This window comes from Streptomyces sp. NPDC048349, assembly GCF_040651925.1.
Lineage (GTDB): Bacteria > Actinomycetota > Actinomycetes > Streptomycetales > Streptomycetaceae > Streptomyces.
The window spans coordinates 37411-78423 of sequence record NZ_JBEZLA010000036.1 but is presented as its reverse complement, the minus strand read 5'-3'; the positions used below and the strand labels follow the sequence as shown (position 1 = coordinate 78423).

General features: G+C 71.0%; 47 protein-coding genes. 28 read left to right on the top strand and 19 right to left on the bottom strand.

The window, feature by feature from the left end; translation table 11 throughout:
* Window positions 1-132: 132 nt before the first annotated feature.
* The 3 genes from AB0D44_RS20665 to AB0D44_RS20655 form a co-directional block, all read right to left on the bottom strand.
* The gene (locus AB0D44_RS20665) at window positions 133-1479 is read right to left on the bottom strand and encodes a DUF2637 domain-containing protein (protein ID WP_362592847.1); all 1347 of its coding nucleotides are present in this window, start codon (window positions 1477-1479) and stop codon (window positions 133-135) included.
* A gap of 114 nt (window positions 1480-1593) precedes the next feature.
* Complete coding sequence (locus AB0D44_RS20660; RefSeq protein WP_362592844.1) at window positions 1594-2355, bottom strand: DUF3558 family protein; 762 nt, start codon at window positions 2353-2355, stop codon at window positions 1594-1596.
* A 127-nt stretch (window positions 2356-2482) separates the two neighbouring features.
* Window positions 2483-3358, bottom strand: a complete 876-nt coding sequence (locus AB0D44_RS20655) for a DUF3558 domain-containing protein (protein WP_362592842.1) — start codon at window positions 3356-3358, stop codon at window positions 2483-2485.
* Window positions 3359-3550: 192 nt separating this feature from the next.
* On the opposite strand from AB0D44_RS20655, the gene AB0D44_RS20650 reads away from it, so the two are divergent.
* Entirely contained in the window at window positions 3551-4744 is a 1194-nt protein-coding gene (locus tag AB0D44_RS20650) for an RtcB family protein (protein WP_362592840.1), read from the top strand.
* A gap of 193 nt (window positions 4745-4937) precedes the next feature.
* Here AB0D44_RS20650 and AB0D44_RS20645 read toward each other — a convergent pair whose 3' ends face one another.
* Window positions 4938-5690 (bottom strand): hypothetical protein, encoded by a 753-nt coding sequence (locus AB0D44_RS20645; RefSeq protein WP_362592837.1) that lies wholly within the window; start codon window positions 5688-5690, stop codon window positions 4938-4940.
* Window positions 5691-5929: 239 nt separating this feature from the next.
* Between AB0D44_RS20645 and AB0D44_RS20640 the strand changes: the two genes are divergently transcribed.
* A complete protein-coding gene (locus AB0D44_RS20640; RefSeq protein WP_362592835.1) occupies window positions 5930-7549 on the top strand; it encodes a glycosyltransferase family 39 protein in 1620 nt (539 codons plus the stop codon).
* 46 nt (window positions 7550-7595) lie between these two features.
* Window positions 7596-8738 carry a glycosyltransferase gene (locus AB0D44_RS20635; RefSeq protein ID WP_362592832.1) on the top strand — a complete coding sequence of 381 codons (1143 nt, stop codon included), beginning with the start codon at window positions 7596-7598 and terminating at the stop codon, window positions 8736-8738.
* Window positions 8739-8892: 154 nt separating this feature from the next.
* On the opposite strand, the gene AB0D44_RS20630 is transcribed toward AB0D44_RS20635, so the two are convergent.
* Window positions 8893-9654: an SDR family oxidoreductase gene (locus tag AB0D44_RS20630; RefSeq protein ID WP_362592830.1), complete on the bottom strand. Its 762-nt coding sequence runs from the start codon at window positions 9652-9654 to the stop codon at window positions 8893-8895.
* A 189-nt stretch (window positions 9655-9843) separates the two neighbouring features.
* Between AB0D44_RS20630 and AB0D44_RS20625 the strand changes: the two genes are divergently transcribed.
* On the top strand, window positions 9844-10320 hold the full coding sequence (locus AB0D44_RS20625; RefSeq protein WP_362592827.1) for a hypothetical protein: 477 nt from the start codon (window positions 9844-9846) through the stop codon (window positions 10318-10320).
* On the opposite strand, the gene AB0D44_RS20620 is transcribed toward AB0D44_RS20625, so the two are convergent.
* The 3 genes from AB0D44_RS20620 to AB0D44_RS20610 all read right to left on the bottom strand — a co-directional run bounded on the left by AB0D44_RS20620 (window position 10308) and on the right by AB0D44_RS20610 (window position 13339).
* Entirely contained in the window at window positions 10308-11897 is a 1590-nt protein-coding gene (locus tag AB0D44_RS20620; protein ID WP_362592825.1) for an FAD-dependent oxidoreductase, read from the bottom strand. The genes AB0D44_RS20625 and AB0D44_RS20620 overlap by 13 nt on opposite strands.
* A gap of 240 nt (window positions 11898-12137) precedes the next feature.
* The gene (locus AB0D44_RS20615) at window positions 12138-12881 is read right to left on the bottom strand and encodes a Mut7-C RNAse domain-containing protein (protein WP_362592823.1); all 744 of its coding nucleotides are present in this window, start codon (window positions 12879-12881) and stop codon (window positions 12138-12140) included.
* 41 nt (window positions 12882-12922) lie between these two features.
* The gene (locus AB0D44_RS20610; RefSeq protein ID WP_362592820.1) at window positions 12923-13339 is read right to left on the bottom strand and encodes a helix-turn-helix domain-containing protein; all 417 of its coding nucleotides are present in this window, start codon (window positions 13337-13339) and stop codon (window positions 12923-12925) included.
* 129 nt (window positions 13340-13468) lie between these two features.
* Between AB0D44_RS20610 and AB0D44_RS20605 the strand changes: the two genes are divergently transcribed.
* Entirely contained in the window at window positions 13469-14365 is an 897-nt protein-coding gene (locus AB0D44_RS20605) for an NADP-dependent oxidoreductase (protein WP_362592855.1), read from the top strand.
* Here AB0D44_RS20605 and AB0D44_RS20600 read toward each other — a convergent pair.
* Complete coding sequence (locus tag AB0D44_RS20600) at window positions 14349-14879, bottom strand: GNAT family N-acetyltransferase (RefSeq protein ID WP_362592818.1); 531 nt, start codon at window positions 14877-14879, stop codon at window positions 14349-14351. The two genes, AB0D44_RS20605 and AB0D44_RS20600, sit on opposite strands and share 17 nt — an antisense overlap.
* 94 nt (window positions 14880-14973) lie before the next feature.
* Between AB0D44_RS20600 and AB0D44_RS20595 the strand changes: the two genes are divergently transcribed.
* Window positions 14974-15372 (top strand): VOC family protein, encoded by a 399-nt coding sequence (locus tag AB0D44_RS20595; protein WP_362592815.1) that lies wholly within the window; start codon window positions 14974-14976, stop codon window positions 15370-15372.
* Window positions 15373-15400: 28 nt separating this feature from the next.
* Here the strand turns inward: AB0D44_RS20595 and AB0D44_RS20590 are convergent, their stop codons facing one another.
* Window positions 15401-16009: a hypothetical protein gene (locus tag AB0D44_RS20590; protein WP_362592813.1), complete on the bottom strand. Its 609-nt coding sequence runs from the start codon at window positions 16007-16009 to the stop codon at window positions 15401-15403.
* Window positions 16010-16142: 133 nt separating this feature from the next.
* Between AB0D44_RS20590 and hemL the strand changes: the two genes are divergently transcribed.
* The 8 genes from hemL to AB0D44_RS20550 all read left to right on the top strand — a co-directional run bounded on the left by hemL (window position 16143) and on the right by AB0D44_RS20550 (window position 24364).
* Complete coding sequence (hemL, locus tag AB0D44_RS20585) at window positions 16143-17465, top strand: glutamate-1-semialdehyde 2,1-aminomutase (RefSeq protein ID WP_362592810.1); 1323 nt, start codon at window positions 16143-16145, stop codon at window positions 17463-17465.
* The gene (locus AB0D44_RS20580; RefSeq protein ID WP_362592808.1) at window positions 17462-18142 is read left to right on the top strand and encodes a histidine phosphatase family protein; all 681 of its coding nucleotides are present in this window, start codon (window positions 17462-17464) and stop codon (window positions 18140-18142) included. Before hemL ends, AB0D44_RS20580 begins: the two co-directional genes overlap by 4 nt.
* A gap of 199 nt (window positions 18143-18341) precedes the next feature.
* Window positions 18342-19559, top strand: a complete 1218-nt coding sequence (locus AB0D44_RS20575) for a hypothetical protein (RefSeq protein WP_362592806.1) — start codon at window positions 18342-18344, stop codon at window positions 19557-19559.
* 75 nt (window positions 19560-19634) lie between these two features.
* Window positions 19635-20267, top strand: a complete 633-nt coding sequence (locus AB0D44_RS20570) for a TlpA disulfide reductase family protein (protein WP_362592804.1) — start codon at window positions 19635-19637, stop codon at window positions 20265-20267.
* A gap of 10 nt (window positions 20268-20277) precedes the next feature.
* Window positions 20278-21015, top strand: coding sequence for a cytochrome c biogenesis protein CcdA (locus tag AB0D44_RS20565; protein ID WP_362592802.1), 738 nt, complete (start codon window positions 20278-20280; stop codon window positions 21013-21015).
* A 13-nt stretch (window positions 21016-21028) separates the two neighbouring features.
* On the top strand, window positions 21029-22759 hold the full coding sequence (locus AB0D44_RS20560) for a cytochrome c biogenesis protein ResB (RefSeq protein WP_362592799.1): 1731 nt from the start codon (window positions 21029-21031) through the stop codon (window positions 22757-22759).
* The gene (ccsB, locus tag AB0D44_RS20555; protein WP_362592796.1) at window positions 22756-23838 is read left to right on the top strand and encodes a c-type cytochrome biogenesis protein CcsB; all 1083 of its coding nucleotides are present in this window, start codon (window positions 22756-22758) and stop codon (window positions 23836-23838) included. The genes AB0D44_RS20560 and ccsB overlap by 4 nt, the downstream gene beginning before the upstream one ends.
* Before the next feature lie 25 nt (window positions 23839-23863).
* A complete protein-coding gene (locus AB0D44_RS20550) occupies window positions 23864-24364 on the top strand; it encodes an SRPBCC domain-containing protein (protein ID WP_362592793.1) in 501 nt (166 codons plus the stop codon).
* Between the two features lie 29 nt (window positions 24365-24393).
* On the opposite strand, the gene AB0D44_RS20545 is transcribed toward AB0D44_RS20550, so the two are convergent.
* Window positions 24394-24699: a PLD nuclease N-terminal domain-containing protein gene (locus tag AB0D44_RS20545; RefSeq protein ID WP_362592790.1), complete on the bottom strand. Its 306-nt coding sequence runs from the start codon at window positions 24697-24699 to the stop codon at window positions 24394-24396.
* A gap of 90 nt (window positions 24700-24789) precedes the next feature.
* Here AB0D44_RS20545 and AB0D44_RS20540 point away from each other — a divergent pair, with 90 nt between their 5' ends.
* The 4 genes from AB0D44_RS20540 to AB0D44_RS20525 are packed head-to-tail and all read left to right on the top strand — an operon-like array spanning window position 24790 to window position 28242.
* Window positions 24790-26247, top strand: coding sequence for a menaquinone biosynthesis decarboxylase (locus tag AB0D44_RS20540; protein WP_362592788.1), 1458 nt, complete (start codon window positions 24790-24792; stop codon window positions 26245-26247).
* A complete protein-coding gene (locus tag AB0D44_RS20535) occupies window positions 26244-26711 on the top strand; it encodes a hypothetical protein (RefSeq protein WP_362592786.1) in 468 nt (155 codons plus the stop codon). The genes AB0D44_RS20540 and AB0D44_RS20535 overlap by 4 nt, the downstream gene beginning before the upstream one ends.
* Complete coding sequence (gene mqnP / locus AB0D44_RS20530) at window positions 26708-27631, top strand: menaquinone biosynthesis prenyltransferase MqnP (protein WP_362592784.1); 924 nt, start codon at window positions 26708-26710, stop codon at window positions 27629-27631. The genes AB0D44_RS20535 and mqnP overlap by 4 nt, the downstream gene beginning before the upstream one ends.
* 26 nt (window positions 27632-27657) lie before the next feature.
* On the top strand, window positions 27658-28242 hold the full coding sequence (locus tag AB0D44_RS20525; RefSeq protein WP_362592781.1) for a Uma2 family endonuclease: 585 nt from the start codon (window positions 27658-27660) through the stop codon (window positions 28240-28242).
* On the opposite strand, the gene AB0D44_RS20520 is transcribed toward AB0D44_RS20525, so the two are convergent.
* On the bottom strand, window positions 28235-28855 hold the full coding sequence (locus AB0D44_RS20520) for a rhomboid family intramembrane serine protease (RefSeq protein WP_362592779.1): 621 nt from the start codon (window positions 28853-28855) through the stop codon (window positions 28235-28237). The two genes, AB0D44_RS20525 and AB0D44_RS20520, sit on opposite strands and share 8 nt — an antisense overlap.
* An 85-nt stretch (window positions 28856-28940) precedes the next feature.
* Between AB0D44_RS20520 and AB0D44_RS20515 the strand changes: the two genes are divergently transcribed.
* Window positions 28941-29612 carry a UbiX family flavin prenyltransferase gene (locus AB0D44_RS20515; protein WP_362592776.1) on the top strand — a complete coding sequence of 224 codons (672 nt, stop codon included), beginning with the start codon at window positions 28941-28943 and terminating at the stop codon, window positions 29610-29612.
* Here the strand turns inward: AB0D44_RS20515 and AB0D44_RS20510 are convergent.
* Window positions 29609-29743, bottom strand: coding sequence for a hypothetical protein (locus AB0D44_RS20510; protein ID WP_362592773.1), 135 nt, complete (start codon window positions 29741-29743; stop codon window positions 29609-29611). The two genes, AB0D44_RS20515 and AB0D44_RS20510, sit on opposite strands and share 4 nt — an antisense overlap.
* A 121-nt stretch (window positions 29744-29864) precedes the next feature.
* Between AB0D44_RS20510 and AB0D44_RS20505 the strand changes: the two genes are divergently transcribed.
* The 5 genes from AB0D44_RS20505 (at window position 29865) to AB0D44_RS20485 (ending at window position 34286) form a co-directional block, all read left to right on the top strand.
* Entirely contained in the window at window positions 29865-30320 is a 456-nt protein-coding gene (locus AB0D44_RS20505) for an Lrp/AsnC family transcriptional regulator (RefSeq protein WP_362592770.1), read from the top strand.
* 53 nt (window positions 30321-30373) lie between these two features.
* Complete coding sequence (gene mqnE / locus AB0D44_RS20500) at window positions 30374-31537, top strand: aminofutalosine synthase MqnE (RefSeq protein WP_362592767.1); 1164 nt, start codon at window positions 30374-30376, stop codon at window positions 31535-31537.
* 86 nt (window positions 31538-31623) lie between these two features.
* Window positions 31624-32148: a GNAT family N-acetyltransferase gene (locus tag AB0D44_RS20495; RefSeq protein ID WP_362592764.1), complete on the top strand. Its 525-nt coding sequence runs from the start codon at window positions 31624-31626 to the stop codon at window positions 32146-32148.
* A gap of 111 nt (window positions 32149-32259) precedes the next feature.
* Window positions 32260-32571, top strand: coding sequence for a DUF4229 domain-containing protein (locus AB0D44_RS20490; protein WP_362592761.1), 312 nt, complete (start codon window positions 32260-32262; stop codon window positions 32569-32571).
* Between the two features lie 374 nt (window positions 32572-32945).
* A complete protein-coding gene (locus AB0D44_RS20485; protein WP_362592759.1) occupies window positions 32946-34286 on the top strand; it encodes a dicarboxylate/amino acid:cation symporter in 1341 nt (446 codons plus the stop codon).
* A 58-nt stretch (window positions 34287-34344) separates the two neighbouring features.
* Here the strand turns inward: AB0D44_RS20485 and AB0D44_RS20480 are convergent, their stop codons facing one another.
* The 4 genes from AB0D44_RS20480 to AB0D44_RS20465 form a co-directional block, all read right to left on the bottom strand.
* Window positions 34345-34689, bottom strand: coding sequence for a hypothetical protein (locus AB0D44_RS20480; RefSeq protein ID WP_362592756.1), 345 nt, complete (start codon window positions 34687-34689; stop codon window positions 34345-34347).
* 100 nt (window positions 34690-34789) lie between these two features.
* Window positions 34790-35803 (bottom strand): hypothetical protein, encoded by a 1014-nt coding sequence (locus tag AB0D44_RS20475; RefSeq protein WP_362592753.1) that lies wholly within the window; start codon window positions 35801-35803, stop codon window positions 34790-34792.
* A 50-nt stretch (window positions 35804-35853) separates the two neighbouring features.
* On the bottom strand, window positions 35854-36183 hold the full coding sequence (locus AB0D44_RS20470; protein ID WP_362592751.1) for a hypothetical protein: 330 nt from the start codon (window positions 36181-36183) through the stop codon (window positions 35854-35856).
* Entirely contained in the window at window positions 36180-36629 is a 450-nt protein-coding gene (locus AB0D44_RS20465; protein WP_362592748.1) for a hypothetical protein, read from the bottom strand. The genes AB0D44_RS20470 and AB0D44_RS20465 overlap by 4 nt, the downstream gene beginning before the upstream one ends.
* 177 nt (window positions 36630-36806) lie before the next feature.
* On the opposite strand from AB0D44_RS20465, the gene AB0D44_RS20460 reads away from it, so the two are divergent.
* A complete protein-coding gene (locus AB0D44_RS20460) occupies window positions 36807-37421 on the top strand; it encodes a hypothetical protein (RefSeq protein ID WP_362592745.1) in 615 nt (204 codons plus the stop codon).
* A 23-nt stretch (window positions 37422-37444) separates the two neighbouring features.
* Here the strand turns inward: AB0D44_RS20460 and AB0D44_RS20455 are convergent, their stop codons facing one another.
* Window positions 37445-37636, bottom strand: coding sequence for a DUF397 domain-containing protein (locus AB0D44_RS20455; RefSeq protein ID WP_362592742.1), 192 nt, complete (start codon window positions 37634-37636; stop codon window positions 37445-37447).
* Entirely contained in the window at window positions 37633-38490 is an 858-nt protein-coding gene (locus tag AB0D44_RS20450; RefSeq protein ID WP_362592740.1) for a helix-turn-helix transcriptional regulator, read from the bottom strand. The genes AB0D44_RS20455 and AB0D44_RS20450 overlap by 4 nt, the downstream gene beginning before the upstream one ends.
* 156 nt (window positions 38491-38646) lie before the next feature.
* Here AB0D44_RS20450 and AB0D44_RS20445 point away from each other — a divergent pair, with 156 nt between their 5' ends.
* From AB0D44_RS20445 to AB0D44_RS20435, 3 genes are all read left to right on the top strand, one after another.
* Window positions 38647-39054 carry an ATP-binding protein gene (locus tag AB0D44_RS20445; protein WP_362592737.1) on the top strand — a complete coding sequence of 136 codons (408 nt, stop codon included), beginning with the start codon at window positions 38647-38649 and terminating at the stop codon, window positions 39052-39054.
* Window positions 39055-39269: 215 nt separating this feature from the next.
* The gene (locus AB0D44_RS20440) at window positions 39270-40247 is read left to right on the top strand and encodes a helix-turn-helix domain-containing protein (protein WP_362592734.1); all 978 of its coding nucleotides are present in this window, start codon (window positions 39270-39272) and stop codon (window positions 40245-40247) included.
* A gap of 135 nt (window positions 40248-40382) precedes the next feature.
* On the top strand, window positions 40383-40898 hold the full coding sequence (locus tag AB0D44_RS20435) for a DUF6232 family protein (protein ID WP_362592731.1): 516 nt from the start codon (window positions 40383-40385) through the stop codon (window positions 40896-40898).
* Window positions 40899-41013: the final 115 nt, after the last annotated feature.

Here is a 41013-nt window from a genome sequence, read left to right as displayed (position 1 = left end):
AACGCTCGACTGGGAAACCCCAGCCGAGCGCCTGCGTAAACTCCTCGCGACCTGATCAAACCGACTACGTGTTGCGACGATCCCTAGAAACCGCCCAGGGGTGCGGGCCCTTCGCTTGCCGTCGTACGGCCCTCAGGCGATGTGCTCGTTCTCCAGGTCCTTCTGGTAGCGCTGCTTGAACGCCGGGATCATCCGGCGCAGCAGGGAGCCGCTGCGCGGATGGGTCACGCCGTACCCGTCCGACAGGTGTATGTCGAGCGCCTCGGCCGTCGGGAAGTCGTTCTGCTCGTCCACCAGCGCGCGGAACACCTTGTACGCGACCTCGGCGAACTCGGCCTCGTCCGGCGTAGCCGCCACATCTGCGGCATCCGCGGCGTCCGAGGCCGCTGCGGGGCGCGGCGCCGGCATCGGCAGCTGTCCGTGCACGGACTTCGGCTGCGGCTCCTCCGGCCCCGTCGGGCGCATGACCGGGGTCGGCTCCAAGCCCTCGACGTACTGCGGGTTGTAGCCGCCCTCGTACGCGGCCTGCGGAGCCAGCGGTGCCGCGAACCAGGCGCTGTTGTGTGCCGCGGGCATCGCCGTCGGCTCCACCGCGAACGGCGGCGGTGCGTGCACGGCCGCAGCGGCCGCAGCGGCCACCTGGACCTGGCCCGGGCCCTGGCCCTGGCCCTGGCTTTGCGCCGCGACCTCCTGCACCACGGACCCGGACCCGGACCCGCCGGACTCGGCGGCCGTCGCGGCCCCCGCCTCCAGGGCCGGGGCCGATACCGCGGCAGGAGCCGCCGGCGGCAGCAGCGCCGGATCGATACCCGCCGCCGCCAGCCCCTCCGGCGCCGTCTGCGACAGGGGCACACCGATCCGCGCCAGCTTCAGCGGCATCAACGCCTCCACCGGCGCCTTCCGCCGCCACGCCCGCCCGTACCGGGCCTGCAAGCGCGCCTGGTAGATCAGCCGGTCCTGCTCCATGCCGACCGCCTGCTCGTAGGAGCGCAGCTCCCACAGCTTCATCCGGCGCCACAACTTGAACGTGGGCACCGGCGACAACAGCCACCGCGTGAGACGCACGCCCTCCATGTGCCGGTCCGCGGTGATGTCCGCGATCCGGCCCACCGCGTGCCGGGCCGCCTCGACCGTCACCACGAACAGGATCGGAATGACGGCGTGCATGCCGACACCCAGCGGGTCCGGCCACGCCGCCGCACCGTTGAACGCGATCGTCGCCGCGGTGAGCAACCACGCCGTCTGGCGCAGCAGCGGGAAGGGGATCCGGATCCAGGTCAGCAGCAGGTCCAGCGCGAGCAGCACACAGATACCCGCGTCGATGCCGATGGGGAACACCAGCGAAAAGCTGCCGAAGCCTTTCTGCAGGGCCAGCGCACGCACCGCGGAGTACGAACCCGCGAAACCGATGCCCGCGATGACGACGGCTCCGGCGACCACGACGCCGATGAGTATCCGGTGCGTACGAGTCAGCTGCATCGCCGCCACCCGCGATCCCCTCCCCATGTCGAGCACACTTACCGAGCCTTTACCCGGCCGCAGCAGGCACAGCGTACGGGTGACCCGACGTCAACGCCTCAGGCGGGCCTGCTCCTACTGCGCGGGCTGCGGGGACTGCTGCTGCTCCGGCTGCTTGTTGGCGGCATCGACCGAGGCCGCGGCCTCCTTCGCCGCCGCGATCGCGTCCTGGAGCAGCTTCGCCTGGTCCGGCGCCCCCGCACCCTCGTACGCGGCACCGTTGTAGTCGAGCGTCACGACCACGTTCTGCGTGCGCGCCACCACCGTCGTGTTGAAGAAGTCCACGTCCTTCTTCACGCTGTAGACGACCGTCGCGCCCTGGTCGCCGATCCCGCCCGCCTCCTCCGCCTTCAGGTTCTGCGCGCCCTCGGACGCCTTCGCCGCCTCCACCTGCTTGTGGAACTGCTCCTCCGCCCGCTTGTTGGCACTGCCCAGGGAGGCCTGCGAGTCGTAGCGGAAGAGGGAGATGGACAGCCAGCGGTACTGCGAACCCTTCAGGCCGTCCTCGTCCAGACCGTTCCAGGAACAGCTGGCCCGGCTGGCCAGGTCGTTCGACTTCGTCGCCGTGCCGTTCTTGTCCTTCGCCTCGGGGACCAGCGTGTCGACCGTCGCGGACTGGACGGACTTGCACGGGTCCGGAAGCGTCGCGTAGGCGGCCTTCTCCAAGGTCGCGGAGGGCTTCGCGCTCGGCTTGCCGGACGAAGAGGATTCGGACTTCTTGCCGCCGTCCGAGCCGGAGCCCTTGCCCGAATCGGACGAGCACCCGGCGACGGTGAGGATCACCGGGACGGCTGCGCAGGCGAGAACGCGGGTGAGGCGCGAGGCTGATCGGTGCATGTTTCCTTCAGTACGTTTTGTGGGTCTTCTTCGGACACGGGGTCGAACGCGGAACCCGGGCAACGGTAGCCCGATCCGGTGGCGGCGTGCTGTGCGCGCCGTCACCCCCGGCCCCGGCGGACCCGGCTCACTCGTTGAGGCGCTCCACCAGAGCCTGCGCCAACTGCCGTGCCCTGTCCTGGGTTTCGGCGCTGGACGGGACGATGCCCGGCAGCGCCGGCTGCACGCTGTACTCCAGCGTGACGATCACATTCGAGGTGCGGAACACGATCCGTACGGTGCGCGACTGCGCCGCCGCGGCTCCCGCGGGGCTCAGCTTGTCCTCGACGAACGCCTCGTTCCCCAGGCCCTCCAGCACGCGCGAGCCGAGCTCGACCGGGACGGACGGGCTGCCGGAGGGCGCGGGCGCGGTCGAAGCCGATCCGGCGCCGGCCGGCGGCGCGGCCGGAGCGGAAGGCGCGGGCGAGGCGGTGCCGGGGGCCGCGCCGGGAGCGGCGCCGGGCGGCACGGGGCTCGCGGTCGGACCGGGGAAGGGCAGCTTGGCGTCGGTGAGCTGGCGCACGTACACCTGGCGCGCCTTGTCGTCGTCACTGGCGGCGGCCCGGTCATAGGACACCACGCGCTCGAAGCCCACCGACAGCAGCCGGGTCTCCTCCGGCGTCTGCGCGCTCCAGCGGCACCCGACCCGCCGGTCGCCGTCGTACGAGGCGTCCGCGGTGCCGGCGTACATCTGGTCGCGCTGCTCGGGGGTGAGCGACTCCGCGGCCGGGAGCATGACCTTGAGGCGCTTGCTGTCGGCCCCGGCCTTGCAGGGTGCGGGCAGCACCCGGTACTTCCCGGGCTGCGCGGGCACGGCCTGTCCGCCGCCCGCCTTGGAGTCGCCGGTACCGCCGGTCGTGGTCCCGCTCCCGCTGGTGCACCCGGTCAGACCGGCCGCGCCGGCCACGAGTGCGGTGAGCATCGCGATGCCTGGCAGGGCTCGCCGTACCGCCTTGCGCTGCACGTCCAATGGCTCCCTTCGACCGGCGGGCCCGCCGACGGTCAGGAAAATGCGTTGCCGCGGCTCGGGCGCGGATGGACACAATGTCTATCGCACACGCTGGTGCTGGCGCCGGTCCCCTGTCGTATTTGGGATCAAGAGCGAGGCTTTTTGCGTATTGAGACTTTTCTGCGGTTTTCGGGGGATGTAAGCCATATGTCGTATGTAGAGGTACCTGGGGCGAAGGTCCCGATCCGGATGTGGACCGACCCGGCGTCGGTCGAAGACCACGCGATGCAGCAGCTGCGCAACGTGGCGACCCTTCCGTGGATCAAGGGCCTGGCCGTCATGCCCGACGTCCACTACGGCAAGGGCGCCACGGTCGGCTCGGTGATCGCGATGAAGGACGCCGTCTGCCCGGCGGCGGTCGGCGTGGACATCGGCTGCGGCATGTCGGCGGTGAGGACCTCGCTGACGGCGAACGACCTCCCGGGGGACCTGTCGAAGCTGCGGTCGCGGATCGAGCAGGCGATCCCGGTGGGGTCCGGGATGCACCGCGAGGCGGTCGACCCGGCGAAGCTGTACGGGTTCTCGGAGGCGGGGTTCGGGGACCTGTGGGAGCGGTTCGACTACGTCGCGGACGCGGTGAAGTTCCGGCGGGACCGGGCGCTGCGGCAGATGGGAACGCTCGGCTCGGGCAACCACTTCATCGAGGTCACCACTGACGTGTCCGGTGCGGTGTGGCTCATGCTGCACTCGGGGTCGCGGAACATCGGCAACGAGCTGGCGGACTTCCACATCAACGTGGCTCGCGGTCTCACGCACAACCAGGGCCTCGTCGACCGGGACCTCGCGGTCTTCCTCGCGGCCACGCCCGAGATGGAGGCGTACCGCAACGACCTCTTCTGGGCCCAGGAGTACGCGAAGTACAACCGTGCGGCCATGATGAGCCTGTTCAAGGAGGTCATCCGCAGGGAGTTCCGCAAGGCGAAGGTCTCCTTCGACCGCGAGATCAGCTGCCACCACAACTACGTGGCGCAGGAGCGGTACGACGGCATGGACCTGCTGGTCACCCGCAAGGGCGCGATCCGGGCCGGCAGCGGCGACTACGGGATCATCCCCGGCTCCATGGGGACCGGCTCGTACATCGTGAAGGGGCTCGGCAACGAGAAGTCCTTCAACTCCGCCTCGCACGGCGCGGGCCGGAAGATGAGCCGGACCGCGGCGAAGAAGAGGTTCTCGGCCCGGGACCTGGTGGAGCAGACCCAGGGGGTCGAGTGCCGCAAGGACTCGGGGATCGTGGACGAGATCCCGGGCGCGTACAAGTCGATCGAGCAGGTCATCGACCAGCAGACCGACCTCGTGCAGGTCGTCGCCAAGCTGAAGGCCGTCGTCTGCGTGAAGGGCTGAGGGGGGACGACGCAGCGGCCGGCTCGGGCAGTCGCAGGTCCTCGGTGCAGTCGCAGGTCCTCGGCCGGGGCCCGGCGGCGCCATGCCACCTGTGCCTGCGCGTCGGCCTTTCACGGGTCGCGCGCACGTGTGCCGTGCCCGGAAAGGCCGGGCACGGCACACGGGGTTTCGGCTCAGCGGGATCCCGATGGGGTCAGGGGCGCGCGTTGAGCTTCGAGAGGCCCTTGTTGGGTGCTGCGCTGACGCCCGGCCTCATGGGGGCGCCGTTGGCGACCAGGGTCGTTCCCGGCGGCTGCGGGCTGGCCGGAGTCCAGACGCGGGGGCTGGGGCAGTCGAGCGTGTCCGGCTCGCCCCGGACCACGTCACAGGTGGTCTCGTAGATCTGTCCGGCCGTGGTGACCACCTCGACGATGACCGTGTTGGCGGTCTCCGCGATCGTGATCCCGCACGGGTTGGCCGGGAAGGTCGAGGACGGCGTGCTGAGGTTGTACCAGGTGTACGCCGGGTTGATGGGGTTGGGCGCGTTGAAGTCGTACACGCCCGCCCACGCGGTGCCGTCGGGGGTCAGTACGGCCTTGTACTTGACCTCCTCCTCGTCCCACGAGGTGGAGACGTCGATGCACGGGCCGGTGGCGCCCGTGGCTCCGGTCGCGCCGGTGGCTCCGGTCGCGCCCGTGGCGCCGGTGGGGCCCGCAGGGCCGGTCGGGCCGGTGGGGCCGACCTTGCCCTTGCACTTGTCCCGGTCGCTGCGGTCGCCGTCGTAGCCGTCGGGACCGTCGTAGTGACCGTCGTCGTCGTAACACTCGTCGCCGCCCGCGGCGATGCCGGCCGGCTGCGGCCTCTCGGCGACGGCCAGCGCGGGGTTGGCGAAGCCGAGCATCACGATCGCCAGTGATGCCAGTGCCCCGCCGGCGACCCACTTGCCCTGCCGGGGAAGCGGGCCCATGCGGGACGGTGTCCTTTTGTCAGGACTCATGTGTGTGTGCTCCTCGTGGAACCGGATGGATTGACCCAGCAGCGCGCTGTGGGTCTCGTCGGGCATCTTTCGGGCAAATTGCGCGAAATGTCGGGAGGCGCGTGGTCCGATCATCAGATCGTGGGCATGTGGGGAGCCGATCAGGCGAATGCCGGGGTCACCGTCCGTGGCAGCGCCGGGTGGCACCGCAGCGGCGATATGACTGTCCCGTGACGACTCTCATCGGTCCTGCTCGGAACGCAGAGGTTCGGCCCGGGAAAAGGCGGCGACGCCTCCTCGGGAGACCTCCAGGCCTGTGGCTGTGGCCGCTGCTCGCCACGCTGGCCCTGGCCTTGTACGGGATCGACGGCCCCCAACTGGGCACGGACGAGCTGGTCACCTGGAACGTGGGCGAGCGCAGCACGGACCGGATCTGGGCCCTGGTGCACAACGTCGACGCGGTGCACGCCACGTACTACCTCCTGATGCACGGCTGGATGGCCGTCTTCGGCGATTCGCAGTTCGCCCTGCGCATGCCCTCGGCGCTGGCCATGAGCGGCGCGGCGGCGTGCGTGGCGCTGATCGGGAACCGGCTCTTCGGCCGGCGTGCCGGGCTGTGCGGCGGGCTGCTGTTCGTGCTGATCCCCGCCGTGAGCCGGTTCGCCCAGGAGGCGCGCAGCTACGCACTGGTGGTGCTGGCCGCGACCTTGGCGACCTATCTGCTGCTCCGGGCGCTGGACAGGACCCGCAGCGGGTGGCGCTGGGCGGCGTACGGGATGTGCGTGGCGGTGGTGGGGCTGCTGCACCTGGTCGCGCTCACGGTGGTGCTGGGGCACGTGGCCCTGCTGGTCTTCCGCTTCGTCCGCCGTGAGCGCGGCGGGCTGTGGGGTTTCGGCCTCGCGCTCGCGGCCGGCGTCGCCTGTGTGGTTCCGGTGGTCGTGCTGGGCAGGTCGCAGGCGTCCCGCCAGCTGTTCTGGCTGGCGGCGCCGGGCGCGTGGGGGCTGGTGGACATCTGGCCCCAGGTGTTCGCCTCGGCGCTGTGTGCGGGAGTGGTGATCACACTGGCCGCGCTGGCGTGGCGGGAGGCGCGCGAGGGGCTGGTGCTGTGTCTCACGGTGGCGGTGGTGCCGCCGCTGGTGCTGTGGGCGGCGTCCCACGGGGAGGTCTCCTACTTCCGGTTCCAGTACGCGCTGTTCACCGTGCCGGCGTGGGCGGTGCTGGCGGGGGCCGGGTTGGCGAGGGTGACCCGGCCGGCCGGGAAGTCTCGGCTGTCCGTGCCGGCGCTGCCGTCCCCCTCCCTGCCGTCCCCCTCCCTGCCGTCCCAGTCGTCCGAGCCGTCCGAGCCGGCTCTGCCTGCCCGGCCGTCCCGGCGGTCGTGGCTGCCGGTCGTCGTGGGTCTGGCCGTACTCGGACTGCTGGTGCTCCCCGACCAGCGCAGGGTGCGCGGCCCGTTCGAGCACGACGTCCCGCACGCCGCGGATTACGCGGGAGCGGCACGGACGATCGAGAAGTACTACCGGCCCGGGGACGCGGTGGTCTACGTCAGGGGTGCGCCGTGGATGCTCGACCAGGGGGTGCGCTACTACCTGCAGCGCGACCTGAAGCTGCCCGAGGTGTTCCTGGCCAAGACGGCGGCCGAGCACGACGAGCTGTACCCGGTCCACTGCACGCAGCCGGCCGCGTGCTTGAAGGGCGAGAGCCGGATCTGGGTGGTGGTCCCGGGCAACGGGCCGGATTCCCTGGATGCGGTTCCCGGGCAGCAGGCGCGGGCGCTGCGCGCGAAGTACACCACCTACGGGTCGGAGCAGCTCAGCGGTCTGACCGTGACGCTGCTGCAGCGCAAACCGTAGGGCCGGCATCCCCTTCCGGTAGGGACAGAACAGAGAGGGACGGGCTGTGACATCAACGGTCTGCCTGAACATGATCGTCAAGGACGAGGCGCACGTCATCCGGCGCTGCCTGGAATCGGTGCGCCCGCTGATCGACAGCTGGGTCATTCTGGACACGGGTTCCACGGACGGCACCCAGGACGTCATCCGCGAGGTCCTCGGGGACCTGCCCGGGGCCCTGCACGAGAGCCCGTTCAACGGGTTCGACGCGAGCCGCAGTGAGGCGATCGACCTTGCGATGGCCCGCGGTGACGCGGACTACCTGCTGTTCATCGACGCCGATGACCTGATGGAGGTGGAGCCGGGCTTCCGCATGCCCGAGCTGACGGAGGACGCCTACCGGGTGGCGCTGCACGACGGGCCGATCATCCACTGGCGTCCGGCCCTGGTCTCGACACGGCTCCCGTGGCGTTATGTCGGCATCCTGCACGAGTACATCGAGTGCGGGCAGCCGTACGGTCTGGGGACGCTCGCCGGTGCCCACATCCGCTCCGTGGGGGGCGGGGCGCGCCTGCGGGAGGACGGTCAGCGGACGAAGTACCTGCGTGATGCCGCACTCCTCCAGCAGGGGCTGCTCAAGGAGCCCGACAATGCGCGGTACGTCTTCTACCTCGCCCAGAGCTGGCGGGACGCGGGTGAGCCGGCGAAGTCGCTGGAGGCCTACGACCGGCGGGCGGGCATGGGGGGCTTCGCCGAGGAGGTCTTCTGCGCCAAGCTGTACGCCGCGCGGCTGGCGGTGGAGCTGAACCGGTCGCCGGCGGAGGTGATGGACCGTTTCCTGCGTGCGCACGAGAGCCGTCCGTCGCGTGCGGAGGCCTTGGGCGACCTCGCCCGGCTGTGCCGCGTGGGCGGGCAGCGGTGGCCGCTGGCGTACATGTTCGCGCGGCAGGCGGTGCGGATCCCGTATCCGGGCGACGTGCTGTTCGTGGAGTACGCCTGGTACGACTGGCGAGCACTGGACGAGCTGGCCGTGGCGGCCTACTGGGTCGGGGAGTACGAGGAGTCGGCGCGGTGTGCGGAGCAGCTCCTCGAGGGCGGCAAGCTGCCGGAGGGCGAGCGTGAGCGGGTGACCCGCAACCTGGAGTTCGCGCGGGGCAAGCTGGGGAAGGCCGGCAGGCTCAACGGCTCGAAGGACCTCGTGGACGCCTGACCGGCGGGGGCGGCCCGGGCGGCGGCCGGGCCCTTCGTCGGCGGACCTGCACGGGGCGCCGTACGGGGGCGCTGTACGGGCCGCTGGGTGCGGCGGAGGCCGCCGGCTGGAGCCGGCGGCCCTGATGCCGCACCGGCGGGGGCGGCTAGGCGGCCTAGAGCTCGCGGTGGACCTTCGTGTTCGAGGCCTGGGCGCGGGGGCGGACCACCAGGAGGTCGATGTTGACGTGGCTGGGGCGGGTCACCGCCCAGGTGATGGTGTCGGCCACGTCGTCGGCGGACAGGGGCTCCGCGACGCCCGCGTACACCTTGGCGGCCTTCTCCGTGTCGCCGCGGAAGCGGGTGGTCGCGAACTCCTCGGTCTTGACCATGCCGGGGGCGATCTCGATGACGCGCACGGGCTGGCCGACGATCTCCAGGCGGAGGGTCTCGGCGAGGACGCGGGCGCCGTTCTTGGCGGCGACGTAGCCGGCGCCGCCCTCGTACGTGGAGTGGCCGGCGGTGGAGGACAGGACGACGACGGTGCCGTCGCCGGAGCCGGTGAGCGCCGGGAGCAGGGCCTGGGTGACGTGGAGCGTGCCGATGACGTTGACCTCGTACATCGTGCGCCAGTCGGCGGGGTCGCCGGTGGCGACGGGCTCGGCGCCGATGGCGCCGCCCGCGTTGTTGACGAGTACGTCGCAGCGTTCGAGGGAGGCGGCGAAGGCGTCGACGGCGGGGCGGTCGGTGACGTCGAGGGCGTGGGCGGTGGCCTCGTGCCCGGCGGCGGTGAGTTCGGCGGCGAGCGCCTCGATGCGGTCCTTGCGGCGGGCGGTGAGGACGACGTGGTAGCCGGCCGCGGCGAGCTGCCGGGCGGTGGCGGCGCCGATGCCGCTGCTCGCTCCGGTGACGACGGCGGTTTTGGTGGCCGTGCTCATGTGCGGGGCTCCTCGTTCGTTCGTACGGGCGATTACCCGCCAGCATAGGTCGGGGTCAGGGGCCGCGCGGAACGCGCCCGGGTGGTGTCGGGGCGCGGGCGAATGGCGGTTCGGCCCGCCCTCATTCGTGTGATGGTCCGACCGGCTGGGGTGGGTGGTGGCTAGCGTCCGCGCGTGGAGGTGGTGGCGATGCGCCGTGTTGCCGTGCGGAGTGTGGTGCTGGCGGGGCTGATGGCCTTCGGCGGGGTGGTGCCCGCGGGCGCGGCCCCCGGGGAGGCCGGGCCGGAGGCGGACGTGGCGTACCACGGGCGGGTGGCCCTGGGCCACGGCCAGTTGCGGATCTGGCTGGTTCCGGAGAACGAGGGGCCCTCGGCGGTGCCCAACGCGACGCTGCGGGTACGTCTGTCGGCCGGTCTCGCGGACCGGCAGCAGCTGTCGGAGGGCTGTGCGCGGGTCGGGCAGCGCGAGGTGGTGTGCGAGACCGGACCGCTGCCGTTGCACGGGCGCGGGCGGCACATCGGGCTGGTGCTGGAGCTGGGGGAGCGGACGCCGGAGGTGGTGGTGCGGGTCGACACGTGGTGGGACGGCGGGGCGACGGACCGCAACCACGCCAACGACGAGCACGTGGTGCTGGCGCTGGACACCGGAGACGCCTACGCCTTCTGAGTGGTGCCGGTGGTGCCGGTGGTGCCGGTGAGGTCGGCGGTGGTGCCGGTGGCGGGAGCGGGCAGGACCCAGGCCGCCACGGCCGCCGCCAGTTCGGCGTCGGTGGCCCGGGGCGCGCTCCAGGCGACGTATCCGTCGGGGCGTACGAGGACGCAGGCGGTACGGGTGGCGGGCGGCGCGCCCGCCGTACGTCGGCCCGTGCGCCAGTGGACGTGGGCGAGCGGGGCTCCGGGCGGGGTGGGCCGGCCGGGCGGGGTGACGAGGACGAAGCCGCCGCAGCGCAGGGCCTCGTAGAGCCGCTGCCCGTGCGGGCCGGGCGCGAGGGCGAGGTCGGGGGCGCGCCGGCCGGCGGGGCGGCGGCTGCCGGGCGGCGGCGGGTAGGAGATGCCGATGCCGGAGACCAGGCCGAGGGCGCGGTCCTGGGCGGGGCCGATGCGGGGGAGGGCGGCCGCGGCGAGGCTGCGGGCGGTGCGGCGCAGGGGGCCGGTGGCCATGACGGCGCGGACCAGGGCGCCGCTGACGCGCAGGACGAGGCGGCCGACGGGGTGGCGTTCGCGGTGGTAGCTGTCGAGGAGGGCCTCCGGGTCGGGCGTGCGGCCGTGGAGGACGGCGGCGAGTTTCCAGGAGAGGTTGGCGGCGTCCTGGAGGCCGGTGTTCATGCCGAGGCCGCCGGCGGGGGAGTGGACGTGCGCGGCGTCGCCGGCGAGGAAGACGCGGCCGGACCGGTAGTGGGGGACCTGGCGTTCGTCGCTGTGGAAGCGGGAGATCCAGCGGGGGTCGTGCATGCCGTGGTCGCTGCCGAGGGCGGTGCGCAGGATGCTGCTCAGCTCGTCGAGGGTGACGGGGTCGGTGTCGCGGGCGCGGCCGTCGCTGCGCCAGCCGATGGCGCGGTACCAGCCGTCGCCGAAGGGGAGGAGGAAGCCGAAGGCGCCGGCGGTGCCGTTGAAGGCGAGGAGTTCCTCGGGGGGCTCGGTCAGGCGGACGTCGGCGAGGACCATGGAGCGGACGACGGCCTGGCCGGGGAAGGGCAGGCCGAGGGCGGTGCGGACGGTGGAGCGGACGCCGTCGGCGCCGACGGCGTGGCGGGCGTGGAGGGTGGTGCGGGTGCCGTCCGTGGTGCGCCGGAGGTCGAGGGTGACGGCGTCCCGGTCCTGGGTCAGTCCGATGAGCTCACAGTCATATCGGATGTCTGTGCCTGTGGACAGCGCGCGGCGCTCCAGCAGTTTCTCTGTCTCATATTGAGGGGTGATGAGCACGAACGGGTAGCGGGTGCTCAGCCGTTGAAGGGAGAGGGCCATGCCTCCGAAGGGGCGCAGGCGGTCGATGGGCCGGCCGGTGCAGACGAGTGCGTCGGCGAGGCCGCGCGCGTCGAGCAGTTCGAGCGTGCGGGCGTGCACGGCGAAGGCGCGGGTGAGGTTGGCGGCGGTGCGGGGGCGGCGTTCGACGAGGGTGACGGAAAGCCCGGCGGCGGCGAGGTCACCGGCGAGGAGCAGTCCGGTGGGCCCGGCGCCGACCACGACGACGTCGATGGTGCCCTCGGTGTGGTCCGCGCCCTCTGCGTCCAGTGCGGCGGTCATGCCTCGGCAGTCTGCCAGCCGCGGGCCCCCGGGGCGTGGAGTCGGGGCCGCTCGGATGCGAACGGGTCGGACTCGGGCCGGTCGGACTCGAACCGGTCGGACTCGGGCCGTGGGGAGTCGGGCGACTCGGCGTCAGACGGTGCCAGGGTCAGGCGGTGCGGGTCAGGCTGTGCGGGGGTCAGGCTGTACGGGGGTCGGGCGTGCCGACGTCAGGCGGGCCGGGGGCAGACGGTGCCGGGGTCAGACGGTGCCGGAGTCGGCCGTGCCGAATTCGAGGAGCGCCTCGTCGACGATCCGCTCCAGGCGGGCGTGGTGGGCGCCGCGCCAGTAGACGCGCTCGCAGTCGGTGCACTGGGCGAAGACGTCGTAGGAGCGGTGCGTGCCGCGCTCCAGGCGGTCGCCCACGCTGTCCTTGTCGGCTTCGCGGAGCGGGCCGTTGCAGGCGGTGCAGCGGGTCCAGGGTGCGAGTACGGGGGCGAACCGGCCGAGGACGTCGCGGAGTTGGTCGTCGGGGTTGTCGCTGTAGACGTAGGCGCCGGCGAAGATCTCGCGGCGGCGCAGCAGTCCGCGGTCGCGCGAGAGCAGTACGCGCTGTTCGGCGGCGGAGCGGGTGGCGAGGGCCGGGTCGCCGATGTCCTCGTTCTCGTAGGCGGCGTCGACGCCGAGCAGGCGCAGGCGGCGGGCGAGGGTGCCGAGGTGGACGTCGAGGAGGAAGCGCAGCGGCGCGCCCGGGACCTGCTGGGGGCGTTCGACTCCGAACACCTCGACGCACTGGCCGTCTTGCGGCACGTAGGAGACGGGTACCTCGCGGCCGTCGACGAGGAGGCGGCCGACTTCGGTGAGCGGGACGCCGGCCGATTCGACGACGTGGCCGAGGCTGGAGGCGCCGTCGGTCGCGGTCGGTACCCGTTCGGCGCGCCGGCTGGGCGCGGCGAACAGGCGCAGTTCGGGGGCGAGGGTGAGCTGAATGCCGGGTCCGTTCACCCTGTCAGCATGCCACTGCCGGGGCGGGGGACGCGCCGGAATTACGAGGTCGCGGCGGCCTGGTCGTAGCGCTCGCGGTGGGCGTTGACCTCGTCGAAGTGGTTTTCGGCCCAGATCTTCACGGAGGAGAGGAGGCAGCCGAGGCTGCTGCCGAGGTCGGTCAGGCGGTAGTCGACGCGGACGGGGACGGTGGGGGTGACGGTGCGGGTGACCAGTCCGTCGCGTTCGAGGGAGCGGAGGGTCTGGGTGAGCATCTTCTGGCTGACGCCGGGGATCTTGCGGCCGAGGTCGCTGTAGCGCATGGAGCGGTCTTCGGCCTGGCCGAGGGCGCTGACGATGAGTCCGACCCACTTGTCGCTGATGCGCGCGAGGAGCTGGCTGGTGGGGCACTCCTTGAGGAAGGCGTCGTAGGCGGAACGGGCCTCTTCGCGGAGGGCTGCGGCGGTGCGGGTGGCCATGGGTTGCCCACTTCCGGGTCGGGTACGCACTCCGGAGTGCGTACTTACGAAAAGAGAGTACCTCTCCCTAGGTTAGTGCTCACACGGAACGGACCGACGGGAGTGGACGACATGAGCGACGAGCAGACGATGCGGGCGGCAGTGGTGGACGGGTTCGGCGGCCCGGAGCGGGTCGAGCTGGCCGAGGTGCCGGTGCCGAGCCCGGCGGCGGGGCAGGTGCTGGTCCGGGTGCGGGCCGCCGGGCTGAACCCGGTCGACGCAGGGGTGCGGGCCGGCGTCTTCGGCGGGACCGGACAGCGGCTCGGTCTCGGCTGGGACGTGGCCGGGGAGATAGCCGGGGCCGGCGGGGGCGTGACGGGCTGGAGCGTCGGCGACCGGGTCGTGGGGCTGCACTACGGGCCGGTGAAGCCGCTCGGCACGCACGCGCAGTACGCGGTGCTCGACGCCTCGGCGGTGGCAGCCGCGCCGGCCACCGTGGACGACGTGGCCGCGGCGGCGCTGCCGCTGAGCGGGCTGACCGCCGCCCGGGCGGTGGACCTGCTGGGCCTCGCCCCCGGGTCCACGGTGCTCGTCACCGGCGCGGCGGGCGTCGTCGGCGGCCTCGCGGTCCAGCTCGCGGCGCGGGCGGGCCTCGTGGTGACGGCGCTGGCGGGTGCGCAGGACGAGGCGCTCGTACGGTCGCTGGGCGCGGCGGCCTTCGTTCCGCGCGGCGCGGCTCCGGCCGGGCCGGTGGACGGGGTCCTCGACATGGCGGTGCTGGGGGAGGCCGCGCTCGGCTTCGTCCGCGACGGCGGGGTCTACGTCGGGGTGATACCCGGCGCCGCCCCGGCGGCGGAGCGCGGGATCCGGGTCGAGGAGCAGGAGGTCGCCGCGGACGGGGAGCACCTGGCCCGCCTGGTCGCCCTGGTCGACGACGGCGCCCTGAGCCTGCGGGTCGCGGACGTCTTCCCGCTGGCGGACGCCGCGAAGGCCCATGCCCTCCTTGCGACGCCGGGCACGCGCGGCCGGATCATCCTGACCCCGTGAGGCCCAGGCCCCCGATCCGGTAGCACCAGTCGAAGCTGGGGTGGGGGACGCCGGGCGGGTACTCGAAGGCGACCTCGCCCAGGCAGGCGAAGCCCGCCCGGCGGCAGACCGCGTTGGAGGCCGCGTGATCGGTGCCGGGGAAGGCGTGGACGGTGTCGCGGGAGCCGTGGGCCCGGGCGTAGGCCAGGAGCTCCCTCACCGCGGCCACCGCCAGCCCGCGCCCCTGGAACTCGGGCAGGACGCCCCAGCCGGTCTCGTAGACCTGCTCGCCCTGCCACTCCCGCTCCCAGAAGCCGACGCTGCCGACGCTCTCCCCGGAGGCCGCCAGGGCCACCCGGAACATCCGCCCGGCCGCGGGCTCCCGGGCGCTGAGCGCCTCGTACCGCCGCTGCCGGTCGGCCAGTTTCCGCGCGGGCTCCGGCCCGCCCAGGTACCGGGTCATGGCGGGTTCGTTCTTGCGCTCCAACAGCCAGAAGTCTCCGGCACTCCAGGGGTTCAGCACCACGGATTCCATGGGTCCAAGGGTGCCCGACGCCGACTGTCCGGGCAGGACGTGCGGCGTAGCATCGGAAGGGAGGCGACCGACCCACCCCGAGGAGGTGGCGTCCATGCCGGAGACCCTGGGAATCGGGCACCTGATGCTGTCGGTGAGCGATGTGAAACGCAGCGCCGAGTTCTACAACCAGCTGCTGGACACGCAGACGGTCGTCGACGTGGAGGACGAAGTCGGCCCGTTCATGGCCGTCGCCTCCCCCGCCTTCGTGCTCGGCTTCCGCACGCACCGGACGACCAGCCGCGCGGACGTCTTCGACCCGGCCCGGGTCGGACTCGACCACTGCGCGTTCCACGTCGCGGACCGCGCCGCTCTGGAGGCCTGGGAGGCCAGGCTGGACGAGCAGGGCATCGCGCACTCGGGCATCGTGGAGGACCCGGGCGGGCTCCACCTCAACTTCAGGGACCCGGACGACATCGCCCTGGAGTTCTACCGCCCCGCCGCCGCGGGCTGACCCGTGCGGTCAGGGCCGGACCAGACGCTCAGGGCCAGACCAGGCAGTACGGCTGGTGGCCCGCCTCGTGGAGGCGGTGGGAGAAGTCCTGCCATTCGTGGAGCAGCTGGTAGACGTTGAACGCGTCGCGCGGGCCGCCGCGGTCCGGGACCGTGGACCAGATGAACGCGGCCGCGCCGACCGACTCCTCGCCGATGCCGCGGAGCGGGTCGACGACGGTCATGGGGAGCTTGACCACCGCGTAGTCGGGGTGGAGGACGACCAGCTCCAGCGGCGGCACCTGGTGCAGGGGTATGCCCTCGATGCCGGTCAGGACCATCGCGGCCACCGTCTCCGGCTTGATCTTGGTGAACAGGCCGCCCATGCCGAGTTCGTCGCCGCCGAGCTCCTCGGGGCGCATCGTGACCGGGACGCGGGCGGCCGTGGCGCCGTCGGGGGCGCCGAAGTACTTGTACGTCACGCCCATGCCGCGACCCCTGGGCAGCTCGTCCGGCTCCTGCAGGGGACCCGGGACCGCGTCGGCGGCCTCGGTGGAGCGGCGGCGGTGCTTGCCCCGGCGGCGGGCTTCGCGGGCCTCGCGGGCGCGCTGGGGGTCCAGGCCGTCCGTACCCTCGCCCGGTCCACCACCGCGTTGCATATCTCCACCCGACTGGTATTGCTTGCCCCGGCCCCGTGGCCCCCGCCACGCAGCCTGATCATCATGGCAGTGACCTCCCCCGCGGCGGCGCGGTGAAACGCCCGTCCGCAAGTCTGTCGCGGCCTCTGAGACCATGGCTGGTGTGAGCTACCCGTACCCGTATGAAGCCCCAGTTTCGCAGACGCTCTTCGAGCGCGCCTCCCTCGTGACCCCCGGCGGCGTGAACTCTCCGGTGCGCGCCTTCCGAGCCGTGGGCGGTACGCCCCGGTTCATGGTGTCCGGCACCGGTCCGTACCTCACCGATGCCGACGGTCGCGAGTACGTCGACCTCGTGTGCTCGTGGGGACCGATGATCCTCGGCCACTCCCACCCCGAGGTGATCGAGGCCGTCCAGGCGGCCGTCGCCCGCGGCACCTCCTTCGGCACGCCCGGCGAGGGCGAGGTGGCGCTCGCCGAGGAGATCGTCGCCCGGATCGACCCCGTCGAGCAGGTGCGGCTGGTGTCGTCGGGGACCGAGGCGACCATGTCGGCGATCCGCCTCGCGCGCGGTTTCACCGGTCGGGCCAAGGTCGTGAAGTTCGCCGGCTGCTACCACGGTCACGTGGACGCGCTGCTGGCCGCCGCCGGTTCCGGGCTCGCGACCTTCGCGCTGCCGGACACCCCCGGTGTGACGGGCGCGCAGGCGGGCGACACGATCGTGCTGCCCTACAACGACCTCGAGGCGGTCCGGGCGGCGTTCGCCGCGCACCCCGGCGAGATCGCCTGCGTGATCACCGAGGCCGCGCCCGGCAACATGGGCGTGGTGACCCCGGCCGAGGGCTTCAACCAGGGGCTCGCCGACCTCTGCAGGGAGAACGGCGCCCTGTACATCTCCGACGAGGTCATGACCGGTTTCCGTACCTCCCGCGCCGGCTGGTACGGGGTCGACGGGGTCAAGCCGGACCTGATGACCTTCGGCAAGGTCATGGGCGGCGGCTTCCCGGCCGCGGCCTTCGGCGGCCGGGCGGACGTGATGGGCCACCTCGCCCCTGCCGGACCCGTCTACCAGGCCGGCACCCTGTCCGGGAACCCGATCGCCACCGCCGCCGGCCTCGCGCAGCTGCGCCTGCTGGACGCGGCCGCGTACGCCAAGGTCGACGCGGTCTCGCAGGAGATCCAGGGCCTGGTCGGCGCGGCGCTGAGCAAGGAGGGCGTGGCGCACCGGCTGCAGACCGCGTCCAACATGTTCTCCGTCTTCTTCACCGAGGACGAGGTCAGGAACTACGACGACGCGAAGAAGCAGGAAAGCTTCCGCTTCAACGGGTTCTTCCACTCGATGCTGGCGCAGGGCGTCTACCTGCCCCCGTCCGCCTTCGAGTCCTGGTTCGTGTCCACCGCCCACGACGAGCGGGCGGTCGAGCGGATCGCGGCCGCCCTGCCGGCCGCCGCCCGTGCCGCCGCGGAGGCCACCGCATGAGCAGCAGCGAGATCACGGTCGTCCACCTGGTACGGCACGGCGAGGTGCACAACCCGGACGGGGTCCTCTACGGGCGCCGCGAGGGCTACCACCTGTCGGAGCTGGGCCGGAAGATGGCCGACCGGGTCGCCGAGCACCTGGAGGGCCGGGACATCGCCTACGTGGTGTCCTCCCCGCTGGAGCGGGCGCAGGAGACGGCGGCGCCGATCGCCAAGAGCCACGGGCTGGAGCTGGCCACCGACCGGCGACTGCTGGAGGCGGAGAACGTCTTCGAGGGCAAGACCTTCGGCGTCGGCGACGGCGCGCTGCGCAAGCCCGGCAACTGGAAGCACCTGACGAACCCGTTCAAGCCCTCCTGGGGCGAGCCGTACGTCGAGCAGGTGGTCCGGATGACGAGCGCGCTGGAGGCCGCGCGGGACGCGGCCCGCGGCCACGAGGCGGTGGCGGTCAGCCACCAGCTGCCGATCTGGATCGTGCGCAGCTTCGCGGAGAAGCGCCGGCTGTGGCACGACCCGCGCCGCCGCCAGTGCACGCTCGCCTCGATGACGTCCTTCACCTACCAGGGCGACCAGCTGGTGTCGGTGGGCTACAGCGAGCCGGCCCGGGACCTCGTGCCGGCGCACCTGCTGGCCGGGGCCAAGCCGGTGAAGGGGAAGTCGAAGGCCTTCGGCGCCTGATCCACAGCCTGTGGACGCGTGGCGCGGTCCTCCACGGCCGGCGCGGGTCTGGTGATCCACATTCTGTGACGATCCGTTACAGCTTTGCCTAAATAAATACAAGAAGCGCGGGAATCACCGTGTCAGCGCACAAGCTCAGGCTAATTGTCCGTTTATATGACGGAACGTAAGCCTTGGCGTCTGACGACGGGACGGTGACATGCGCGACTTCAGTCGAAGGGGAGTGCTCGGGCTGGGACTGGGCGCCGCGGCCGCGGGCATCGCGGGCTGCGGCGTCGGAGGATCCGGTCCGGGCAAACCCGGCCCGCTGGCCACCGCGCCCTCCGGTTCGGGGCCGGCCAAGCCGATCGGTGACGGGTCCACCGCCGACACCGGCCCGCAGCCGCACCAGCCCGACAAGCCCGTGCCCCTCCAGCCGGGCGAGACCCCGCCGCAGTTCGTCGTGTTCAGCTGGGACGGCGCCGGAGAGATCGGCAACGGCCTCTTCCCGCGCTTCCTCAAGCTCGCCAAGGACCACGGCGCGGCCATGACCTTCTTCCTCTCCGGCATCTACCTCCTGCCCGAGTCCAAGAAGAGCCTCTACCGGCCGCCGAACAACCCCGCCGGGGCCTCGGACATCGGCTACCTCAGGGACGAGAACGTCCGCGCCACCCTCGCCTGCGTCCGCCAGGCCTGGCTCGACGGACACGAGATAGGCACCCACTTCAACGGCCACTTCTGCGGCGGCTCCGGCTCGGTCGGCAGGTGGACCCCGGACGACTGGCGCAGCGAGATCGACCAGGCCGTGTCCTTCGTCACCAACTGGCGCACGAACACCGGCTTCACCGACGTCGAACCCCTGCCGTTCGACTACCGCAAGGAACTGGCCGGCGCCCGCACCCCGTGTCTGCTCGGCCAGGACAACCTGCTGCCCACCGCCCGGGAGCTCGGCTGGCGCTACGACTCCAGCTCGCCCGGCGGGCTGCAGGTCTGGCCGGTGAAGAAGGCGGGCGTGTGGGACCTGCCGCTGCAGTCCCTGCCCTTCCCGGGGCACTCCTTCGAGGTGCTGTCGATGGACTACAACATCCTCGCCAACCAGTCGAAGAACACCACCAGGGGCGTCCCCGCCCACTACCCGGGCTGGCGCGCCCAGGCCACCGCCACCTACCTCGGCGGATTCCGGCGGGCCTACGAGACCAACCGCGCGCCGCTGTTCATCGGCAACCACTTCGAGGAGTGGAACGGCGGCATCTACATGGACGCCGTCGAGGAAGCCCTCAAGGGCATGGCGGACAAAAGGGATGTACGGCTCGTATCCTTCCGGCAGTTCACCGACTGGCTGGACGTCCAGGACCCCGGCGTGCTCGCCAAGCTGCGCGCGCTCGGCCCCGGCCAGTCGCCCGCCGTCGGCTGGGCCTCGTACCTCGCCGCCGCCTGACCGGGCTGACCAGCACCTTCACGGCCCCTCGGGGGGTGCGGTAGATCCGCATATCGCCCATGCGAAACTTTTCACATGAGCCTTAGCCGCGCCCCCCGACGCCGCTCGACCGGCGGCCGCGCCCTCCTGCTGACCGCGGTGACCGTCGCGGGCGCCCTCACCCTGACGGCGTGCACCGGTTCGGACGGCGGCGGCAAGCCCACCGGCAGCTCCGGCGGCAACTACGTCACGGGCACCAACGGCATCTCCCGCGTCGACCAGGGGGAGCGCACCGAGGCCCCCAGGCTCGACGGCGCGAGCGTCGACGGCAAGGCCCTCGACACCACCGCCCTCAAGGGCAAGGTCGTCGTCCTCAACGTGTGGGGCTCCTGGTGCCCGCCGTGCCGCCAGGAGGCCCCCTACTTCGCGAAGGTCTCCAAGGAGCTCGCCGACGCCGGCCAGGACGTGGCCTTCGTCGGCATCAACACCCGCGACAACAGCAAGCAGAACGCGGCGTCCTTCGAGGCGGACTACGGGATCACCTACCCGAGCTTCTACGACCCCGACGGGAAGCTGATGCTGCGCTTCCCCAAGGGCACGCTCAACCCGCAGGCCATCCCCTCGACGATCGTCCTCGACAAGCAGGGCAGGATCGCCGCCCGCGCCCTGGTCGCGATCGACGACGAGACCCTGCGCTCGATGATCGACCCGATCCTCGCGGAGAAGTGAGCGGTCCGGCGTGAACACGACGGTCCTCAACGGCGCCCTGCTGCTCGCCCTGCCCATCTCGGTCCTCGCCGGCCTGGTCTCCTTCTTCTCGCCCTGCGTCCTCCCGCTCGTCCCCGGCTACCTCTCCTACGTGACCGGCGTCAGCGGCGCCGACCTCGCCGAGGCCCGGCGCGGCCGGATGCTGGCGGGCGCGAGCCTGTTCATCGCGGGGTTCACCGCCGTCTTCGTCTCCACCGGAGCCCTCTTCGGCTACTTCGGCGAGAGCCTCCAGGAGAACAAGGAGATCATCTCCCGGGTCCTGGGCGGCCTGGTGATCGTCATGGGGCTCTTCTTCATGGGGGCGATCCCGGGTCTGACGATGCGGGAGTTCCGCTTCCACAAGAAGCCGACGGCCGGCCTCGTCGGAGCGCCCCTGCTGGGCGTGCTCTTCGGCGTCGGCTGGACCCCCTGCATGGGCCCGACCCTCGCCGCCGTCAACACCCTGTCCATCGACCAGGCGAGCGCGGGCCGCGGGGCCCTGCTGACCGTCGCCTACTGCCTCGGCCTCGGCCTGCCGTTCATCCTCGCCGCGATCGCCTTCCGCAAGGCGCTCGGCGCATTCGGCTGGGTGAAGAAGCACTATGCGTGGGTGATGCGCATCGGCGGCGGCATGCTGATCCTCACCGGCCTGCTGCTCGTCACAGGAATGTGGGACAGCATCGTCAGCGACATGCAGAGCTGGACCCAAGGCTTCACGGTGGGGATCTGAGGACTACACGGACATGAGTACGACAGACAACGCGTCCACCGAGGCGCCGCACGAGCCGGCCGAGCCCGCCGCGGCGGACCCCGCCGAGGCCGCGGCCGGCTCCCAGCTCTCCACCGCCCCGCTCGAGGACGGCGGTCCCGTCGGCATCGGCGTGATCGGCTGGGCTCGCTGGACCTGGCGCCAGCTCACCTCCATGCGGGTGGCGCTGATCCTGCTCTTCCTGCTCTCCCTCGGCGCGATCCCCGGCTCGCTCATCCCGCAGAACTCCGTCGACCTGATGAAGGTCGAGCAGTGGAAGGACACCCACGCCTCCTGGGTGACCGTCGCCGAGAAGCTCCAGCTCTTCGACGTCTACACGTCGTTCTGGTTCTCCGCGATCTACATCCTGCTGTTCGTCTCGCTCATCGGCTGCATCCTGCCCCGCTCCTGGCAGTTCGTCGGCCAGCTCCGGGGCCGCCCCCCGGCCGCCCCCCGCCGGCTCGACCGGCTCCCCGCCCACACCACCTGGCGCACCGAGAAGTCCCCCGAGGAGGTCCTCGCCCACGCGAAGGCCCTGCTCGGCGCGCGCCGCTTCCGCACCGAGACCGGCCCGGGCCACGTCGCCGCGGAGAAGGGCTACCTGCGCGAGGCCGGGAACCTGGTCTTCCACGTCGCGCTCATCGTGATGCTCGTGGCCTTCGCCTGGGGCAAGCTCTTCATGTCCGAGGGCGGCAAGCTCGTCCTGCGCGGCGGCGGCTTCTCCAACACGCTCACCCAGTACGACGACTTCAAGTCGGGCAGCATGTTCGACCCCGACGACCTGCCGCCCTTCAGCTTCACCCTGGACAAGTTCGACGCCACCTTCGAGGAGAGCGGCCCGCAGAAGGGCACCCCGCGCGACTTCAAGGCGTACGTCACCTACAGCGAGGGCGCCCACGGCGCACCCAAGAAGGCCGAGATCGAGGTCAACAAGCCCCTCGAGATCGACGGCTCCAAGGTCTACCTGCTCGGCCACGGGTACGCGCCGGTCATCTCGGTGACCGACCCCACCGGCAAGGTGATCTACAAGGACGCCGTGCCGATGCTGCCGCAGGACGCGAACCTCACCTCGGCCGGCGCCATCAAGGTCACCGACGGCTACCGGAACAAGAACGGCGACAAGGAGCAGCTCGGCTTCTCCGCCCAGTTCGTGCCGACGTTCGCGGGCAAGGGCAAGGGCACGATGCTCTCCCAGTTCCCGGCCGCCAACTTCCCCGTCATCGCCCTGAACGCCTACCACGGCAGCCTCGGCGTGGACTCGGGCCTGCCGCAGAACGTGTACCAGCTGAACACGACCAAGATGCAGCAGTTCACCAAGGAGAACGGCGACCCGCTCGCCAAGATGCTGCTGCCCGGCGAGTCGATGGAGCTGCCGGACGGGGCGGGCAGCGTGAAGTTCGAGAGCATCGAGCGCTGGGCCACCTTCTCCGTCACCCACCAGCCCGGCAGCGGCCTCGCCCTGGCGGGCGCGATCGCCGCGATCGCGGGCCTGGCCGGATCGCTGTTCATCCAGCGCCGCCGGATCTGGGTCCGCGCGGCGAGCGGCGCGGACGGTGTCACCGTCGTCGAGATGGCGGGCCTCGGCCGCAGCGAGTCCGCCAGGCTCCCGGAGGAACTGGCCGGGCTCGCCGCCACGCTGCACGAGCAGGCGCCGACCGCGACGCCCGCCGGCCCCGCCGATTCCTCGAAACCTGTCGAAGAAACCCCCGAAGGAGAGCGCGGATGACCCCGCTCGCTGCCGCAGCCAACGAGAACCTGGCTCAGATCAGCAATTACCTGGTCTATTCGTCGATGGCGGTCTACATGCTCGCCTTCTTCGCGCACATCGCCGAGTGGACCTTCGGCAGCCGCAGCAAGGTGGCCCGTACGGCCGCCGCGCTGACCCCTGCCGCGGGCGCCGCCGCCCCCGCCGTGCACGTCCGGGGCAAGGGGGGCAGTACGGCCGTCCTCGACAAGCCGAAGATCGTCACCCGCTCCGCCGCGGGCACCCGTGACGTGCCCGACGGCCCGGGCGCGGCGGGCGGCACCGAGCAGGGCGACCTGTACGGGCGGATCGCGGTCTCGCTGACCGCCCTCGCCTTCGTCCTGGAGGCGGCGGGCGTCGTGTCCCGCGCGATGTCGGTGCAGCGGGCCCCCTGGGGCAACATGTACGAGTTCTCGATCACCTTCTCCACGGTGGCCGTCGGCGCGTACCTGGTGCTGCTCGCGCTGAAGAAGAACGTCCGCTGGCTCGGCCTGATCCTGGTGACCACCGTCCTGCTGGACCTCGGCATCGCCGTCACCTGGCTCTACACCGAGAGCGACCAGCTGGTCCCGGCCCTGCACTCGTACTGGCTGTGGATCCACGTCTCCACCGCGATCTTCTGCGGCGCCGTGTTCTACATCGGCGCGGCCGGAGCGGTCCTCTACCTCTTCCGCGACTCCTACGAGGCCAAGCTCGCGGGCGGCGGCAAGCCGGGGAAGTTCGCCTCCTCGGTGCTGGAGCGGCTGCCCTCGGCGGCCTCGCTCGACAAGTTCTCGTACCGCATCAACGCGGCCGTCTTCCCGCTGTGGACCTTCACGATCATCGCGGGCGCGATCTGGGCGGGCGACGCCTGGGGCCGCTACTGGGGCTGGGACCCCAAGGAGGTCTGGTCCTTCGTGACCTGGGTGGCGTACGCCTGCTACCTGCACGCGCGGGCCACCGCGGGCTGGAAGGGCCGCAAGGCCGCCTACCTGGCGCTCTTCGCCTTCGCCTGCTGGATCTGGAACTACTACGGCGTGAACATCCTGCTCAGCGGCAAGCACTCGTACGCGGGCGTCTGACCGGCAGGAGTGGGACGCTGGTGTCATGCCTGCTGTGAGTCATGGCACCAGCGAGAGCCGCGGCGAGGACCGCTGGCGGATCCGGTTCGAACTCCACCTGCCGTACGCCTACGAAGCGCTGTGGCCGGCCCTGACCACGCCGGAGGGGTTGCGCGGCTGGCTGGCCGAGGCGCAGGTCCTGGAGCGCCGGCTCGGCGGGGCGGTCACGCTGCGCTGGCCGAACACCGGCACGGTGGCCACCGGCCGGGTCACGGCCTGGGACGTCGAACGGGTCGTGGAGTACACGCTGACCGTGCACGAGCGGATCCGCTTCCACCTGGAACCGGTCGGGACCGACTCGACGGTCATCCGCTTCGTGAACGAGCGGGGCGGACCCGACGGCGAGCGGCTGGACTGCCTGGCCGGCTGGCACGAGCACTTCGAGCTGCTGGAGTCCGCGCTCGAGGGACGGCCCGCGAACTGGGCCGCCTGGACCGACACCCACTGGGTCGCGCTGCGCGAGGACTACGCGTCCCTCTCCGGCTGAACGTGTTCCACAGCCGGCCGCGGCGCGGCTCAGTCCGAGCCCTTGTCCTTGTCCCGGCCCCTCTCCTGCTCCTCGCGCAGGTACTTGAGGAACTCCGGGTTGTCGTCGGGTGCGACCCACTGGGCCCGGCGCGGCGCCCGGCCGCCCCCGATCGCCGCCCGCTTCTTGCCCGCGAACAGCCACACCACCGGCCCGACGATCGAGAAGAGCAGGATGATGATCACCCAGACCACCTTGGGGAGGTGCTTGACCTCTTCCTCCGGCGTGTTCAGGCAGTCGATGAAGGCGTAGATGGTCAGCGCGATGATCAGCAGGAAGGGCAGATAGCGCAGCACGGTGTGGGACCGACTCCCGGGCAGTGACGGCGGGCCCGCACGGGGCCCCGGTGACCCTTCAAGGGTAGTTGGTGACGGATACTTGCCCCTATGGCTTACGACGATCTCCGCTCGCTGCTCCGGGCTCTGGAGCGGGAGGGCGACCTCAAGCGCATCAAGGCCGAAGTGGACCCCCATCTCGAGGTGGGGGAGATCGTCGACAGAGTGAACAAGGCCGGGGGCCCGGCCCTGCTCTTCGAGAACGTCAAGGGCTCGGCGATGCCGCTGGCCATGAACGTCTTCGGCACCGACCGCCGCCTGCTGAAGGCGCTCGGCCTGAAGTCGTACGGCGAGATCAGCGAGAAGATCGGCGGCCTGCTCAAGCCGGAGCTCCCGCAGGGCTTCGTCGGCGTCCGCGAGGCCTTCGGCAAGCTCGGCTCGATGGTGCACGTGCCGCCGAAGAAGGTGAAGGGCGACGCCGCGCCCGTCCAGGAGGTCGTCCTCACCGGCGACGACGTGGACCTCGACCGGCTCCCGGCCCTCTTCACCTGGCCCAAGGACGGCGGCTCCTTCTTCAACCTGGGCCTCACCCACACCAAGCACCCCGAGACGGGCGTGCGCAACCTCGGGCTCTACCGCCTCCAGCGCCACGACAAGCGCACCATCGGCATGCACTGGCAGATCCACAAGGACAGCCGCAACCACTACGCGGTCGCCGCCAAGCGCGGCGAGCGGCTGCCGGTCGCGATCGCCTTCGGCTGCCCGCCCGCGGTGACGTACGCGTCGACCGCGCCGCTGCCCGGCGACATCGACGAGTACCTCTTCGCCGGGTTCGTCGCCGGCAAGCGGATCGAGATGGTCGACTGCAAGACCGTGCCGCTCCAGGTCCCGGCGAACGCCGAGGTCGTCATCGAGGGCTGGCTGGAGCCCGGCGAGATGCTCCCGGAGGGCCCCTTCGGCGACCACACCGGCTTCTACACCCCGCAGGAGCCGTTCCCCGCGCTGAAGATCGACTGCGTGACCATGCGCAAGCGCCCCCTGCTGCAGTCGATCGTGGTGGGCCGCCCGCCGACCGAGGACGGCCCGCTGGGCCGCGCGACGGAACGCTTCTTCCTGCCGCTCCTCAAGATCATCGTGCCGGACATCGTGGACTACCACCTGCCCGAGTCGGGCGGCTTCCACAACTGCGCGATCGTCTCGATCGACAAGAAGTACCCCAAGCACGCGCAGAAGGTCATGCACGCCATCTGGGGCGCGCACATGATGTCGCTGACCAAGCTGATCATCGTGGTGGACGCCGACTGCGACGTCCACGACCTGCACGAGGTGTCCTGGCGGGCCCTCGGCAACACGGACTACTCCCGCGACCTGACCGTGGTCGAGGGGCCGGTGGACCACCTGGACCACGCCTCGTACCAGCAGTTCTGGGGCGGCAAGGCGGGCATCGACGCCACCAAGAAGCTCCCCGAGGAGGGCTACACCCGCGACGGCGGCTGGCCCGACATGGTCGAGTCCGACCCGGCGACGGCCGCACTCGTGGACCGGCGCTGGAAGGAGTACGGACTGTGAGCCCGATCGCAGTGGAGGGCCCGGAGCTCTACCTCGGCACCGGGTCGGCGTACGTGGCCCTGGCGCGTCCGGAGATCGACCCGACCCAGCCCGGGGTGCTCATCGCCGCCGAGGAGGCGGGCGTGAGCCCCGAGGAGTTCGCGGGACCCGGCGACACCTGGGCCGTGATGTTCGACGACGCGGACGACGAGGGCGGCGGCTTCGAACTGCCCGGCGCGCGGGACGTCGAGGCGGACGCCTTCGCGGAACAGCTCCAGCGCGCCCTGGCGGCCGGTGAGCCGTTCACCGTCGAGGCCGGGAACTTCCTGCGCCTCGACGGCCGCCCCTCCGGCGGGGCCTGGGTGGTCACCGCCCACGTCGCCCCGCCGGAAGACGCCGCCGCGGCGCAGACCCTGGAGCTCGGCGCGCTCCCGGCGCCGGAGCTGCTGGCCGACCTCGAAACGTTCCGCAGGAGCCTCGCATGATGACCACCGCCGACGGAGTGGTCGGGCCCGGGCCCGCACCCGAGGCCACCAACAAGATCAGGGCGTTCCTGCGGCTGGTGATGATCGAGCACTCGGTCTTCGCGCTGCCCTTCGCCTACATCGCCGCGCTCACCGCCATGTTCCGGCTCGACCGCAGCGTGCACTGGGGCACGCTGCTGCTGGTCACCGTCTGCATGGTGGGCCTGCGGACCTTCGCCATGGCCGCCAACCGGATCATCGACCGCGAGATCGACGCCCGCAACCCCCGTACGGCGGGCCGCGAGCTGGTCACCGGAGCGGTCTCGGTGCGGTCGGCGTGGACCGGTGCGGGGATCGCGCTCGTCGTCTTCCTCGGCTCGGCGGCGCTGCTGAACCCGCTCTGCTTCGCGCTGGCCCCCGTCGCGGTGATACCGATGGTGGTGTACCCGTACGGCAAGCGGTTCACGAACTTCCCGCACGCCATCCTGGGCCTGGCCCAGGCCATAGGGCCCATCGGAGCCTGGCTGGCCGTCACCGGCGAGTGGTCCTGGGACGCGGTCATCCTCGGCCTCGCGGTGGGCGTGTGGATCGGCGGCTTCGACCTGATCTTCGGCAGCCAGGACGTCGCCGCGGACCGCGCGGAGGGCGTCAAGTCCGTCCCGGCCCGCTTCGGCGTCCCGGCCGCCCTGTGGGGGGCCCGCGGCGCGCACGCCGTGACCACCGCCCTGCTGGTCTGGTTCGCCCTCGCCACGGACGCGGGGACGTTCTTCTGGGCCGGCCTGCTGATCGTCGTCTGCGCCTTCTTCTACGAGCACAGCATCGTGAAGCCGCACGACCTCTCCCGGCTGAACCGCGCCTTCTTCACGGTCAACGGGTTCATCGGGATTGCCCTGTTCGTGTGTGCCTTGCTCGATCTCGTGGTTCGGGGTCTGACCCTGTAGCCACCGTGCGGCCTACCATCGAGTGCATGGACAGGGAGGCCGACGTGACCGTCTCGGAGAGCGACCGCCTGCACTCGCAGCTCAGCCGGTTCGAGGACATGTTCCCGGGCTACCGGATGGAGATGGTCGAGGGCGCCATCGTGATGAGTCCCCTGAAGCCACACCACAACGCGACCATATGGGAGCTGTGGAGTGCGCTGAAGCCTCAGCTGCAGGGCGAGTGGGGCTTCCTCAGCGACGTCGCGATCCCCTTCGACGGAGACAACGAATTCTGTCCCGATCTGGCCGTGATTCCGAAGGCGGAGGCCGACAAGAACCTCGGCGCCTACCCGCCGGACCTGATCGAGCTCGCCATCGAGGTCGTCTCCCCGAGCACCGTCCACAACGACTACGAGGTCAAGGATCGCGCCTACGCCCGCCACGGGATCCCGAACTACCTGATCTTCGACCCGTACAAGGCCCAGTGCACGACCCTGTGGAACCCGGGGCCGGACGGCTACCGGGGCCGGGACGTGATTCCGTACGGGGGGACGGTCGTCGTGGAGAGCGGCATCGGGAAGCTCTCCCTGGACACGTCCGTCCTGCCCGTCGACCCCTCGGCCGTCAGCTGAGCAGAGCCGGTGGACGGGGTGCCGGGCGGCGGAAGTACAGGGCCGTCACCACGCCCGCCGCGAGCCCGCAGAGGTGGCCCTGCCAGCTGACCTCTGTGTTCGTGGGCAGGATGCCGAGGAAGAAGGAGCCGCCCCAGATCGCGGCGATCACCACGCCCACCGCGATGCCGAGGGCCCGCCGTTCGACGAAGCCGCGGACCACGAGGTAGCCGAAGAGGCCGAAGATCAGGCCCGAGGCGCCCGCGGTCATCGTGTTCGGGGGCGCGATCAGCCAGATGCCGATCCCGTCGGCCAGGATGATCAGCGCGCTGACCGCGAGGAAGTGGCGTATCCCGCTGAGGGCCGCGACGAAGCCGAAGACCAGCAGCGGGACGCTGTTGGCCGCCACGTGCCCGAAGCCGAAGTGCAGGAACGGGGCGGTGAGGATGCCGCCGAGGCCGTCGGCGTCGCGCGGCAGGATCCCGTACCAGTCCAGCGCGTGCCCGGTGGCGAAATCGACCGCCTCGATCACCCACAGCAGGGCCACCCAGCCCAGCATCAGCTGGGCGGCGGCCTTCGCCCGGTCGCCCTGCGTCCAGGCCCCGTCGGTCGCCGGTCTCGTGGTCGTGTCCATCTTCCCCCCCGTGCCGTCCCACCCTCTGGAACGTGCGGCCACCTTAGCGAGTGCCCGCGCACGGTGGCCGGATAGTCTCGGAGGTATGACTGAGCGCAAGCGCACCCCGTGGGTGGTGGGGGTTTCCGGTGCCTCCGGGACGCCGTACGCGGCGGCGGTGCTCCGCGGGCTGCTCGCGGCGGGGGAGAGCGTCGACCTGGTGGTGAGCCGGGCCTCGCGGCTGACCCTGCTGGACGAGACCGGGATCGCCTTCCGCGACGCGCACTGGCGGCAGGACCTGGCGGAGTGGCTGGAGCGCGGCGCGGACGGCAAGCCCGCCTCCTTCGCCCGTCCGGAACTGGCCGACGTCCGCTACTGGGCTGCCGGGGACCTGGCGGCCGGCCCGAGCTCGGGCTCGTACCCCGTCAAGGGGATGCTGATCGTGCCGGCGTCCACGGCCTGCGTGGCGGGGGTGGCGCTCGGGCTGTCGAAGGACCTGCTCCAGCGCGTCGCGAGCGTGACGCTCAAGGAGCGGCGCCGACTGGTGGTCGCGGTGCGGGAGACCCCGCTGAACGGGCAGACGCTGAAGCACCTGGTGACGCTGGACGAGGCGGGCGCGGTCGTGCTGCCCGCCTCTCCGGCGTTCTACGCGGGTGCGACGCACATCCAGGATCTGGTGGATTTCGTCGCGGGGCGGGTGCTCGACGCGGCAGGGGTGCCGCACCGGCTGTACCGCCGTTGGGAGGGGGAGCTCGGTGGCGCCCGCCCCGGTGACTAGCGCTTCTTGGCGGTGCGCGGCCTGCGGGTCTTGTCGACGCGGTGCGCGGCGGACGGCTGGTCGGTGCGGGATCGGTTGGCCAGCTCCTGAAGCTGTCGCATGTGCGCGTAGGCCATCTCGATCGTGTACACGGTGAACCACTCCTGAAGATCGTCATTGATCTGTTGAAAGATTCACAGGGCGTTGACCCTGTGTGCCTTAGATTCTATACCTAGACTTGCAGGATCGCCGAATAATGGAAGGCTCCACGTAATGGACACGGTGGACAGGCAGCTCATCCAGGCACTTCGCGAGAACGGTCGTGCCTCGTACGCGGAGCTGGGCCGTCTCGTGGGCCTCTCCGGCCCCAGCGTCACCGACCGCATCAACCGGCTGGAGTCGGCAGGTGTCATCACCGGCTACCGCGCCACCGTGGACGCGGCCTCGCTCGGCCTCGGCGTGACCGCGCTGATCGGCATCTCCCTCTCCGACGCCGCGGACCACGAGGACGTGGCCCGGCGCCTGCGCGACCTCGCGGAGATCGAGGACTGCTGGTTCATCGCGGGTGACGACTCCTTCATGCTGAAGGTGCGCGCCAACGACGTGGACGGCCTGGAGAAGATCATCCGCAAGCTCTCCGGCACCAAGGGCGTCTCCCGCACGCGCACGACCATCGTGCTCTCCACGAAGTGGGAGAACCGGGTCGGGGAACTGCCCGAAGAGAGCTGAGAGTACGGTGGGGTCGGGTTGCAGGACAGGCATCTAGAGGAGGCGACCGCCTGATGGACGCTGGGCTCAAGCGCGAGCTGGAGGAGAAGGTCCGCTCCGGCGAGCGGCTGACCCGTGAGGACGGCATCGCCCTCTACGAGTCGGACGACCTGGCCTGGCTCGGGGGCCTCGCCCACGAGGTGCGCACGCGCAAGAACGGTGACGTCGTCCACTTCAACGTCAACCGCCACCTCAACATGACGAACGTGTGCACCGCCTCGTGCGCGTACTGCTCGTTCCAGCGCAAGCCGGGCGAGAAGGACGCGTACACGATGCGCATCGAGGAGGCCGTGCGCCTGGCCAAGGCCATGGAGAACGACAACCTCACCGAGCTGCACATCGTCAACGGCCTGCACCCGAACCTGCCGTGGCGCTACTACCCGCGCTCGCTGTCCGAGCTGAAGAAGGCGCTGCCGAACGTCTCGCTGAAGGCGTTCACGGCGACGGAGATCCACCACTTCGAGACCATCTCCGGCATGTCCGCCTCGGACATCCTGGACGAGCTGATCGAGGCCGGCCTGGAGTCGCTCACCGGCGGCGGCGCGGAGATCTTCGACTGGGAGGTCCGCCAGCACATCGTCGACCACCGCACCCACTGGGAGGACTGGTCGCGCATCCACCGGCTGGCGCACGCGAAGGGCCTGAAGACCCCGTCGACGATGCTGTACGGGCACATCGAGGAGCCGCGCCACCGCGTGGACCACGTGCTGCGGCTGCGCGAGCTCCAGGACGAGACCGGCGGCTTCCAGGTCTTCATCCCGCTGCGCTACCAGCACGACTTCGTGGACATGCAGGACGGCAAGGTCCGCAACAAGCTCCAGGCGCGCACGACGATGGCGACGGGCGCCGAGGCCCTGAAGACCTTCGCGGTCTCCCGCCTGCTCTTCGACAACGTGCCGCACGTCAAGGTGTTCTGGGTGATGCACGGTGTGCAGACCGCCCAGCTCGCGCTGCAGCACGGCGCGGACGACATGGACGGCTCGGTCGTCGAGTACAAGATCACGCATGACGCGGACAACTACGGCACCCCGAACAAGCTGGGCCGCGAGGACCTGCTCGAGCTGATCCGCGAGGCGGGCTTCCGCCCGGTCGAGCGCAACACGCGCTACGAGATCATCCGCGAGTACCCCGGCCCGGACGCCGGGCTGCGCGAGACGCCGCAGGCGATGCGCGTCTGACGTCCAGGCGAGTGGGAGCCCCGGTCCGCGGTGCGGACCGGGGTTTCTTCGTTGCCGGCGGCGAAGGTAATGGATAATCTTCATTCGTGACCCTTACTTTCACTGTGGATCCGGTCATCGATCCCGCCCTGCGCGAGGGCGTCCTGTCGCTGTGGGCCGACGTCTCCAACGCCGGCGGCGCCGTGGGCTTCGTCCCCCCGGTCACCGCCGACGACATCCGCCCGGCGCTCATCAAGCAGCTCGCCGCCGTCGCCGACGGGGGCAGCCGGCTCCTCGTCGGGCACGACGGGGCGGGCGAGGTCGCCGCGGCCGCGTTCCTGACCCGCAACACGCACCGGCTCCAGCTGCACTGGGTGTGGGCGTACACGGTCATGGTCCACCCGCGCCACCAGGGCAAGGGGTACGGCCGCGACCTGATGGACGCGGTGGCCGGGGCGGCCCGCTCCCTCGAGGGCATCGAGGCGATCCGCCTCGGCTGCCGCGGCGGCATGGGCCTGGAGCGCTTCTACGAGGCCTGCGGCTACAAGGAGGTCGGGCGCGTCCCCGACGCCATCCGCGTCGCCCCCGGGGACGACCGCGACGACATCACGATGCTGTTGCCGCTGTACTGAGGCGCCGCGGAGCCGCCCGGGCGACGACCCCAGGGGACGGGGGCGGGGGACCGGCGTGCTTCACTGGACGGGCACGTGCCGCCGTACGAAGACCAGAAAGAAGGGGTCACCGTGTCCCTCAAGCCGAGCGCGACGATCCGCTACACCGCGATGCGTCTGGGCATCTTCGTCGGATGCCTCGTCCTCGTCGCCGTCCTGGTCCGCCTCGGCTGGGTGCCCGCCGGGCTCGGGGACGCCAACTTCGCCTGGGTCGTGCTGCTGGCGCTCGTCCTGTCCGCACCGCTGTCCTTCGTGCTGCTGCGCAAGCAGCGCGACGAAATGTCCGCGCAGATCTCCGGCCGGGTCGCGGGCGCGAAGCAGAAGCTCGCCGCGAACCGCAGCCAGGAGGACGCGGCCGACGACGCCGTGCGCGTGAACTCGTAGGGGCACCGGGGCCGCACCGCCCCCACGTCGGCTTCCTCACACACGGACCGCCCCGGCGCCGGGTCAACCGCCCGCAGCGCCGGGGCGGTCGTGTTTCCCCGTCTCAAAGAACCCCTTTGAGATTCTCAAAGGGGAAGTGTTAGCGTGTTCAACATGTTGACCACAGCTGCGCACCCGACGACCGTGAGCGTCCCGCTCGTGGCGCGCCTGGACGTCGACCTCTGCCGCCGCGCGACCGCGGCCTGTTGCTGTTGATCCGCCTCGTGCGCTGAATCGATACAGCAGCGGTCCCGGCCGGCCGTCTTCTGGCTGCCGCCGCACCGCACCACCCCCTTCCCCGCAGTCCCCCTGTCTTCGTGCGTCATTCCAGGAGCGTGTCCGTGTCCGCGTCGCCCCAGGCCCAGGCTCCCGCCAAGGCCTCGTTCAAGTTCCCGTTCTGGGCCCAGATCATCGCCGGTCTGGTCCTGGGCGTCCTGCTCGGCTGGATCGCCCGCAGCCAGGACGTCAGTTGGCTCGGCACCACCCTCGAGAAGACCGGCGACATCTTCGTCCAGCTGCTGAAGCTGGCCATCGCCCCGCTCGTCTTCTTCGCGATCCTGGTGTCCATCACCAACCTGCGGAAGGTCAACAACGCCGCGCGGCTCGCCTCGCGCACCCTGCTCTGGTTCATGATCACTTCGCTGATCGCGGTCGGCATAGGCATCGCCATCGGCCTGCTGACCGACCCGGGCGCGGGCACCGGCCTCACCGCGGCCGACGGCAAGGAGCCGAAGAAGACCGGCTCCTGGATCGACTTCCTGACCGGGATCGTGCCGACGGACATCGTCACGCCGTTCACCGAGCTGAAGGTCCTTCAGATCGTCTTCCTGGCCGTCGTGGCCGGTATCGCCGCGCTCCAGCTCGGCGGCAAGGCGAAGCCGGTCCTCGACCTCGCCGAGTCCGTGCTCGAACTGCTCCAGAAGGCCCTGTGGTGGGTCATCCGCCTCGCCCCCATCGGCACCGTCGGCCTGATCGGCACCGCGATCGCCACGTACGGCTGGGATCTCATCGGCAAGTACGCGACCTTCACCGCCGACATCTACATCGGCTGCGCCCTGGTGATGTTCGGCGTGTACCCGCTGCTGCTCGCCACGGTCGCCAAGGTCAGCCCCCTGCAGTTCTTCAAGGGCGCCTGGCCGGCCATCCAGCTCGCCTTCGTCTCCCGCTCCTCGGTCGGCACCATGCCGGTCACCCAGAAGGTCACCGAGCGCCTCGGCGTCCCGAAGGAGTACGCCTCCTTCGCCGTCCCGTTCGGCGCCACCACGAAGATGGACGGCTGCGCCGCGATCTACCCGGCGCTCGCCGCGATCTTCATCGCGCAGATCTTCGACGTGCAGCTGGGCATCAAGGAGTACCTGCTCATCGTCTTCGTCTCGGTCATCGGCTCTGCGGCGACGGCCGGTCTGACCGGCGCCACGGTCATGCTGACGCTGACCCTGTCCACGCTGGGCCTGCCGCTCGCGGGCGTCGGCCTGCTGATGGCGATCGACCCGATCCTGGACATGATCCGCACCGCCACCAACGTGGCCGGCCAGGCCCTGGTCCCGGTCATCGTCTCCGCCCGCGAGGGGATCCTGGACAAGGAGGCCTACGCCTCCGCCTCGGCCTCCCCGCTGGACGAGCCCGCCCCGGCGGCCCCGGCCACGAAGGCGGACCCGGTCCCCGTGGCCGCCTGAGCCGCCCCGCACCCGCCGCAGCCCCCCGCCCCCGTCCGGGCGGGGGGCTGCGGCGCATCTACCCCAGGGTCTCCCCGCGGATGACGGCGATCAGCCCGAGGACGAGCGGCGGGGCCAACCACCACGGGCCCATGGTCCGGCGCACGCTCGGGATGAGGGTGATGAGCAGGCCCAGCACGCTCAGGGACACGGAGACGAAGCACATCGCGCCGACGTTCTCGTACCCCTGGTGGTCCCAGTCGGCCCGGGGGCCGGCGAACACGGCCGCGGCCACGGCACCGGCGTTGAGGAGGTGGATGACCGCGAGCGGAACACCCAGCACCCACCGCAGACATCCCCGGTCCTCGGGCAGGTCGACGTTCTCGCGGGGCAGTCTCAGCCGGGCGTCGCGGTACCAGCCCACGTGATCACCCCCAGGACGACCGGCGGGGCGGGCCGACGCAGGCCCGTGGCCCGACGCAGGCCCGTGGCCCGACGCAGGCCCGTGGCCCGACGCAGGTCTGTCATCGCATCGCATCCTTCGCTTGCCCCAGGTTCCCGACGAACCGGTCACCGTATCCCTGGGCCTTGGGGAGGTCCCAGTACGGTCCTCCGTTGTACCTGGCGGCGATCTCGCGCATCTGGGCCTCCGTCATCTGATCGGCCGGGACGCCGGCGAGACCGCTCTCCGCCTTGATCTGGGCCAGGAAGCCGGCGGCTATGAACGCATTCTGCTGGGGGTCCTGGAGCGCCTCTTCCACCAGGGTCCGCTGGTGGTCGGTGAGGTGCGCCGGATCGTAGCCGAGCACTTCGGCACCGCGCCGGAGCTGAATGGCGATCGGCCCGTACGAGGTCTCGTCCAGCTTTCCGCCGAGCCGCCACGGAAGGTTCTCCGGGGAGACCGGGCTCAGACCCCATGGCGCGGCGGCCTGTTCACGCAGTGTTCCGGTCACGTCGTCCACGAACCCGGGCTGCCAGCCTCCGATCTCCTGCCAGGCCACGCCGGCGACGAGCTCTTCCGGCAGCCCCGCGTGCTTGGCCGCCGCCCGGATGAGCTCCTTGTTCTGGGAGATCCAATCCGCGTGCATGCCGTCCGTGACGAGAGGGATCCAGTAGTTGTCAGCGGCTTCCGGCAGCCCCGCCACCCGCATCCGGATGTCGCGGAGCTGCGGGGAGACCGGGGTGTCCGGGCCGACCGGCCCGGTCATCTCGCGCTTCGGGCCGCTGCCCGGCAGGTGGGTCAGGGGGTTGGTGCGGGCCTCCGCCGCCTCGCGGCGGATGTCCGCCATCGCCGCGTACACGTCGACCCCGCCGCCGCCCTTCACGGTGAACTCGGGGAGCAGCTCGTACGCCTGCTTCAGCGCGTGCACGCAGGTGCTCCGGGCTTCCTGCTCGGCGGTCTTCGCCAGCCGGAAGTTCCCGCCCGCGTCGTCGTGGAGCCGGTTCGCCTCGTCCCGGATGTCGTCCACGTCCATCGTGAGCTCGGCGAGACCGTCGAGGAGTCCGGTCGTTGCCCGCATGTCCTCCCACTGGCGCATCGGCTCCGCCTCCTGCGCCGCGCGGGTGATCGCGGTGCCCTTGGTGCCGATCAGTGCGGCAAGGGCCCGCTCGGAGCGCTTGCCGTTGCCGTAGTGGGTCTTGGCGGTGCCCAGGGCGCGTAGGCGTGCAGGGCACTGGCCGCCTTGTCGTAGGCCTCGGCCATGTGGGTCACCAACTGGCGGGCCTCGGCGAGGCGCGAGGTGTACGTGTGGCTGCCGTCGCTCTGCCACTGCGTACGGGTCTCCGCCCGCCGGGCGGGCTCCTCGACCTGGACGAGGAGGTCACGGAGCCGGCGGAACTCGGCGGCGTTTCGCTCGACGAGGGCCGGGTTGCACTCCTCCAGGAACTCGACGTCCTTGCGATGGCTCAACCCGCTCACTTGGACTCCGGCTTCACGTACCGGCCCGACTCGAGGACCCGGTCGAGGAAGGCGCGGCCGGTGGCGTCGTCCACCCGGGCGAAGCTGGTGCCGGTGGTCTTCAGGCGGGTGGCGAGGGCGGCGAACAGGCTGATCGTGTCCTTGAACTGGTCGTCGGCGAAGCGGGCGAAGCGGAGGGCTTCCTTCGAGACGTCCTCGTGCGCGCGGGGCGCGCGGGCCATGGTGCTCGCGTCGCCGTCGGGGCGGCCCTCGTGCAACAGCGCGGCGATCTCGATGAGGAGGTTGGCGTTGCCGTTGATGGACCCGGCCCCGGCGAGCAGGCTGCCGGCGGCGCTGCTGCCGCCGCCCGCCTCGGGTGCCACCTGGTTGAGCCGCATGGCGGGTGTCTGCGACTGCCCGGCGAGTGCGCTGGCCTTGTGCTGAGCCCATTCAGCGTCGAACGACATGTATCCCCTGGGGAGTTGGCTGCCGGACATGGCTGGAATCCGATGGTCATGTCCATGTTATGCAGACGTGAAAGGTGATCACGCGGTTCCGCAACCGGTCGACAGCGTCGCCCTATAGTCACCCAGGATGATCAACTCGCCTTGCATGGAGGACCGGTGACGGTACGAGAAATACGTATGGCCACGCAGATGATCGGGCGGCGGAACGCGCTCCGGTACCTGGCGATCGGGGTCGGCGCCTCGCTGGTCGCGGCGTGCGGAGGCAAGGGCAAGGGCGCCCCGTCCGTGACCGCCTCCGAGGGCGGGGGCGGTTCGTCCGGCGCTCCGACCCCGACCGTGGCGCCGGCCTCCTCGGGTCCGATCGCCCGCGCCTTCGACGCGTTCATCGGCGGCACCTGGAAGCTGGAGTCGACCACGCCCGGCAACAAGACGGTCCGCGGCACGGCCACCGTGACGGCCCCGCCCGGGGGTAACGGCGGCTTCACCATCGTCTGGGACGCCGACGGCACCTCGGTCACGTGGGACGGACAGTGGATGCTGCGCGGCGGCCACCTGAGCTACCAGGTGTTCGAGGGCGGCAAGGAGCTCAAGAAGCTGAGCGGCGGCGAGGCCCTCACCGTCCCGGCGACGGTCGAGGACACCGTCTCACTCGCCCTGCCCTGGCAGCCGCCGGGGTCGCACGGCATGGTCGACGGCCAGCAGCTGAACGTGACCTACAAGAACAACGTCCTGCGGATCGTCCACAACGACGGCCACAACAGCGAGTCGGTGCACGTCTGCACGCGCGCCTGACGGTCGCCGTTCGACGTTCGTCGTCAGACGCCGGACGCGTGGGCCACGAACCCGGCCCATGCGTGCGGGCCGATGGTGAGGTGGGGGAGATGAGTGTCCTTGGAGTCCCGGACCAGGACGGCGGTGGGGGTGGCGGCCACCTCGACGCAGGAGTCGCCTTCGCTGCCGCTGCTATAGCTGCTCTTGAACCAGTTGAGCTTGGGATTGTTGATCATGTCTCTCCCAGCAGTCCCTTGATGAACTCTCGCGACTCCCGTGGCGTGAGAGCCTCAGCCCGGATGATGCCATAGCGCAGGTCAAGGATCCGGAAGTGCTTCGGGTCGGACACCAGACGCCCGTTGAACGCTCCTTCGGAGCGTCCCACGCCCGTGCCGTCCCCGAACTTGAGGATCTCGATACCACCGTCCATACCGGCGTGAGCCTCGCAGGTATTCGGCATGACCTGGAGGGAGACGTTCCGCAACGCGCCTACCTCCAAGAGCCGTTCGAGCTGACGGCGCCACACCATTGTGCCTCCGATGGGACGGCTCAGTGCTGATGCTTCATGGACGAAGCTGATGGCGCAGGCGGGCTCCCGGTCGAAGATGACCCGGCGGGCCATCCGTGCGGCCGTGTATCGCTCCACCTCATCCTGTGAATAAGCGGGCTGACGCATCACGAAGAGGGCGCGCGCATGGTCCGGTGTCTGCAGCAGGCCGTGTACGGCGTGTGTGCTGTACACGCCGATCTCGACTGCCTTGGCCTCTATCTTTGCGAGATCCCGCACCTTCTTCGGGTAGCGGACCTGCTCCATGTCCGCCTTCATGGAGGCGATCTTGCCGCTTGCGCGCAGGACTTCGTCCGCCCTGTCCAGGTACTCGGGCCGGGGAATCCTCTTGCCCGCCTCGACCTTGCGGACCAGGTCCTCCCCGTAGCCGATGGCCGTTCCGAAGTCGGCGGGCCGCATGCGGGCGGCTTCCCGCCAGGCCTTGAGTTGGCGGCCGAGCGCGGCCAAGACCGCCACGCCCTGTTCGTCCTCCGGGTCGACGTCCCAGCCGGGCTCTTCCGTACCGTCACTGTCGACGCTCATGCGCACTCACCCTCCGACGCACCGAAATTCCTCAACGCTGTGTGCCCGTCACTCGGTCCGGACAGCCAGGACAGCACCGGACAAGCTCCGGACAAACGGCGGACGTACGGGCGGCGTCCCTTCTCACGGTACGCACGGACGGACACGCTGAGTGACGTGATTCCTCAACTCGTCGACTTTCACGTCCAGCTTTCCGCCACCCCGCGCGGGGCCCGGCTCGCCCGTCTGCTCGCGGTCGAACAACTGCGTGGTTGGGGGCTTCCGTTGTGCGATCCGGCGCAGATCGTGGCCGAGCTCGCCGCCAACGCGGTGACCCACGGCCGGGTCTCCGGGCGGGACTTCCGGCTGGCTCTCACCGTCAGTCCCGACACACTGCTCATCGAGGTGACGGACACCCGGGGTGACCGGATCCCGGAGATCCGCGAGGCGGGGCGCGGGCTCGTTCTGGTCGAGGCGCTCGCGGAACGTTGGGGTGTCAGGGAAGGGCCGGTTCCGTGCAAGGTGGTGTGGGCGGAGGTGTCGCTCGTCGCCGGGTCGCGGGGCGCCGCGACCCGGCGGGCTTAGACGCGTAAAGAGCCAAAGAACCGGGGGAAATGACCAACCAACCCAACTAAACCGGCCCCGCGTCGCTCGGTCGGGTGAATCGTGCCAACTCGGCTGGATTTGGGGCGGGTTGGCGGGCATATGCTCGCCCCGACAACCGCAGACATGAGACGGCCCCCGGCAGGACAGCGAATCCCGGCGGGGGCCTGACCAACTAGGAAGCCGAAACCTTCCCGATGGCTCTTCAGCACCTTAGCGCGCCCTCCCGCGCCGCGTCCCGAGTTCAGCCCGGTACCGCCCGATCCGGTGTCATCCACGTCAACACGCGGCACACGAGTCACTACACCGTGGTCGGCAACCACCTCCTCCAGCACCGCGACCTGTCGGCGACGGCGATCGGGATCGCGGCGTACATCCAGTCGCTGCCCGACGGCGCCCCGGTCGGCATCAAGGCGCTCGCCGGGCGGTTCCCGGAGGGCGAGATCCGGATCGGTTCCGCCCTGCGGGAGCTGGAGAGGCACGGCTACCTGGAGCGACGGCGCGAGCGGCTGGAGAGCGGGCGGATGGTGACCCGGACGTTCTCGTGCAACATGCCGGGGGCCGTCACCCCGGATGCGCCGTCGCCGACGACGACTCCTCCTCCGCCTCCGCCTCCTCCTCCGCCCGTGCCGGACCGGGGACCCCGACTGGTGCCGGGGCCGGGGCCCGGGCCGGGGCCGGAGTCGGAGCCGGTGCCGGTGCCGGGTCCGATGCCGCCGCCGGACGCGGGCGCAGATGCCGAACCCGCGCCCGAACCCGCGCCCGAACCCGGGCCGGAGCCCGTGGCGCGGAACCTGCACCCCGGCGCGGTGGCGCTGCTCGTCGGGCTGCGGCGGCTGGATCCGCGGCTGCTGCTGGCCGAGCGGGACGTGCGGCGGCTCGCGCCCGGCGTATCGGTCTGGCTGGAGCGCGGGGCAGACCCCCATGCCGTCGCGCAGGTACTGGCCGGGAACCTCCCCGAGCCCCTGCGCAGCCCCGCCGCCGTCCTCGCGTACCGCCTCACCGCGCTGGTGCCGCCGCCCCTGCCCCCGGCCCCCGCCCCGGCCCCGGCGCGGCCGGTCCGCCGCCCCGACCCGATCCAGACCTGCGACGGATGCGAACGCGGCTTCCGCGCAGCCGGTCCGGGCCTCTGCCGGGATTGTCGGGAAGCCGGGTCGCGAGCCCCCGCCGCATAAAACAGATCTCCCAGTCAAGCGGAATTGGTAATTGATCACCGATTAAGTTGAAGTTGTCCGATCTCTACGTGGGCGATCGAGCTCGTCCTACACTGCGTGCCGAGAACACCAAAAACCATGCAAGGGGGGCGAGATATGGCGCGTAGTCAATCAACCGTCGAAGTCCGGGTGCAGGAAGGCGTGCTGTGGGTCGACGGTGAGGCTTATCCGCTGCGCAACATCTCCCACGTCGGACAGCGGATTCTGGAGGTCGACAAGGGTGCGGCCTGGAGAAAGTTCATCGCCCGTGCCCTCGGCGCCCTCATCATCGGCGGCATCGTGGCCGCCGCCGCCGGTGAGCTCGGGGTGATCCTGCTGCTCGTCGTGCTGGGTCTGCTGATCTGGCAGCTCGTCACGGTGATCGGCAAACCGCCCCTGTACGGTCTGGTCCTCAACACCTCCGGCACCCAGCGCGACGCGGTGTGGTCCACGGAGCGCAGCGAGATCCAGGCCCTCGTCGTGGAGATCACCAAGGCGATCGGCCGCCCGGACACCGCACAGGTGGTCTACAACGTGCGGCACGCCGTCATGGGGGACCACATCGAGCAGTACGGGGCCGGGAGCATCGGCAGGGCGCAGCACAGCGGCTCCGGCAACATCGGGAGCCGATGATGACCGGTGACCAGTACACGCAGTACGGGGCCGGGAGCATCGGCAGGGCGCAGCACAGCGGCTCCGGCAACATCGGGAGCCGATGATGACCGGTGACCAGTACACGCAGTACGGG

Coding starts and splice junctions, on each gene's coding strand:
- AB0D44_RS20665 (WP_362592847.1), bottom strand. CDS start 1,479: ATGCAGCTGACTCGTACGCACCGGATACTCATCGGCGTCGTGGTCGCC.
- AB0D44_RS20660 (WP_362592844.1), bottom strand. CDS start 2,355: ATGCACCGATCAGCCTCGCGCCTCACCCGCGTTCTCGCCTGCGCAGCC.
- AB0D44_RS20650 (WP_362592840.1), top strand. CDS start 3,551: ATGTCGTATGTAGAGGTACCTGGGGCGAAGGTCCCGATCCGGATGTGG.
- AB0D44_RS20645 (WP_362592837.1), bottom strand. CDS start 5,690: ATGGGCCCGCTTCCCCGGCAGGGCAAGTGGGTCGCCGGCGGGGCACTG.
- AB0D44_RS20630 (WP_362592830.1), bottom strand. CDS start 9,654: ATGAGCACGGCCACCAAAACCGCCGTCGTCACCGGAGCGAGCAGCGGC.
- AB0D44_RS20625 (WP_362592827.1), top strand. CDS start 9,844: ATGCGCCGTGTTGCCGTGCGGAGTGTGGTGCTGGCGGGGCTGATGGCC.
- AB0D44_RS20620 (WP_362592825.1), bottom strand. CDS start 11,897: ATGACCGCCGCACTGGACGCAGAGGGCGCGGACCACACCGAGGGCACC.
- AB0D44_RS20610 (WP_362592820.1), bottom strand. CDS start 13,339: ATGGCCACCCGCACCGCCGCAGCCCTCCGCGAAGAGGCCCGTTCCGCC.
- AB0D44_RS20605 (WP_362592855.1), top strand. CDS start 13,469: ATGCGGGCGGCAGTGGTGGACGGGTTCGGCGGCCCGGAGCGGGTCGAG.
- AB0D44_RS20600 (WP_362592818.1), bottom strand. CDS start 14,879: ATGGAATCCGTGGTGCTGAACCCCTGGAGTGCCGGAGACTTCTGGCTG.
- AB0D44_RS20595 (WP_362592815.1), top strand. CDS start 14,974: ATGCCGGAGACCCTGGGAATCGGGCACCTGATGCTGTCGGTGAGCGAT.
- AB0D44_RS20590 (WP_362592813.1), bottom strand. CDS start 16,009: ATGCAACGCGGTGGTGGACCGGGCGAGGGTACGGACGGCCTGGACCCC.
- hemL (WP_362592810.1), top strand. CDS start 16,143: ATGGCTGGTGTGAGCTACCCGTACCCGTATGAAGCCCCAGTTTCGCAG.
- AB0D44_RS20580 (WP_362592808.1), top strand. CDS start 17,462: ATGAGCAGCAGCGAGATCACGGTCGTCCACCTGGTACGGCACGGCGAG.
- AB0D44_RS20575 (WP_362592806.1), top strand. CDS start 18,342: ATGCGCGACTTCAGTCGAAGGGGAGTGCTCGGGCTGGGACTGGGCGCC.
- AB0D44_RS20570 (WP_362592804.1), top strand. CDS start 19,635: ATGAGCCTTAGCCGCGCCCCCCGACGCCGCTCGACCGGCGGCCGCGCC.
- AB0D44_RS20560 (WP_362592799.1), top strand. CDS start 21,029: ATGAGTACGACAGACAACGCGTCCACCGAGGCGCCGCACGAGCCGGCC.
- ccsB (WP_362592796.1), top strand. CDS start 22,756: ATGACCCCGCTCGCTGCCGCAGCCAACGAGAACCTGGCTCAGATCAGC.
- AB0D44_RS20550 (WP_362592793.1), top strand. CDS start 23,864: ATGCCTGCTGTGAGTCATGGCACCAGCGAGAGCCGCGGCGAGGACCGC.
- AB0D44_RS20540 (WP_362592788.1), top strand. CDS start 24,790: ATGGCTTACGACGATCTCCGCTCGCTGCTCCGGGCTCTGGAGCGGGAG.
- mqnP (WP_362592784.1), top strand. CDS start 26,708: ATGATGACCACCGCCGACGGAGTGGTCGGGCCCGGGCCCGCACCCGAG.
- AB0D44_RS20525 (WP_362592781.1), top strand. CDS start 27,658: ATGGACAGGGAGGCCGACGTGACCGTCTCGGAGAGCGACCGCCTGCAC.
- AB0D44_RS20520 (WP_362592779.1), bottom strand. CDS start 28,855: ATGGACACGACCACGAGACCGGCGACCGACGGGGCCTGGACGCAGGGC.
- AB0D44_RS20515 (WP_362592776.1), top strand. CDS start 28,941: ATGACTGAGCGCAAGCGCACCCCGTGGGTGGTGGGGGTTTCCGGTGCC.
- AB0D44_RS20505 (WP_362592770.1), top strand. CDS start 29,865: ATGGACACGGTGGACAGGCAGCTCATCCAGGCACTTCGCGAGAACGGT.
- mqnE (WP_362592767.1), top strand. CDS start 30,374: ATGGACGCTGGGCTCAAGCGCGAGCTGGAGGAGAAGGTCCGCTCCGGC.
- AB0D44_RS20475 (WP_362592753.1), bottom strand. CDS start 35,803: ATGCGCCAGTGGGAGGACATGCGGGCAACGACCGGACTCCTCGACGGT.
- AB0D44_RS20465 (WP_362592748.1), bottom strand. CDS start 36,629: ATGTCGTTCGACGCTGAATGGGCTCAGCACAAGGCCAGCGCACTCGCC.
- AB0D44_RS20460 (WP_362592745.1), top strand. CDS start 36,807: ATGGCCACGCAGATGATCGGGCGGCGGAACGCGCTCCGGTACCTGGCG.
- AB0D44_RS20455 (WP_362592742.1), bottom strand. CDS start 37,636: ATGATCAACAATCCCAAGCTCAACTGGTTCAAGAGCAGCTATAGCAGC.
- AB0D44_RS20450 (WP_362592740.1), bottom strand. CDS start 38,490: ATGAGCGTCGACAGTGACGGTACGGAAGAGCCCGGCTGGGACGTCGAC.
- AB0D44_RS20440 (WP_362592734.1), top strand. CDS start 39,270: ATGGCTCTTCAGCACCTTAGCGCGCCCTCCCGCGCCGCGTCCCGAGTT.
- AB0D44_RS20435 (WP_362592731.1), top strand. CDS start 40,383: ATGGCGCGTAGTCAATCAACCGTCGAAGTCCGGGTGCAGGAAGGCGTG.